53 protein-coding genes and 1 pseudogene (1 of these 54 running past the window's edge) are annotated in these 55,915 nt (G+C 72.9%); 21 read left to right on the top strand and 33 right to left on the bottom strand.

The annotated features are described in order from the left end of the window. A protein-coding gene (locus ABTW87_RS06590) for an ABC transporter substrate-binding protein (protein WP_350649181.1) crosses the window boundary here: on the bottom strand, positions 1 to 141 show its 5' portion. It extends 1,422 nt beyond the left edge of the window; only the first 141 of its 1,563 coding nucleotides appear in the window; its start codon is at positions 139 to 141; its stop codon lies off the left edge, out of view. 368 nt (positions 142 to 509) lie between these two features. On the opposite strand from ABTW87_RS06590, the gene ABTW87_RS06585 reads away from it, so the two are divergent. Both ABTW87_RS06585 and ABTW87_RS06580 read left to right on the top strand, forming a co-directional pair. Then, positions 510 to 1,475 (top strand): phosphotransferase enzyme family protein, encoded by a 966-nt coding sequence (locus ABTW87_RS06585; RefSeq protein WP_350649179.1) that lies wholly within the window; start codon positions 510 to 512, stop codon positions 1,473 to 1,475. Positions 1,476 to 1,787: 312 nt separating this feature from the next. Further along, positions 1,788 to 2,222: a VOC family protein gene (locus ABTW87_RS06580; RefSeq protein WP_350649177.1), complete on the top strand. Its 435-nt coding sequence runs from the start codon at positions 1,788 to 1,790 to the stop codon at positions 2,220 to 2,222. Here ABTW87_RS06580 and ABTW87_RS06575 read toward each other — a convergent pair. Then, the gene (locus tag ABTW87_RS06575) at positions 2,177 to 2,686 is read right to left on the bottom strand and encodes a type 2 periplasmic-binding domain-containing protein (protein WP_350649176.1); all 510 of its coding nucleotides are present in this window, start codon (positions 2,684 to 2,686) and stop codon (positions 2,177 to 2,179) included. The two genes, ABTW87_RS06580 and ABTW87_RS06575, sit on opposite strands and share 46 nt — an antisense overlap. Here ABTW87_RS06575 and ABTW87_RS06570 point away from each other — a divergent pair. Both ABTW87_RS06570 and ABTW87_RS06565 read left to right on the top strand, forming a co-directional pair. Continuing rightward, positions 2,640 to 3,395 (top strand): DinB family protein, encoded by a 756-nt coding sequence (locus ABTW87_RS06570; protein WP_350649174.1) that lies wholly within the window; start codon positions 2,640 to 2,642, stop codon positions 3,393 to 3,395. The genes ABTW87_RS06575 and ABTW87_RS06570 overlap by 47 nt on opposite strands. A 426-nt stretch (positions 3,396 to 3,821) precedes the next feature. Continuing rightward, positions 3,822 to 4,370 (top strand): nucleotidyltransferase family protein, encoded by a 549-nt coding sequence (locus ABTW87_RS06565; protein WP_350649173.1) that lies wholly within the window; start codon positions 3,822 to 3,824, stop codon positions 4,368 to 4,370. A gap of 198 nt (positions 4,371 to 4,568) precedes the next feature. On the opposite strand, the gene ABTW87_RS06560 is transcribed toward ABTW87_RS06565, so the two are convergent. Continuing rightward, a complete protein-coding gene (locus ABTW87_RS06560) occupies positions 4,569 to 4,760 on the bottom strand; it encodes a DUF397 domain-containing protein (RefSeq protein WP_350649171.1) in 192 nt (63 codons plus the stop codon). Continuing rightward, positions 4,751 to 5,518, bottom strand: a complete 768-nt coding sequence (locus tag ABTW87_RS06555) for a DUF5753 domain-containing protein (RefSeq protein ID WP_350649169.1) — start codon at positions 5,516 to 5,518, stop codon at positions 4,751 to 4,753. Before ABTW87_RS06555 ends, ABTW87_RS06560 begins: the two co-directional genes overlap by 10 nt. Positions 5,519 to 5,722: 204 nt before the next feature. Between ABTW87_RS06555 and ABTW87_RS06550 the strand changes: the two genes are divergently transcribed. Both ABTW87_RS06550 and ABTW87_RS06545 read left to right on the top strand, forming a co-directional pair. Continuing rightward, entirely contained in the window at positions 5,723 to 5,959 is a 237-nt protein-coding gene (locus tag ABTW87_RS06550; RefSeq protein ID WP_350649167.1) for a hypothetical protein, read from the top strand. Between the two features lie 95 nt (positions 5,960 to 6,054). After that, positions 6,055 to 6,207 (top strand): hypothetical protein, encoded by a 153-nt coding sequence (locus ABTW87_RS06545; protein WP_350649165.1) that lies wholly within the window; start codon positions 6,055 to 6,057, stop codon positions 6,205 to 6,207. Here ABTW87_RS06545 and ABTW87_RS06540 read toward each other — a convergent pair. Then, positions 6,191 to 7,081: a bile acid:sodium symporter family protein gene (locus ABTW87_RS06540; protein ID WP_350649163.1), complete on the bottom strand. Its 891-nt coding sequence runs from the start codon at positions 7,079 to 7,081 to the stop codon at positions 6,191 to 6,193. The two genes, ABTW87_RS06545 and ABTW87_RS06540, sit on opposite strands and share 17 nt — an antisense overlap. Positions 7,082 to 7,248: 167 nt before the next feature. Between ABTW87_RS06540 and ABTW87_RS06535 the strand changes: the two genes are divergently transcribed. Genes ABTW87_RS06535 through ABTW87_RS06525 form a run of 3 tightly spaced genes read left to right on the top strand, consistent with a single transcriptional unit; the run spans position 7,249 to position 10,719 of the window. Then, the gene (locus ABTW87_RS06535) at positions 7,249 to 8,592 is read left to right on the top strand and encodes a glycoside hydrolase family 18 protein (protein WP_350649161.1); all 1,344 of its coding nucleotides are present in this window, start codon (positions 7,249 to 7,251) and stop codon (positions 8,590 to 8,592) included. A gap of 41 nt (positions 8,593 to 8,633) precedes the next feature. Then, a complete protein-coding gene (locus ABTW87_RS06530; protein WP_350649159.1) occupies positions 8,634 to 9,620 on the top strand; it encodes a cellulose binding domain-containing protein in 987 nt (328 codons plus the stop codon). A gap of 52 nt (positions 9,621 to 9,672) precedes the next feature. Beyond that, the gene (locus ABTW87_RS06525; RefSeq protein ID WP_350649158.1) at positions 9,673 to 10,719 is read left to right on the top strand and encodes a zinc-dependent alcohol dehydrogenase family protein; all 1,047 of its coding nucleotides are present in this window, start codon (positions 9,673 to 9,675) and stop codon (positions 10,717 to 10,719) included. A gap of 11 nt (positions 10,720 to 10,730) precedes the next feature. On the opposite strand, the gene ABTW87_RS06520 is transcribed toward ABTW87_RS06525, so the two are convergent. The 6 genes from ABTW87_RS06520 to ABTW87_RS06495 all read right to left on the bottom strand — a co-directional run bounded on the left by ABTW87_RS06520 (position 10,731) and on the right by ABTW87_RS06495 (position 18,868). Next, on the bottom strand, positions 10,731 to 12,809 hold the full coding sequence (locus ABTW87_RS06520; protein ID WP_350649156.1) for an alpha-glucuronidase: 2,079 nt from the start codon (positions 12,807 to 12,809) through the stop codon (positions 10,731 to 10,733). Positions 12,810 to 12,948: 139 nt separating this feature from the next. Beyond that, positions 12,949 to 13,632 (bottom strand): hypothetical protein, encoded by a 684-nt coding sequence (locus ABTW87_RS06515; RefSeq protein ID WP_350649154.1) that lies wholly within the window; start codon positions 13,630 to 13,632, stop codon positions 12,949 to 12,951. Continuing rightward, positions 13,629 to 15,155 (bottom strand): GH39 family glycosyl hydrolase, encoded by a 1,527-nt coding sequence (locus ABTW87_RS06510; protein WP_350649152.1) that lies wholly within the window; start codon positions 15,153 to 15,155, stop codon positions 13,629 to 13,631. Before ABTW87_RS06510 ends, ABTW87_RS06515 begins: the two co-directional genes overlap by 4 nt. An 89-nt stretch (positions 15,156 to 15,244) precedes the next feature. Next, positions 15,245 to 16,885, bottom strand: coding sequence for an ABC transporter substrate-binding protein (locus ABTW87_RS06505; protein ID WP_350649151.1), 1,641 nt, complete (start codon positions 16,883 to 16,885; stop codon positions 15,245 to 15,247). A 43-nt stretch (positions 16,886 to 16,928) separates the two neighbouring features. Further along, positions 16,929 to 17,864: a carbohydrate ABC transporter permease gene (locus tag ABTW87_RS06500; RefSeq protein ID WP_350649149.1), complete on the bottom strand. Its 936-nt coding sequence runs from the start codon at positions 17,862 to 17,864 to the stop codon at positions 16,929 to 16,931. Continuing rightward, positions 17,861 to 18,868 (bottom strand): ABC transporter permease, encoded by a 1,008-nt coding sequence (locus tag ABTW87_RS06495; protein ID WP_350649147.1) that lies wholly within the window; start codon positions 18,866 to 18,868, stop codon positions 17,861 to 17,863. The genes ABTW87_RS06500 and ABTW87_RS06495 overlap by 4 nt, the downstream gene beginning before the upstream one ends. A gap of 169 nt (positions 18,869 to 19,037) precedes the next feature. Here ABTW87_RS06495 and ABTW87_RS06490 point away from each other — a divergent pair, with 169 nt between their 5' ends. From ABTW87_RS06490 to ABTW87_RS06480, 3 genes are all read left to right on the top strand, one after another. Next, complete coding sequence (locus ABTW87_RS06490; RefSeq protein ID WP_350649145.1) at positions 19,038 to 20,066, top strand: LacI family DNA-binding transcriptional regulator; 1,029 nt, start codon at positions 19,038 to 19,040, stop codon at positions 20,064 to 20,066. A gap of 19 nt (positions 20,067 to 20,085) precedes the next feature. Further along, on the top strand, positions 20,086 to 21,090 hold the full coding sequence (locus tag ABTW87_RS06485; protein WP_350649143.1) for an acetylxylan esterase: 1,005 nt from the start codon (positions 20,086 to 20,088) through the stop codon (positions 21,088 to 21,090). Positions 21,091 to 21,222: 132 nt separating this feature from the next. Then, a complete protein-coding gene (locus ABTW87_RS06480) occupies positions 21,223 to 22,182 on the top strand; it encodes a DUF559 domain-containing protein (RefSeq protein ID WP_350649141.1) in 960 nt (319 codons plus the stop codon). Between the two features lie 219 nt (positions 22,183 to 22,401). Here the strand turns inward: ABTW87_RS06480 and ABTW87_RS06475 are convergent, their stop codons facing one another. Next, positions 22,402 to 23,037, bottom strand: a complete 636-nt coding sequence (locus tag ABTW87_RS06475; protein ID WP_350649139.1) for an ABC transporter ATP-binding protein — start codon at positions 23,035 to 23,037, stop codon at positions 22,402 to 22,404. 85 nt (positions 23,038 to 23,122) lie between these two features. Here ABTW87_RS06475 and ABTW87_RS06470 point away from each other — a divergent pair, with 85 nt between their 5' ends. Further along, positions 23,123 to 23,674, top strand: coding sequence for a DUF5872 domain-containing protein (locus ABTW87_RS06470; protein ID WP_350649137.1), 552 nt, complete (start codon positions 23,123 to 23,125; stop codon positions 23,672 to 23,674). A 251-nt stretch (positions 23,675 to 23,925) separates the two neighbouring features. Next, positions 23,926 to 26,097 (top strand): phage holin family protein, encoded by a 2,172-nt coding sequence (locus ABTW87_RS06465; RefSeq protein ID WP_502891535.1) that lies wholly within the window; start codon positions 23,926 to 23,928, stop codon positions 26,095 to 26,097. Positions 26,098 to 26,116: 19 nt separating this feature from the next. On the opposite strand, the gene ABTW87_RS06460 is transcribed toward ABTW87_RS06465, so the two are convergent. After that, positions 26,117 to 26,698, bottom strand: coding sequence for a DedA family protein (locus ABTW87_RS06460; RefSeq protein ID WP_350649134.1), 582 nt, complete (start codon positions 26,696 to 26,698; stop codon positions 26,117 to 26,119). Beyond that, positions 26,695 to 27,459 (bottom strand): MBL fold metallo-hydrolase, encoded by a 765-nt coding sequence (locus tag ABTW87_RS06455; RefSeq protein ID WP_350649133.1) that lies wholly within the window; start codon positions 27,457 to 27,459, stop codon positions 26,695 to 26,697. The genes ABTW87_RS06460 and ABTW87_RS06455 overlap by 4 nt, the downstream gene beginning before the upstream one ends. 89 nt (positions 27,460 to 27,548) lie before the next feature. Here ABTW87_RS06455 and ABTW87_RS06450 point away from each other — a divergent pair, with 89 nt between their 5' ends. Together ABTW87_RS06450 and ABTW87_RS06445 are read left to right on the top strand one after the other, a co-directional pair. After that, on the top strand, positions 27,549 to 29,132 hold the full coding sequence (locus ABTW87_RS06450; RefSeq protein WP_350649131.1) for a hypothetical protein: 1,584 nt from the start codon (positions 27,549 to 27,551) through the stop codon (positions 29,130 to 29,132). Then, positions 29,129 to 30,676, top strand: a complete 1,548-nt coding sequence (locus ABTW87_RS06445) for a hypothetical protein (protein ID WP_350649129.1) — start codon at positions 29,129 to 29,131, stop codon at positions 30,674 to 30,676. Before ABTW87_RS06450 ends, ABTW87_RS06445 begins: the two co-directional genes overlap by 4 nt. Positions 30,677 to 30,711: 35 nt before the next feature. On the opposite strand, the gene ABTW87_RS06440 is transcribed toward ABTW87_RS06445, so the two are convergent. The 15 genes and pseudogenes from ABTW87_RS06440 to ABTW87_RS06370 all read right to left on the bottom strand — a co-directional run. After that, positions 30,712 to 31,521, bottom strand: a complete 810-nt coding sequence (locus tag ABTW87_RS06440) for a class I SAM-dependent methyltransferase (protein ID WP_350649127.1) — start codon at positions 31,519 to 31,521, stop codon at positions 30,712 to 30,714. Then, entirely contained in the window at positions 31,502 to 32,326 is an 825-nt protein-coding gene (locus tag ABTW87_RS06435) for an ABC transporter ATP-binding protein (RefSeq protein WP_350649125.1), read from the bottom strand. The genes ABTW87_RS06440 and ABTW87_RS06435 overlap by 20 nt, the downstream gene beginning before the upstream one ends. Next, complete coding sequence (locus ABTW87_RS06430) at positions 32,326 to 33,069, bottom strand: ABC transporter ATP-binding protein (RefSeq protein WP_350649123.1); 744 nt, start codon at positions 33,067 to 33,069, stop codon at positions 32,326 to 32,328. The genes ABTW87_RS06435 and ABTW87_RS06430 overlap by 1 nt, the downstream gene beginning before the upstream one ends. Continuing rightward, positions 33,066 to 34,079 (bottom strand): branched-chain amino acid ABC transporter permease, encoded by a 1,014-nt coding sequence (locus ABTW87_RS06425; RefSeq protein WP_350649121.1) that lies wholly within the window; start codon positions 34,077 to 34,079, stop codon positions 33,066 to 33,068. Before ABTW87_RS06425 ends, ABTW87_RS06430 begins: the two co-directional genes overlap by 4 nt. Then, entirely contained in the window at positions 34,076 to 34,969 is an 894-nt protein-coding gene (locus ABTW87_RS06420) for a branched-chain amino acid ABC transporter permease (protein ID WP_350649119.1), read from the bottom strand. Before ABTW87_RS06420 ends, ABTW87_RS06425 begins: the two co-directional genes overlap by 4 nt. Then, positions 34,966 to 36,159 (bottom strand): ABC transporter substrate-binding protein, encoded by a 1,194-nt coding sequence (locus ABTW87_RS06415; protein WP_350649117.1) that lies wholly within the window; start codon positions 36,157 to 36,159, stop codon positions 34,966 to 34,968. Before ABTW87_RS06415 ends, ABTW87_RS06420 begins: the two co-directional genes overlap by 4 nt. Before the next feature lie 48 nt (positions 36,160 to 36,207). Beyond that, positions 36,208 to 36,603, bottom strand: a complete 396-nt coding sequence (locus ABTW87_RS06410) for a roadblock/LC7 domain-containing protein (protein ID WP_350649115.1) — start codon at positions 36,601 to 36,603, stop codon at positions 36,208 to 36,210. Between the two features lie 17 nt (positions 36,604 to 36,620). Next, a complete protein-coding gene (locus ABTW87_RS06405; protein ID WP_350649113.1) occupies positions 36,621 to 37,481 on the bottom strand; it encodes an ATP-binding protein in 861 nt (286 codons plus the stop codon). Then, positions 37,427 to 37,921 (bottom strand): nitrate- and nitrite sensing domain-containing protein, encoded by a 495-nt coding sequence (locus ABTW87_RS06400; RefSeq protein WP_350649111.1) that lies wholly within the window; start codon positions 37,919 to 37,921, stop codon positions 37,427 to 37,429. Before ABTW87_RS06400 ends, ABTW87_RS06405 begins: the two co-directional genes overlap by 55 nt. A gap of 260 nt (positions 37,922 to 38,181) precedes the next feature. After that, positions 38,182 to 38,637, bottom strand: coding sequence for a helix-turn-helix transcriptional regulator (locus tag ABTW87_RS06395; RefSeq protein WP_350649109.1), 456 nt, complete (start codon positions 38,635 to 38,637; stop codon positions 38,182 to 38,184). Between the two features lie 187 nt (positions 38,638 to 38,824). Continuing rightward, positions 38,825 to 40,087 carry a cytochrome P450 gene (locus tag ABTW87_RS06390; protein ID WP_350649107.1) on the bottom strand — a complete coding sequence of 421 codons (1,263 nt, stop codon included), beginning with the start codon at positions 40,085 to 40,087 and terminating at the stop codon, positions 38,825 to 38,827. 494 nt (positions 40,088 to 40,581) lie between these two features. Beyond that, positions 40,582 to 42,240 (bottom strand): ABC transporter permease, encoded by a 1,659-nt coding sequence (locus tag ABTW87_RS06385; RefSeq protein WP_350649105.1) that lies wholly within the window; start codon positions 42,238 to 42,240, stop codon positions 40,582 to 40,584. Continuing rightward, positions 42,240 to 43,151: an ABC transporter ATP-binding protein gene (locus ABTW87_RS06380; RefSeq protein ID WP_350649103.1), complete on the bottom strand. Its 912-nt coding sequence runs from the start codon at positions 43,149 to 43,151 to the stop codon at positions 42,240 to 42,242. The genes ABTW87_RS06385 and ABTW87_RS06380 overlap by 1 nt, the downstream gene beginning before the upstream one ends. A gap of 106 nt (positions 43,152 to 43,257) precedes the next feature. Next, positions 43,258 to 43,731, bottom strand: coding sequence for a hypothetical protein (locus ABTW87_RS06375; RefSeq protein ID WP_350649459.1), 474 nt, complete (start codon positions 43,729 to 43,731; stop codon positions 43,258 to 43,260). A gap of 33 nt (positions 43,732 to 43,764) precedes the next feature. Next, positions 43,765 to 43,935, bottom strand: a pseudogene (locus ABTW87_RS06370) (helix-turn-helix domain-containing protein); the annotation flags it as partial. A gap of 170 nt (positions 43,936 to 44,105) precedes the next feature. Here ABTW87_RS06370 and ABTW87_RS06365 point away from each other — a divergent pair. Further along, positions 44,106 to 44,411, top strand: coding sequence for a hypothetical protein (locus tag ABTW87_RS06365; protein WP_350649101.1), 306 nt, complete (start codon positions 44,106 to 44,108; stop codon positions 44,409 to 44,411). Positions 44,412 to 44,492: 81 nt separating this feature from the next. Further along, complete coding sequence (locus tag ABTW87_RS06360) at positions 44,493 to 45,740, top strand: MalY/PatB family protein (protein ID WP_350649099.1); 1,248 nt, start codon at positions 44,493 to 44,495, stop codon at positions 45,738 to 45,740. Between the two features lie 63 nt (positions 45,741 to 45,803). Here ABTW87_RS06360 and ABTW87_RS06355 read toward each other — a convergent pair whose 3' ends face one another. Then, complete coding sequence (locus tag ABTW87_RS06355) at positions 45,804 to 46,913, bottom strand: FAD-dependent oxidoreductase (protein WP_350649097.1); 1,110 nt, start codon at positions 46,911 to 46,913, stop codon at positions 45,804 to 45,806. Between the two features lie 230 nt (positions 46,914 to 47,143). Here ABTW87_RS06355 and ABTW87_RS06350 point away from each other — a divergent pair, with 230 nt between their 5' ends. Next, a complete protein-coding gene (locus ABTW87_RS06350; RefSeq protein WP_350649095.1) occupies positions 47,144 to 48,823 on the top strand; it encodes a glycoside hydrolase domain-containing protein in 1,680 nt (559 codons plus the stop codon). 79 nt (positions 48,824 to 48,902) lie between these two features. Here the strand turns inward: ABTW87_RS06350 and nhaA are convergent, their stop codons facing one another. From nhaA to ABTW87_RS06335, 3 genes are all read right to left on the bottom strand, one after another. Further along, complete coding sequence (nhaA, locus tag ABTW87_RS06345) at positions 48,903 to 50,879, bottom strand: Na+/H+ antiporter NhaA (protein ID WP_502891534.1); 1,977 nt, start codon at positions 50,877 to 50,879, stop codon at positions 48,903 to 48,905. 148 nt (positions 50,880 to 51,027) lie between these two features. Next, the gene (locus tag ABTW87_RS06340; RefSeq protein WP_350649091.1) at positions 51,028 to 52,632 is read right to left on the bottom strand and encodes a GGDEF domain-containing protein; all 1,605 of its coding nucleotides are present in this window, start codon (positions 52,630 to 52,632) and stop codon (positions 51,028 to 51,030) included. 112 nt (positions 52,633 to 52,744) lie between these two features. Further along, positions 52,745 to 53,968, bottom strand: coding sequence for a multidrug effflux MFS transporter (locus tag ABTW87_RS06335; RefSeq protein WP_502891538.1), 1,224 nt, complete (start codon positions 53,966 to 53,968; stop codon positions 52,745 to 52,747). 310 nt (positions 53,969 to 54,278) lie between these two features. Between ABTW87_RS06335 and ABTW87_RS06330 the strand changes: the two genes are divergently transcribed. After that, positions 54,279 to 54,695 carry a hypothetical protein gene (locus ABTW87_RS06330; RefSeq protein ID WP_350649087.1) on the top strand — a complete coding sequence of 139 codons (417 nt, stop codon included), beginning with the start codon at positions 54,279 to 54,281 and terminating at the stop codon, positions 54,693 to 54,695. A 7-nt stretch (positions 54,696 to 54,702) separates the two neighbouring features. Further along, positions 54,703 to 55,746 (top strand): polyprenyl synthetase family protein, encoded by a 1,044-nt coding sequence (locus tag ABTW87_RS06325; protein WP_350649085.1) that lies wholly within the window; start codon positions 54,703 to 54,705, stop codon positions 55,744 to 55,746. The last annotated feature ends 169 nt before the right edge of the window (positions 55,747 to 55,915 follow it).

Raw genomic sequence — 55,915 nt, 5'->3', positions numbered from 1 at the left:
CGCGGCCAGGGCGCTGGTCACCACCCGCACCGTCCCGGAACCGGCCCCGTCGGCCGCGTCGCCGCCGCTGTCGCCACACCCGGCCAGCAGCAGCGCCGCGGCCACCGCCGCCGCGCCGACCCTCGTGTTCACACCCGTCACCTGACGACTCCTCGCCCACATCCGATCTCAGCGAGAGAGGTATACCATCAGTTGGCAAGCGTTTTCAATTTCAGTAACGGTGGATCGCGCACGGTGGACCGGGCTGGGTTGTCGCGGTTGATTCGGCCACGAGCCCGGCGAGCTGGCACCCACCTCGGATCCGGTCACCCGCCGTCTACCGGGCGGCGGCGAACAGGTGCTGACCGAGCGCGGCCAGCGGGATGCGTGTTGATCTTTGGGGGTCGCTCGGCCGGTTGGCGATCCAGATCAGCGCATCTGGCCATGCAGTTCGGCGTTTCGCGCTCGGGATGCGGTCTTATGGGCATGCGTCGTCGCGGGGTCGTGCCGGTTGTGTTGTAGTGGGCGTCGTGGATGCTGCGGAGTTGGCCGACCGGTTCGGGCTCGGCCGGGCCCGGGAGCTGTCCGACGGGCCGGTCGCTCAGGGCCGGCAGGGCGAGGTGTGGCGGCTTGAGACGGTGGACGGCCGGTGGGCGGTGAAGGTGCCGTTCCACGAGTCTGGCGAGGACCGAGTGCGGGCGTCGACCCAGTTCCAGGAGGCGGCGTGCGCCGCTGGCGTACCGGCACCGGCGGTGCGACGCGCCACCGACGGGCGTATCCTGGCCCGCGTTGGTGGCCGGCAGGTGCGGGTGTACGAGTGGGTCGATCTCGAAGCACCCGATCCGGGTATGGACCCGGTCCTGGTGGGCGCCGCGGTGGCCGCGATCCACCGGGTGTTGGTCCCTGCCGGTGGTCAAGTGGACCCGTGGTACACCGCACCGGTGGGCGCCCCCGCCTGGGACAGGCTGGTCGAGCGGCTGCGCGAGGCCGGGGCGCCGTTCGCCGGCCGGCTGGCGGCACTACGCGACGAACTGGTCGCGTTGGAGTCGTGGCTGGAGCAGCCGGTGACGTTGCGGACGTGTCACCGCGACCTGTGGGCCGACAACATCCTGCGGACGGCCCAGGGCGGGGTGTGCGTGATCGACTGGGAGAACAGCGGACCGGCCGACCCGGGTCAGGAACTCGCCTGTGTGTTGTTCGAGTTCGGCCGGTCAGATCCAGGCCGGGCACGCGCGCTGATGTCGGCGTACGCGGCGGGCAGCGGTCCGGCGACGGTCGCCCGCCGCGGCGATTTCTCGATGCTCATCGCGCAACTGGGCCACATCGCCGAGATCGCCGCCACGGACTGGCTGGAGCCGAATGTGCGTAACCCGGATCGGGCCGGCGCCGCGGCGTGGATCGGCGAGGTGCTCGACGAACCGCACACCCGCGAGGTGCTCGGCGCACTCCTGCACGCGGTTTCCGGCACTACCCCACCCGGGCATCCCGGTCCGTAGCACGCCGGCATGACGACCTGGATGGAAGTGTCCTCCTGGTAGACCACATCAAAGCCGTCGCGCCGGCGTCCACCAACTCGGGCACCTTCTGCCGGATCAGTCGTGCGCGCTCGGCCATGCCTGAGGGGCCCGGGCCCGCCACCCGGACGTCAACATGCATCCGATTCTTGGCGGACTTGCCCTCGGGGGCACATGGAAAGAAAAGTACATCTTGCCCGATTTGGTCAGGGCAGCCTTCGGAAACCAAGTACCGAGCGGTCTTGGTCTCGGAGCGGCCTATGGCGGCGGAAGAGCCTGCTTTAGGGTGAAGCCATGAAGTCGATCAAGAAGTTCCAGGTCACTTTCGACTGCAAGGAGCCTGGGCGCGTCGCGCGATTCTGGTGCGAGGTGTTGGGGTACGTCTTGTCGCCACCACCGAAGGGGTTTGCCAGCTGGGAGGACTACAACCTCGCCCTGCCGTCCGAGCAGCGGGACGCATGGTCGGCCTGCATCGACCCCACCGGCGTCGGCCCGCGACTGTTCTTTCAGCGCGTCCCAGAAGGCAAAGTCGTAAAAAATCGGCTGCATCTCGATGTGCGGACCGGCGCCGGGCTCGTGGGCGCCGAGCGTCTGGCCGTACTTGAGGCCGAAGGCGCACGGCTGATCGCGCTCGGCGCGACACCTGTGCTGCTGCAGCATGCCGATGAGGAAAACGAGTCGTGCTACACGCTGCAGGACATCGAAGGCAACGAGTTCTGCCTCGACTGAGCGCCGCACATGCCGGCTTCGCAGTCAACCGGTGTAGTTCGCCATCGCGAGATCCGGGTGCGGAATCCGACAATCTCCGGTCCGGCAAGCGATTTCAGGGATTGTTGAATCGAGGAAGCCCGAGGATCAGGCGACGCAGAATTCGTTGAGCCTTTTTCATCGTGATCAAGGGCTCTTGAGCAGGCACGTGGCAGGCGGGGTTCGGTGAACAGCATCGGGCCGGTGACCAGGTCGGGCTCCTCGATCGGCAGGATGATGAGCAGCACCTGTATCTCGTCGGCGCGCAGCTTGGCCAGTGCCTCGTCGAACTGGACCTCCCGGGCCTGGATCTCGCTGTCGGGGCAGCGGCGCCGGAACGCCGCGGCGACGCGGAGGATGACCTGGCGCAGGCCGGGACGGATGAGGGAAACTGTCTCGATGCCTGCTGAGTACGTCCAGAGTGACCAGTTCCGTGGTGCCCGCATCCACCTATGCGACCTTGCCGGCCTTGAGATTCGCGATTGCGAGGTCGGCGGCCTGAAGATCGTGGACTGCTATGGGGGCGACGTCTACCTCGGTGGCGACTTCGAGCGTCTGGTTGTTAACGACGTCGACGTGACTGCCTACGTCGAGGCCGAGCTCGACCGGCAGCATCCCACGCGGGTGTTGGCGCGTGACGCCGCGTCCTCCGTCGACTACCGGGCTGCTTGGGATGCCATCGAGACGCAATGGGAGGCGACGCTCGACCGCGCCAGGCACCTGCCCGAGGCCAAGCTGCACGAGCAGGTCAACGGCGAGTGGTCGTTCGTCGAGACCCAACGGCACCTGCTGATGGCCGGCGATGCCTGGCTTGGTAATGCCGTGCTCGAGGAGGATGCGCCGTACCACCCGTTGGGCCTTCCTCACGGCGGGATGCCGCCCGACGCAGCGGCGAAGCTCGGGCTCACCCTCGAAGCCACCCCGACGCTCGACGAGGTACTCGCACCGCGGCTCGCTCGCATGGCCACGATGCGGCGTGTCGTCGACGGGCTCACCGAGGCCGAGCTCGATCGGGTGTGTGGTCGCAAGCCGGCGGACCCATATCCCGACCGGGAGTACGTCGTGCGCCGCTGCCTCAAGGTGGTGCTCAAGGAAGAGGCCGAGCATCACCGTTATGCGGTACGCGACCTCGCCGTACTCGAGGCCGGTGGCTGAACCGGGTGAAGGCGCCCGCCGAGCAGGAGCGCAGACCGGTCGGGCGACTTCCAGCCGCAGTGCGTGCTGCTACACCCGGGCTCCTCTACTCCCGTCCCAGGCAGTGGACTACTCGTTGTCTTCTTGCTGCTGGCTCCTCGGAGGTATCTTCTGGTTCGATCTCGAGCCGGCCTCCAGGACCATGATGGACCTGGCTGCGAGGCCCAGCTGATTCACCCTGGGGCGCTCCGCATGACAGCGGCACTCTTCCGATACCTGTCGTCGTCCTGCTCACGCGGACCGCCCCTGGGTGGCGTGGTGGGCCGGCGACCCAACTGATCGGCGGCTTGAGAAGACGTATGCCTCCCGCCGGACCGTACCGATGCAGGCTGGCGGTTATCCGCAAGCGGTGCCTACGTCCGCTGGTATACGGTCCCTGAGGTGGTCATGAGCGCGCAGGACGTTGTGGGCGTAATCGAGTCAGACCCGGGAGCAATGAGAGTCCTTCGGGCTACGGCTGACCTTGGATTACCAGACTGGTGGATCGGTGCCGGCTTCGTACGCAACCGCATCTGGGACGCGATCAGCAATCTCCCGGCCTCGCCGGAGCGCGACGTGGATGTCGCCTACTTCGACCCGGAGAAGCTGGACCCGAGCGAGGACGCACGCGCCGAAGCCAAAGCCATGGTGGCCCTGCCTGGGGTGCCGTGGGAGATTCGTAATCAAGCACGGATGCATCTGTGCAATGGCGATGAGCCCTACACGTCCGCTCTAGACGCGATATCGCGCTGGCCCGAAACGGCAACGTGCGTCGCGGTTACTCTGCGGGGTGACTCTGTTCGCCTCGTGTCCTCCCATGGGCTGGCTGACCTTGTGGGGATGGTTGTCCGTCCCTCTCCAGCCTTCAACAACGCGGTTGGCCGCGCGAAGGTACAGCGCCGCGTGGAGGTCAAGGGATGGCTCGACCGGTGGGCCGGACTGCGGCTGGAGATCTAGCGCTCACGCCAAAGCGGAGGAAGGGCAGCCCCGACAGGACGTCCTCCGTGTCGGCGGCGTCAGGCGATCAACTCGCCCCGGACACCGCGATGCCGCCGGCATTCGAGACGATCACCGCTCCGCAAGCCCGAGGACGGCCGGTATGCCCGCCAACAAGAAGCGCCCGTCCCTCCGGGGACGGGCGCTTCGGGTACGCGTTCAGCCGCGCTCGGCGACCTGGGTGACGAACGCCCGCCAGGCGGCCGGAGAGAAGACCAGCGCCGGCCCGGTCGGGTCCTTGGAGTCCCGCACGCCCACAACGCCAGGCAGGTTCCCGGCGACCTCGACACACGCCCCGCCGTTGTTGCCGCTCTTCGTGCTCTTGCGCCACTGGGCGCCGGTCAGGTCCATGAGCTTGCCGCTTCCCTCAGCAGGTCTAGGGACTGCGACCGCGAGAGAGCTTCCCCGCGGATGCGTTCCCACCGTCGACTCAGCGTAGCAATTTCGGCCGCGCCCTCGATTATTTGCGCTTGGGCCTGACCGTCCACATGGGCGACCGTCGCCCCGTTCTCCTGTTCGGCGAGGATGAACGGCCCGCCCAGTCCGGAATACATGCCCGCCGCTGCCGGGACGATATGAACGGAGACCGTCGGTAGCTCCGCACAGGCGGCCATGTGCGCGCACTGCTCGCGCATCAGTTCCCGGTCACCGTACGCGGTCCGGCGGAGGACCAGTTCGTCTATCACCGCGATCAGCATCGGGGCGTTGTCGCGACGGAGTACTGCCTGACGCTGAAGGCGCGCCGAGACGAGATGGTCGACCTCAACGGCCGTCAGCTTTTCACCAGCCAGGGTCGCGCGTGCGTACGCCTCCGTCTGGAGCAGGCCCGGGACCCATGCCAACTCGAACCAGCGCAGTGACACCGCCTCGCGCTCGATGTCGGCCCAGGGGCGAAACCATGCCGGTTCTCGGCGCTTCAGGACGTCCGGCCAAAGTTCCGCGACCTCCCGTCCGAGGATCGCAGCAACCTGAGCGCGGTGCCGTGTCTGTGGAATCCGTCCCTGGCTCGCCCACTTCGCCGCCGTCTTTGGATCAACGCCTACCTGAGCTGCGAGACTGTCGGCGGTCTCACCAACCTCGGCCATCGCCGCGACGACTGCCTGATTCATCCTCAGCCCTTCCCATAGCTTCCCCGGAACGTCCTGAACGTCGATGGGAAATTGTCCTACGCGGTGTAATCGACCCACAACTCTCGGCAGGGTGCTTTGTAGACGGCATGGTCGGTGGAGGCGACCCGGAGGCCCGGCGGCCCGTGCCAGTCGCGGGGCCGCCCGGCCGGGGCGGCCCCCTTCCAACCGGAGGGAGGCCCAGCCATGAACCTCGCACCGAACGTCACGATCCGCGTCCCCGACGACGCCTACCGGTACGGCACCGGCACGCTGACGTTGACCATCACCGAGGTCGTCGGCAGCGACGTGGTCGACGGGAAGGTCTGGGTCCAGTTAAAGGGCCGCGAGATCCGCCCGGACTGGTCGGTCGCGCCCCGCGAGCGGTACGCCGCCGTGCGGCTCGACGCCGTGACGCTTGTCGAACCGGTGCGGGTCGTATGAGCCGGCGCCGCGTCGAACATGTCCCCTCCCGGCCCACCTGGCGGTGCCGGGCGTGCGGCATCGCCTGGCCGTGTTCGCCGGCAAAGCTGCGCCTGTTGGCCGAGTACCGGAACGACCGGGTCGCGTTGACGGTCTACCTGGCGACGCTGCAGGTCGAGGCCGCCGAGCAGCTCGCCGAGCTGGACGGCGGCGTACCGCCCGCCGACCTGGCCGCCCGTTTCCTCGGCTGGGCTACGCCTCGCGGCTGACCGGCTCCACCGCGCCGACGCCCCGGCGGGTCACCAGGAAGCCGAAGGCCGCGGCGGTGAAGAACATGACGATGCCGTACACCGCCGCGGGGACCGCCATGCGGGTGTTGTCGAGCAGCGCCGGGCTGAGCGCGATCGTGATGGCGAGGGTGCTGTTGTGGATGCCGATCTCGAACCCGGACGCCGTCGCCGCGCGCCGGTCGATCCCGGCCAGCCGCGGCACTCCGTAGCCGATCGCGAGGCTGAGGATGTTGAACGCCAGCACGGCCAGGCCGACCGAGACGAAGTAGTCGGCGATGTTCTCCCGCTCGCCGAGCACGGCGCCGGCGATCACCGCGACGAGCACCACGACCGACAGGGCACGGACGGGACGGTCCAGGCGTTCGGCGACGCGCGGCACCCGGGCGCGTACCAGCATGCCGATCGCGACCGGGACGAGGACGATGGCGAACACCTGCAGCACCTTGTCGAACTGGAGACCGATGCTCCGCCCGTCGGTCAGGAAGTACCCCGCCGACAGGTTCACCACGATGGGCAGGGTGAACACGGCGAGCACCGAGTTGATGGCGGTCAGCGTGATGTTCAAGGCCACGTGCCCGCCGAACAGGTGGCTGTAGAGGTTGGCGGTGGTGCCGCCCGGCGACGCGGCCAGCAGCATCATGCCGACCGCCAGTTCCGGCGGCAGGTCGAACGCGAGGACCAGGCCGAAGCAGAGGGCCGGCAGCAGCAGCACCTGGCAGGTCAGCGCGATGACGGCCGCCCTGGGGTGCCGGGCCACCCGGCGGAAGTCGTCGACGGTGAGTCCGAGACCCAGGCCGAGCATGATGATGCCGAGCGCGACGGGCAGTCCGATCAGGGTCAGCGCTGAGTCCATGGCACGACATCGTCACGAACCAGAAACCTCCTCACAATCGTCCGTACGGTCGGCCGCGGGCCCGGACCGTACCGGATGGGCTCTTGACCGCTGGAGCGAGACCGGCTTAGGTTCATCGATCAGGTAGGTCTCTTAACTGTTTCGCTCCGTCCCGCATGGGAGTGCCGATGCGACCGTTCCGTCCCCGCCGCCTCACCGCCCTCGCCGCTCTCGCGGCGGTGCTGGTCACCGCCGCGCCACCGGCCGCCGCCGGCGCCCACGGCCAATCGGAGCGCCGGGCCGGCTACCACAAGGTCGGCTACTTCACCCAGTGGGGCATCTACGGCCGGGCCTTCCCGGTCAAGAAGCTCGACACCTCCGGTGCGGCGAGCCGACTCACCCACGTCAACTACGCCTTCGGCAACGTCAGCGAGGACGGGCGCTGCTTTGTGGACGGTGGACCGGGCGAGGGCGACGCGTGGGCCGACTACCAGCGTCCCGTGCCCGCCGAGGAGAGCGTCGACGGTGTCGCCGACGCCTGGGGCGAACCGCTCAACGGCAACTTCGGCCAGTTGGCCAAGCTCAAGGCCAAGCACCCCGAACTGAAGGTGATGATCTCGCTGGGCGGCTGGAGCTGGTCGACGTACTTCTCCAACGCCGCCCGCACCGACGCCTCCCGCAAGGCCTTCGTCGCCTCCTGCATCGACCTGTACCTGAAGGGCAACCTCCCGGTGCTCGACGGCGGCAGCGGCGGGCCGGGTGCGGCGGCCGGCGTCTTCGACGGCATCGACCTCGACTGGGAGTGGCCGAACTGGCCCGGCGAGCCCGGCAACGTCATCCGCCCGGAGGACCGGGAGAACTTCACCAAGCTGCTCGCCGAGTTCCGCCGGCAGCTCGACGCGTACGGCCGGCAGACCCGCCGGCACTACGAGCTGACCGCGTTCCTGCCGGCCAACCCGGCCACGATGGACGCCGGGTACGAGGGCCGCAAGATCTTCAAGTACCTGGACTTCGCCACCGTGCAGGGCTACGACTTCCACGGCACCTGGGAGGCGAGGACCAACCAGCAGTCGGCGTTGCGTGTGCCGGCAGGGGCGCCGGACAACCCCGACTTCTCCGTCGAGGTGGCGATCGACGGCTGGATCGCGCGCGGCGCGCCACGCCACAAGCTGGTCCTCGGCATCCCGTACTACGGCCAGGGCTGGACCGGCGTGACCGGCGGCGGGAACGGCCTGTTCCAGCCCGCGACCGGGCCCGCGCCCGGCACCTTCGCCGCCGGGAACGAGGATTACAAGCAGCTGAAGACCCTGCCGGGCAAGGGCTTCAACGTCCACCGCGACCTCCGCTCCGGGCACGCCTGGCTGTTCGACGGCACCACCTTCTGGACGTACGACGATCCGGCGGTCGTGCTGCAGAAGACGCTGTACATCCGGCGGGCCGGCCTCGGCGGAGCGATGGTCTGGTCGCTGGACGGCGACGACGACAACGCGACCCTGACCAGGACGATCAGCCTCGGTCTCACCACCTGGTAGCCGATTGCCCGTGACATAGAGGCTGATTAATGTAATAAGCCATGACGGACGTGACACCCCGCAGTGTGCGGGTGGTGGCTCTGGCCGCGGCGGCGTTCCTCGCCGTCGCGGCCGTCGTTCTCCCGTCCGCGCCCGCCCGCGCGGCCGCCGCGGACTTCGTCGCGGAAGGCACGTGGTCGACCGGCTACGTGGGCAAGGTGACCGTCCGCAACGACGAGGCGGTCCCGATGACCGGGTGGCGGGTCGAGTTCGACCTGCCCGCCGGCACCAGCGTCGCCAACCACTGGAACGCCGCCCTGACCCGCACGGGGACCCGGCACGTCTTCACCAACCTGGCGCGGAACGGCACGCTCGCCCCGGGCGCGTCGACAAGCTTCGGCTGGGTCGCCGCCGGCACCGGCACCCCGGTCGACTGCCGGGTCAACGGCGCACCCTGCGCCGGCGGCGGCGGCCCGGACGTCAGCCCGCCCACCGTCCCGGCCAACCCGCGCACCAGCACCGGAAGCCAGACCCTCACCCTGCTGTGGGACGCCGCCACCGACGACCGGGGCGTGACCGCGTACGAGATCTTCTCCAACGGCACCCGGATCGCCACCACCACCGGGACCAGCCACACGATGCCGATCCCGCCGCCGATGATCTTCACGTTCGGCATCCGGGCCCTGGACGCCGCCGGCAACTCCTCCCCGTTCGCCATCATCAAGCTCGGCTCGATCCCGGACGCCGAACCACCCGCCGTGCCGACCGGCCTGCGGCTCACCGGCCCGCAGGACGGCCACTACCGGCTCACCTGGGAGCCCTCGCGGGACAACGTCTTCGTCGCCGGGTACGAGGTGCGGCAGACCGGCACCGCGTCCGGCGTCACCCTGGTCGGCGACACCTTCGCCTACGGCGTCTCCCGCGGGTACGGCACGTACCTGTTCCAGGTCCGGGCCTTCGACAGCTCGGGCAACTTCTCCGCACCGGCGTCCATCGGCATCGCCGTCGACCCGCCGCCGCCCACCCCCAGCTCGTCCCCCACGCCCTGAGCAGCCGGACCCGCGCCGGGCCGCCGCGCCGGGACATGTGAGGATGCGGCGCATGCGTGCCGTGATCTTCGACGAGTTCGGTGCCCGACCCGAGGTACGGGAGGTGGCGGACCCAGCGCCTCCGGCCGAGGGGGTGGTAGTCCGGGTCGAGGCGACCGGGCTGTGCCGCAGCGACTGGCACGGCTGGCAGGGACACGACCCGGACATCCGCCCGCCACACGTGCCGGGACACGAGTTCGCGGGCGTGATCACGGCGGTCGGTGCGGGCGTACGGGGCTGGCGGGCCGGCGACCGGGTCACCGCGCCCTTCGTCTGCGCGTGCGGGCGGTGCCCGGCCTGCCTCGCCGGCGACCAGCAGGTCTGCGAGCGGCAGACGCAGCCAGGTTTCACCCACTGGGGCTCGTTCGCCGAGTACGTGGTCGTGCACCACGCCGAGGTCAACCTGGTACGGCTCCCCGACGACCTCGACCACCCGACCGCGGCGGCGTTGGGCTGCCGTTTCGCCACGGCGTTCCGCGCGGTGGTGCACCAGGGCCGGGTCGCCGCGGGCGAGTGGGTGGCGGTGCACGGCTGCGGCGGGGTCGGCCTGTCGGCGGTGATGATCGCCGCCGCGTGCGGCGCACGGGTGGTGGCCGTCGACGTCTCCCCCGGCGCGCTGGAGCTGGCCCGCGCCTGCGGAGCGGCCGTCTGCCTCGACGGCGCCGCCCTCGCCGGTCCGGACGCGGTCGCGGCGGCCGTCCGGGAGGCGACCGGCGGCGGCGCCCACCTGTCCCTGGACGCCCTGGGCAGCCACGCCACCTGCGTCGCCTCCATCGCGGGACTGCGCCGGCGCGGCCGGCACGTCCAGGTCGGGCTACTCCCGCCGGCTCAGGGCCGCCCGGCCCTGCCGATGGAGCTGGTGATCGCGTACGAGCTGGCGGTGCTGGGCAGTCACGGCATGGCCGCGCACGCGTACCCGGAGCTGCTCCGGCTGGTCACCGCCGGCGTGCTGCGCCCCGCCGAGCTGATCACCCGCACCATCGGCCTCGACGACGTACCCGAGGCGCTCGCCGCGATGGACCGGCCGGCTGCCGGCGGAATGACGGTCATCCGGCCCTGAGTCGCCCCGGTTCAGTGGATGCGCCGCCCGTGCGCGTCGGGCACGCCGGACTTCCGGAAGAAATAGGTGTTGATCTGGTCGCGCCACTCGGTGGCGCTGCGTAGCTGCTCGTCGAGCAGGCCGGCCACCCGGTCGTGCAGGGCCCGGTCGAGCACCCCGGCGAGACGGTCCCACCGCTGCCGCATCCACCGCACCTGCTCCACCCCGGCGAAGTGGGTGTCGTAGATGTGCTGCACGACGGTGGTTCCGCTGTGCGGGACGTGCCCGTACGGGACGTGGTGGAAGAAGAGCAGCAGCTCGTCCGGGCACCGGTCGAGTGACTCGTACACACTCGACCAGGGCTCCGGGTACTGGCCGGTGAAGCCGGTGCCGGTCGCGCGGGTGCGGTCCACGCCGACGCCGTCCCGGTCGGCGAAGTGGTACGTGCCCCACGGGCTGTACTCGTAGCCGTCCACGTCCGGCCCGTAGTGGCTCCCCGGTCGGACCATGAAGCCGACGCCCAGCGGGGCGGTGTACCGCTCGTAGGTGCGCCAGGAGTCGTCCAGCACGGCGTGCAGCGTCTGCCGCACCAGCGCCGGGTCGCCGGTCGTCGACGGCGGGAAGGTCAGGTCGATCCACTCGTCGAGGATCGCCCCGGTATCCAGGCGCGGGTCCCAGGCCAGCCGGCCGAACGCGTACAGGTTGGCCTGCGCGAGGGGGTGACCGGTCCAGTACCAGTCCCCGCCCACGTTGGACACCCCGGCCAGGCCACCGTCGCGGCCGTCCGGCCCGGCGCGGCCGGCGGCCACCTCGGCGACGCTCGGCCCGCCCGGGCCCCACGGCCGGAAGTCGAGCACCTCGCTCCAGCAGGGGCCGAGGTAGCAGGCGTGCCGCTGCTGGCCGGTGTACTCCTGCGTCACCTGCAGCTCCACCGCCAGCCGGGTGGCCGGCATGGCCGCGATGACCGGCGAGACCGGCTCGCGGGCCTGGAAGTCCATCGGCCCGTACTTGACCTGGAGGACCACGTTGTCGCGGAACCGCCCGTCGAGCGGCGCGAAGTGGTCGTACGCCGCCCGGGCGCGATCGGTGGAGCGGTCCCGCCAGTCCTGCCGGTGGTTGTAGACGAACGCCCGCCAGTGCACCACTCCCCCGTGCGGGGCGAGCGCGGCGGCCAGCAGGTTCGCCCCGTCGGCGTGGTCGCGCCCGTACGTGAACGGGCCGGGCTGCCCCTCCGAGTCCGCCTTGACGAGGTAGCCGCCGAAGTCCGGGATCCGCTCGTACACCGCCCGGGTGGTGATCGCCCACCACTCCCGCACCTTCTCGTCCAGCGGATCGGCGGTGGTCAGGCCGCCGACGACCACGGGGGCGGCGAAGCTGACCGACAGGTGCACCCGGACGCCGTACGGGCGCAGCACGTCGGCGATCTCGGCCACGTCGCCGAGCCGGTCGGTCAGCAGCCGCGCCTCGGTGGCGTGCACGTTGACGTTGTTCACCGAGATCGCGTTGATCCCGGTGGCGGCCAGCAGCCGCCCGTACGCCCGCAGCCGGTCCAGGTCGCGGCGCGGCCGGCCGTCCCGCCAGAAGATCGAGCCGCCGGCGTAGCCCCGCTCCACCTGCCCCATCACCGGGTGCACGGCGACGTTGTCCCAGTGGTTCAGCATCCGCCGGCGCAGCGCGGGCCGGTGCGGCTGCGCCGGGAGGCCGGGCTCGAACGCCGCCGCACCCAGCCGGACCAGGTGGAACAGCCCGTAGAGCAGGCCGGGCGGCGCGTCGGCGAGGACCACCGTGACCTCGCCCGCACGCGCCATCAGGAATCCCTCGTCGCCAAGCGTCCCGGCGTCCGCCCGGGCCGCCTCGGCGGGTGCCGGCAGGGGTGCCGCGCCGGTCAGCGCGAGCACCAGGTCGACGCCGACGGCACCCGCCTCGCCGGCATCGGCCAGGCCGCTGCGCAGCACGTGGCCACCATGGTCGGCGCAGGCCCCGGCCACCTCGGCGAACACCGTGTCGACGAGCAGGCCGTCGCCGTGCACCAGGACGCGCCGCGCGCCGACCGCACCGAAAGCCTCCGGCGGCAGCCAGGCGGCGTGCCAACGCCCGTCCCCGCCGCTCACCGGTCCTCCCGCGGCACCACAACCCCGTGTGCCGGCTGAATGGGATGTGCCGCCGCCGGACAGCAACTTCGGGGAAAGTGCTGCCTCGACCCGCAGCGGAGGCGACATCTTCCCCGAAGTTGCTCGCTGCGGGCTTGGCTCACGAGGTGAACTCCGTCCGGATCGCGGTGATCATCGGCTCGGCGCCGCGGACCAGCGCCAGCACCAGCACCGACCCGAGGGCGGCGAGCGCCGCCTCCGACGCGACGAGCGTCAGCAGCGCCGCAGCGACCAGCAGGCCCGCCGTGCCGGCCGCCACCACCGGGGTACGCAGCACGAAGTACCCGGCCAGCCGCGCCACGTCGCGCGGCCGGAACGCGAACAGCGAGGTGATGACGAGCGCGTTGGTCCCGACCACGGCCGCCCCCGCGCCGACCAGCACCAGCGGCACGGCCCACCAGCCGGGGACCCCGGCCACCGGCAGGTTGACCAGGTTGACCGCGATGACGGTCAGCCACAGCAGCAGCGGCACCCAGACCAGCAGCGCACCCCGCAGGTTCACACGGTAGCCGCGCCGGAACAGCCGCGCCGGGTGCAGTTCGGTCAGGTCGAGGCGCTGGTGGTGCAGCGCGTACACGGCGGCGGACAGCGCCGGGCCGAGCGGCACCGCGCAGACCGCGACGAGCGGCAGGTTGCTGACGTGCCGCTCCAGCGCGAGCAGCGCGAGCAGGCCGGGCGCCGCGCAGAGCAGCAGCAGCACCTCCACGACGAGCAGCGTGTAGACAAGCGCGGCCACCCGCGACAGCGGGCCGGCGCCGAACTCCCGCCGGGCGGTGGCGGTCACCGCCGCTCCTCCGGCTCGGCGCCGAGCAGCCGGCGCTCGTCCCACCAGGGCGGCGTCTCGTCGGTCACCGGGCTGACCTCGGCCAGGGTCACCTCGTGCCGGGACAGGTGCAGGTCCAGCTCGACGCGACCGGCCGTGACCGGCAGCGACGCGTGCCGCCGGGCCGGCTCGGCGGCGCGGTGCAGGGCGTCCAGCTGGCGGGCGGTCGGCGAGGCGGGACGGCCCAGCTCGCACCAGGCCCGCCACGCGTTGCCCGCCTCCTCGCTAACCGAGGAGCGCAGCAGGAAGGCGGTCCGCGCGGGCGGCGACACCGGCAGCGACAGGCGCACGGTGTGCCCGTCGACCGGCTCGCGGCCGGTCACGTCGACCGGTGCCCAGGCCAGCACCGTCACCCGGCCGGTGTCGTCGCGGGTGACCAGGTGGTCCGGGCCGCGGGCGAGGACGTGCGCGCCCATCCGGTTCAGGAACGCGTACAGGTGGTAGGTGGGTTTGCGGACCTGCCGGTGGGTGAGCAGGCCGAAGCCGCCGTGCATCAGCGTCGTCGGTATCCCGACCTCCTCGAACACGTCGCAGAACGTCCAGTACGCGAAGGAGTCGACGAGGTCGCCCCCGGCGGCCAGCACCGGGGCGAGGTAGGCGGCGTGGAAGGCGGTGTCGTGGATCGGGTTGTCCGGCCGGTAGGAGGAGTTGAACTCCGTGACGTGCACCGGCAGGTCCGCAAGTGGGGTCCCGGCCAGCTGCCGGCGCGGGCTCGCGAACTGTTCGAGCAGCTTCTCCGCCGGTGCGAGGGTCTGGTGTACGCCGAACGGCACGTGTCGGGCCGGACCGGAGGTGTACGCGTGCCGGCTGACGAAGTCGATCGGCACCGACCGGGCGGTGACGAACTCGGCGAACCGGGGCAGCCACTTCTCGTCGGCTCCGGGGGACAGCGCGGGGCCGCCGACCTGGAGCCCGGCGTCCACCTCCTTCACGGCGTGCGCGGTCACCTCGTACAGGCGGTGGTAGGCGTCCGCATCCGCGTCCCGCCAGAAGTCGGGCAGATCGGGCTCGTTCCACACCTCGATGGGCCAGCCGCGTACCTCGTCCACGCCGTACCGGTCGACCAGGTGGCCGACGGTGGCCCGGACCAGGTCCGCCCACTCGGTGTACGAGCGGGGCGGGGTGACGTTGCCGCGCCACCAGAACACGGTCTGCTCGCCGCTGGCCAGCCCGGAGGGCATGAAGCCCAACTCCACGAACGGGCGGACGCCCAGGTCCAGGTAGGCGTCGACCACCTGGTCGAGGTACGTGAAGGCGTACCGGACGTGGCGCCCGCCCCGGTGCTCGTACGGCCGGTGCACGCCGGTGCCGTCGCTGAGCAGCCCGTGCCCGCGGATGTGCCGGAACCCGATCTCGCGCTGGACGAGGGCCAACGAGTCCTGGTAGTCGCGCCGCAGCGCCAGGTCGAACCGGCCGGTGCCGACGGCGAAGCGCCACGCGTCGGACAGCCGGCCGGCCGGGTGCTCCGCAACGGTTATCCGCATCGTCGTCCTCGTGCTCGTCGCTGGGATGGGTTGCCGCCGGGCGAGGGGGCCGGTCCGGTCGCGCCGACACGACCGGACCGGCCCGGGTCTCAGCCGTTCTCCTTCTGGTAGCGGTCGTAGGCCTTGTTGACCATCTCCAGGTACGCGTCCATGTTCTTGCCCTTCAGCTCGGCCAGGTAGGCGTCCCACTGGGCGAAGTCGCGCTGCCCGAGGGCGAACTGGAGGGTCGCCTGGTAGACGTGGTCACGCAGCGGGGTCTCCCACAGCGACGCCTGCTCCCGCTCCTCGTCGTCGAGCGGCGCCGGCGGCGGCACCTCCCGCGCCGGACGCGCGTTCATCACGGCCTGGAACTGCTGCTCCTCCTCGGCGAAGAACGCCTGCACCAGCTCGGGCTTGCCGCCGTAGGCGAACACGCCGTTGTAGAAGCCGAAGTCCTTCTGCAGGTGCTTGGGCGCGTTCGGGTTGAGGCCGATGACGTTGACGTCGGGGGCCAGCTCGGGCTTGCCGGAGGCGTCCCGTACGAAGGTGGTGCCCTCGACGCCCCACTTGGCGAATTCCTGCCCGGCGTCGGAGTACCACAGCCAGTCGATGAACTGCATCATGGCCACGAAGTTCTTGCTGCCGCGGGCCTTCGACGAGATCATCACGCCGTTCTCCAGGCGGTCCGCCGGGTTGATCTCACCGGCCGGGCCGATCGGCAGCGGAATCTTGGTGATCTTCGCCTTCGGGTTGGTCTTGGCCAGGTCCGGCCGGTAGTCGTTGACCACGGCCTGGGCGTTGGCGCTGATCACGAAGGATTTGCTGTTGGCGAGCTTCTGCCGGGCCTGGTCGTCGGTCTGGGTGAAGCTCTCCGGGTCGAGCAGCCCTTCACTGACGAGCTTGTTGAGGTACTGCAGCATCTCCTTGTACTTGTCCGTGGCGCCGGTGTAGTCGAACTTCTTGGTGTCGGCGTTCCAGCTGGTGTGCTGGAAGTTCCAGCCGGCGCCCTGCAGCCCGTACGAGAAGGCCAGGAGGTTGAGCAGGTTGCCGGCGGGGTTCGGCTTGCTCCACCGGTCGGAGAACGGGAAGGTGTTCGGGTACTTCGCCTTCATCGCCTTGAGCACGGTGTACAGCTCGTCCCAGGTCTTCGGGACGGCCAGGCCCAGCTCCTCGAGGATGTCGGTGCGCACCGCCAGGGAGTAGTCGTGCCACGGCTTCTCGTGCACGCCGGGCAGCAGGTAGAACTTGCCGTCCGCCTGGCGGTGCTGGTCGATCTCGGGTTCGAGCTTCCACCGCGAGATCTTGTCCTTGAGGTTCGGCATCAGGTCGAGGTAGTCGCTGACCGGCAGGATCGCACCGGAGGAGACGTACGCGTCCTCCTGGTTGGGGTAGGTCTTGGGGATGATGAACGGGGCGTCGCCCGCGCCGATCAGCAGGCTGCGCTTCTGCTCGTAGTCGCTCAGCGGCACGGCGACCGGTTCGAGCGTCACGTTGGTCCGCGACTTCAGCTCCGACCAGAACAGCCAGTCGTTCTTGAGCGGGTAGTTCGGGTGGTTGTTGTAGAGGACGGAGAAGGACAGCGGCTCGGTGGCCTTGAACTGGCTCCCGACGGCGTAGTCGGCCATCGCGCCGACCCGGTTGTCCGACAGGTCCTGGCCCTCGGACGGGTCGTCGCTACAGGCGGCGATGGTGGTGGCCGCGAGCAGGGCGGCAGCGGCCGTCGCCACGTGGCGCCACGATCTGCGGAACATGGGGGTTCCTTTCTTGGTGTGGTGGTGGGAGAGGTGGGCGCGGCTACCCCTTGACGGCGCCGAGCATCACGCCGCGGACGAAGTACCGCTGGACGAACGGGTAGACCAGGAGGATGGGCAGGGTGGTGAGCACGATGGTCACGGCCTTGAGGGTGGCCTCGGCCTGGACCTCGTCGGCCTCGGCGATCGCGCCGACGTTCTCCGCTCCGGTGGCCCCGGCGATCAGGTTGCGCAGGTAGACGGTGACCGGCCACAGCTCCTGCCGGTCCAGGTAGAGGAAGGCGGCGAACCAGGAGTTCCAGAACGCCACGGCGTAGAAGAGCACCATCGTGGCGACGATCGCCTTGGCCAGCGGCAGGACGATGCGCAGCAGGATCCCGTACGTGTTGAGCCCGTCGACCGCGGCGGCCTCCTCCAGCTCGACCGGCAGGCTCTCGAAGAACGCCTTCATCACCAGCAGGTTGAACACGCTTATCGCGTTGGGCACGGCGATGGCCCAGATGGTGTTCTTCATGCCCAGGCTGGTGACCAGCACGTAGTTGGGGATCAGCCCGCCGGAGAAGAACATGGTGAACAGCGCGATGCCGATGAGCGCGCCGCGCCCCTTGAGGTGCTTCTTGGACAGCACGTACGCGTAGCTCGTGGTCAGCACGATCGAGACGGCGGTGGCGACGACGGTGTAGACCACCGTGTTGCGGTAGTTGGTCCAGAACAGCGGGTCCGACATGACCAGCCGGTAGGTGTCCAGGTTGAACCCGCGCGGCACAAGGTTGACCTTGCCGGCGATGATGTACGCCTCGTCGCTGAGCGAGCGGGCCAGGATGTTGACGAACGGGTACAGCGTCACGAACACGACCGCCGTCAGGATGACCGCGTTGACCACCTGGAACACCCGGTAACCCCGGGTCGGGCGGATGCCCCGCGGTCGGCGGGGCCGCGGGGCGTTCTCGGCGGCCGGCTCGGCGAGGTCGACGGTCACCACAGGCTCGTCCCCACCGTGCGGCGCGCGATCAGGTTCGCGGACAGGACCAGGATCAGCCCGATCACCGCCTCGAACAGACCGATGGCGGCGGCGTAACTGAAGTTGCTGGACCCGAAGCCCATCCGGAACAGGTACGTCGAGATCACGTCTGCGGTCGGGTACGTCAGCGGGTTGTACAGCAGCAGGATCTTCTCGAACCCGACCGCCAGGAAGGCGCCGATGTTGAGGATCAGCAGCGTCACCATTGTCGGCCGGATGCCCGGCAGCGTGACGTGCCAGGTCTGCCGCCACCGGTTGGCGCCGTCGATCCGGGCCGCCTCGTAGAGGTCCTCGTCGATGGTGGTGAGCGCGGCCAGGTAGAGGATGGTGCCCCAGCCGACGGTCTGCCAGACCTCCGACGAGACGTAGATGGTCCGGAACCACTCGGGGCGCTGCAGGAACGGTACGGCCTCGCCGCCGGCGGCCCGCACGAGCTGGTTGACCGTGCCCTCGACGGAGACCAGCTCCATGACCATGGCGGCCACGATCACGATTGACAGGAAGTGCGGCAGGTAGGACACGGACTGGACGAGCTGCTTGAGCTTGCGGGTGCGTACCTCGTTGAGCAGCAGCGCCAGCACGATCGGCAGCGGGAAGCAGAACAGCAGGGTCAGCGCCCCCAGCACCAGGGTGTTGGTGAACACGTGCCAGAAGGTCGGGTCGGAGAGGAACATCCGGAAGTACCGCAGGCCGACCCAATACTCACCGAAGATGCTGCCGCCGGGCTGGAAGCGGCGGAAGGCGATGACGTTGCCGAGCATCGGCAGGTAGCGGAAGACGAGGAAGAACAGCAGCGGCAGGACGGCAAGCGAGTAGAGCTGCCAGTCCCGGCGCAGCGCGCGCCGCCACGTCCGGCGCGCCACCGTCGGCGCGGCGCGGCGGGCCGGCGGTGGCTGCGGACCGCGCTCCGGCGCGGCGGCGTTCGTCGCCGCGCCGGTGTCGACGGGTAGACCGCTTCTCATGCCACACCCCTCAGCTCCGGTCGCGCCCCGGCCCGAGCCGGCTACGTTCCGAAACTTTTCCGAAATTCGCTCGTCCTTTTTCGGCAACTTAGGGGTACGGTGATGGCGTGTCAAGGGTATCGATATCATTGATCTCGATGCGTTCCGTGGCCGGCGCCGGGGGGCCGCGATGAGCGGCGCACCCGGCCCGGCCGCCACCACCATCGCCACGATCGCCAACGAGGTCGGCGTCTCCGTGGCCACCGTGTCCAAGGTGCTCAACGGGCACGCCGACGTCGCCCCCCGCACCAGGGCCCGGGTCGAGGAGAGCCTCGAACGCCACAAGTACCGGCGCCGGGGCCGGCGGCAGGCGGCCGGTGCCGGCCACGTCGACCTCGTCTTCCACGAGATCGACGTCGGCTGGGCCGTGGAGATCCTGCACGGCGTCGAGAGCGTGACGGCCGCCGCCGGGCTCGGCCTCACCGTCTCCCAGCTGGGCGGGGCGCACCGCCCCTCGGCCCGGTTCGTCGACGCGCTGCTCGCCCGCCGCCCCCTGGGCGTGCTGCTCGTCCTCTGCCACCCGACCGCCGCGCAGCGACAGCAGCTCCGGCGCGAAGGCGTCCCGTTCGTGGTCGTCGACAACGACAGCGCGACGTCGGCGGCCGTGCCGACGGTCGGGTCGAACAACTGGAACGGTGGGCTGCTCGCGACCCGGCACCTGCTGGAGCTGGGGCACCGGCGCATCGCGGTGATCTCCGGCCCGCGCGACGTGCTGTGCAGCCAGGCCCGCACGGCCGGCTTCCGGTCCGCCCACGAGGAGGCCGGGCTTCCGGTCGACCCCGAGCTGGTCCGCTACGGCACCTTCTCCGCCGACGCCGGCCGCCGGCACGGCCTGCACCTGCTGAGCCTGCCCGACCGGCCGACGGCGGTCTTCGCCGGCTCGGACATGCAGGCCATCGGGGTGCTCCGGGCCGCGCGGCAGCGCGGCCTGCGGGTCCCCGAGGACCTCTCGGTGATCGGGTACGACAACCTGCCGCTCGCCGCCTGGACCGAGCCGGCGCTCACCACCGTCAACCAGCCACTGCGCGACATGGCCGGCATCGCCACCCAGATGCTGCTCGACCTGGCCCGGGCGAACGAGCTGGCGACCAGCCGGATCGATCTGGTGACCGAACTCGTCGTACGCGAGAGCACCGCGCCCCCGCCCGCCCGTGCGTGACCCCGACCAGCGAGGACCCGTGACCTACAGCAACCCCGATCTCGACCGGCTCCGGACGTACGCACCCCGGATCGCCGAACCCGCCGACTTCGACGAGTTCTGGCACGACACCCTCGCCGCCGCGACCGCGCGGCCGGCGCTCGTCGACGTCCGTCCGGAACGCACCGACCTGCGCCTGCTGGACACCTGGGACGTCACCTTCGCCGGCTTCGCCGGAGACCCGGTGCGAGCCTGGTACACCCGGCCGGCCGGCCAGGACGCGCCACTGCCCACTGTGGTCGAGTACGCCGGCTACGGGCGTGGCCGCGGCCTGCCGCACGAGCGGCTGACCTGGCCGGTCGCCGGATACGCGCACCTGCTGATGGACAACCGGGGGCAGTCCGGTCAGTACGCCGTCGGGGACACCGTCGACCCGCACCGCGCTGCCGGCGGGCCCTGGCCGGCGACCTGGGGGATCCTCGATCCGCGTGACTACCACTACCGCCGGCTGATCACCGACGCCGTCCGGGCCGTCGACGCCGTGCGCGCCCTGCCGGGAGTCGACCCGACCCGGGTCGTGGTGGCCGGCAACAGCCAGGGCGGCGGTCTCGCGCTGGCGGTGGCCGGTCTCGTCGACGACCTCGCCGCGGTGCTGGTCAGCGCCCCGTTCCTCTGCGACGTGCAGAACGCCGTGGCGCTCGTCGACCCCTTCCCGCACGGCCCGTACGGCGAGATCGGCCGCTACCTGGCGGTGCACCGGGAGGCCGAGGCCGCGGTGCGGCGCACCCTGTCATACGTGGACGGGGTCACCTTCGCCCGCCGGGCGACCGCGCCGGCGCACTTCGGGATCGGCCTGCGGGACACCGCGTGTCCACCGCGCACCGGTTTCGCCGCCTACAACCACTACGGAACCGGGCGGAGCAGCGTGCCCGAGCGGGAGATGCACGTCTACCCGTTCAACGGCCACGAGCACGGGGAGGCCCTGCACGTCCGGCGGCAGCTGCGCTGGCTCGCCACCGTGGTCGAGCGGGCGCCTTCCGCGTAGGCATCAGTGTGCGCCGATATTCCGGAATCTTTCCGTAACAGCTCGCCCGCGTGGACAGTTGCCGTTCGGCGCGAACGGTAACTGTCCAAGATCTGGCGGTGAGATCGGTGCCGGTCGGGCAGGCTCGGCGAGATGCGCAACCGCCTTCCCGCCGACGATGCCGACGCGCTGGAGTGGCTCACCTTCGAGCAGGCCGGCGTCGTGACCACCGCCCAGGCCACCCGACTGCTGACCCCCGGCACCGTACGCGGGCAGGTCCGCTCCGGCCGGTGGCGCTCGATCTGCCGGGGTGTCCTGCTCACCGGCAACGGTCGGCTCACCCGGGACCAGCAGTTGTGGGTGGCGGTACTCGCAGCCGGGCCGGGGGCCCTGCTGGCGGGGGTGAGCGCCGCCGCGGAGTCGGGCGTGCGGGGACTGCGCCGCGAGCCGCTGCACGTCCTCGTCCCCGCGACCCGACGGGCGGCTCGTACCCTGCCGCGCCGGTTCCCGATCGACATGCCCGGCGTCGTCGTGCACCGGACCTCGGTGCTACCCGACGACCATCGTCAACTGGCCCGACCACCCCGGACGAGCACGGCGCGGGCCCTGGTCGACGCCGCCGGCTGGGCCGCCGGGGTCGGGGAGGCGCAGGCGGTCCTGGCGGCGGGATGCCAGCAGCGGCGGGTACTGCCGGAGGAACTGTCCGCAGTGCTCGAAGTGCTGCCCCGCGCACCGCGTCGACGGCTGATCCGACAGACGATCGACGACATCGCCGGCGGCGCCCAGGCGCTGTCCGAGATCGACTTCGTCCGTCTCTGCCGCCGTCACCGGTTGCCGGCTCCGAGACTGCAGGAACGGCGGGTCGACGCGACCGGGCGGGTGCGCTGGTTGGACGCGTACTGGCCGGAGTGGCGGTTGCACGTCGAGATCGACGGTGCGCACCACATGGACGTACGCCAGTGGGCGGCGGACATGCGGCGCCAGAACGACGTCTGGACCAGCGGCGACCGGATCCTCCGTTTCCCGGCCTGGCAGGTCCGCACCCGTCCCGACGAGGTGGCCGACGCCCTGCGCCGCGCCCTGACCGCTGCGGGATGGCAGCCGCCAGAGTGAATCTTGGACAGTTACCGCTCGCGCCGAACAGTAACTGTCCAAGATCTGCTGCCCGGCGCGAGCGTCCAGGTCACCGTCCAGCGGGCCTCGGACGTTCCGGGGCGGAGGATCGCCTCGCCGGCCACGCGAGAAGCCACTGGACGAGGACGAGCACCGCGACGAGGTCCGGCCCGCGCAGGACCTGACGCACCAGGTCGATCGGAATCATCGTGAACGGCGTCACGACGACGGCGCCGTCGTAGCGCAGCTCTCGAGCCGGTGATCGGCGACCTGCCCGATCAGGTCGGCGTCGTGCGAGGCCATCAGCACGGCCGTCCCGTCCGCCTTCGCCCGCAGCAACCGGTCCGCGAGCCAGGCCCGGCCCCGTGCGTCGAGCCGCTGTTCGGGCTCGTCAAGGACGAGCAGGCCGCGGGGGCGGACGAAGCAGGACGCGAGAGCGAGGCGCCGGCGCTGGCCACTGGAGAGCGTCGCCGGGAGCTGGTCGCGGGCACCGTCGAGACCGAGTTCGGCGAGCACCTTCGTCACCGGCTCCGCCGCGCCGCCGTGCGCGTACGCGATCAGCTCCAGGTGCTCGCCGACCGACAGGTCCGGGAAGAAGTCGATGTCGTCGAGGGCCGCGGCCACGGTCGCCCGCACCCGGGGATCCGTCTCGTCGCACCGCTCCCCGTCGAGCAGCACCTCCCCCTCGTCCGGCCGGTCCGCGCCGACGACGCAGCGCAGCAACGTGGTCTTGCCGGACCCGTTCGGCCCGACGACCGCGGCGAGCCGCCCGGCGTCGAGATGGAACGTCACGTTGTCGAGGACGACAAGTTCCCCGAACCGGCGGACCAGGCCGTGGACGGCGAGTGTCGGCACGGTTCCCAGTCTGGCAAACCGGCGCTCGTCCGGCTTCCACGCCGCAGACGAGGCATACGCCGCACCGCGCCGGGTAGCCCGCGGTATGGCGCGATACACGGACCCGGAGCTGCGCAAGCGGCTCAAGGACGAGATCCAGGCCTCGGACCGGGGTGGTCGCCCGGGCCAGTGGTCGGCGCGCAAGTCCCAGCTCCTCACGAAGGAGTACCAGAAGCGCGGTGGGGGCTACGAGGGCCCGCGGGACGAACGGCAGCAGTCCCTGCGGCGCTGGGGCGCGGAACAGTGGCAGACCCGGCAGGGCGACACCCGGGCTCGCCAGGGCGCCGAGACGAGCCGGTACCTGCCCAAGCGGGCCTGGCAGCAACTCTCCGACGAGCAGGCCCGGGCGACCGACACGAGGAAGCGGCGGGCGTCGAGGTCGGGCCGGCAGTACGTGTCGAACACCGGGCCGGCCCGGCGGGCGCGCAGCGACACGTCGGCGGTCGGACGGCTGCTGGACCTGCGCGTCGCCGACGCGGTCAAGGAGGTCCGGGACCTCGACAAGCGCCAGCTCAGAACGGCGTTGCGCCGCGAACGCGACGGCCGGGGGCGCAAGACGCTGCTGCGCCGGCTGGAGTCCGAGCTGGACCGCCGCTGACCGGACGGGATCATTCCCCGAGCGGCGACGGGGTCGCTACCTCGGGTGCAGCCGCGCGGCCAGGTCGGCGGCGGTCGCCAGATCGGTGGCGACCGCCGCGCGGTCCGCCGCGGACAGCTTCGCCGGCACCGCGGACCTCACGCACCCGCCGACTTGCGGCCCGGACGGATCTTGCCAGCTCAGGTGTGGCATCGTGGAGGCGGATGGAGCCGGAGCGGAAAGCGGGGACACGCCGGGCGCTGCCTCGGCCCGTGCGCGTCGGCCTGCGGGTGTTGCGCGACTACCGGCCCACCGTCGCCCGGGCCCGGGCCGTGCTGCGCAGCACGGTCACCTCGTTCGTGGTGCTCGCCACGACGTTGTGGCTGCTGCCCGGGGTCACCGCCAGCGGGGTGCTGGCGATCCTGTGGCTGGTCGGGCTGATCGCCGGAATCGGCGCGGTCCTGCGGCCCGTGCTGTTCGCCCTGGCCACCGCGCTGGGTGGGCTCGGCGCGCTGGTGATCGGCGTGGCCGTGCAGGCCGCCGTCATGTACGCCGCCCTGCGGCTGGACCCGGAGGCGGAGGTTGCCGGGTTCGCCGACGCCTTCGCCGCGGCGTGGCTCGCCGTCGCCCTCGCGGCGATCGTGAACTGGCTGGCCGACGCCGGCACCGACGACGCGTTCGTCAGCGAGATGCTGTGGGTGATGACCCGCGTCCGCCGCCGGGAGTCCCGGCGGCACGTGCCGTGGCGCCGTCGACGCTGGGTGCCGGCGGTGCCGGCACCCGGCCCCGAGGCGGCCGACGGGCTGCTGGTCATCCAGCTCGACGGCGTGGCCGCACCGCTTGTGCAGTGGGCCATCCGGGCCGGCAACCTGCCCACCATCGGCCGGTGGTTGCGCTCGCGCAGCCACCGGCTGACCCACTGGCACACCGGCCTGCCGGCCACCACCCCGGCGGCGCACGCCGGACTGCTGTACGGCGACGTCCGGCGCGTGCCGGCCTACCGGTGGTACGAGAAGGCGGCGCCGGGCGACGACGGCAGCCACACCACCGGCCACCTGATGGTGACCAGCCGGCCCCGGGACGCGGCGGAGGTCGAGCGGCGCCTGTCCACCGGGCGGGGCCTGCTGCGCGACGGCGGGGTCAGCATCAGCACCGCCTTCTCCGGCGACGCGCCGACCAACCTGCTCACGGTCAGCCGGGCCGGGTTGCCCGGGCGGTCCACCCGGGGTTACGCGGTGTTCATGGCCAGCCCGTACGGTTTCGCCCGAGCCGTCGTGCGCGGCGCCGGGCAGGTGATCCGCGAGCTGTACGAGGCGCGCCGGCAACGGCTGCGCGACGTCCAGCCCCGGGGCGGCCGCAGCGGCTCCTACCTGGCGCTGCGTCCGATGGCCAGCCTGCTCAGCGACCTGAACGTGTCGCTCATCGCCGAGCAGATGGCCGGCGGGGCGCCCGTCATCTTCTGCGACTTCCTCGACTACGACGAGGTGGCGCACCACGCCGGGCCGGCCCGGCCGCAGGCGCTCGCGGTCCTGGAGGCGCTCGACCAGACGCTCGGCATCCTGCAGCGCCTGGCGACGGAGGCGGCCCGCAACTACCACCTCGTCGTGTTGAGCGACCACGGCCAGAGCCAGGGCGCCACGTTCCGCCAGCGGTACGGCGAGTCGCTGGCGCAGGTCGTCGCCCGGCTCGCCGCGCCGCCGGTACGGCCACCCACCCCCGGCGGCGGACCGGCGGCACCGGCGACCACCGCCGAGGCGACCGGCCCCGTCGAGGAGTGGGGGCGGGTGAACACGCTGCTCACCGAGGTTGCCGGCCGGGGCGGAGCGGCCGGCACGGCGACCCGGGTGGCGGTCCGCTCGCACACCGACGGCGGTGAGGTCACCCTGGGGCCGGCCGACCGCGAGGAAGCCGCCACCCGCGGCGATCCGGAGACCGTGGTGGTGGCGTCGGGCAACCTGGCGATGATCTACCTGCCCCGGCACGCGGGCCGGCTGACCCGGGAGCGCATCGACGCCGTCGCGCCCGGGCTGGTCGACGGCCTGGCCGCGCACCCCGGTGTCGGGCTGGTCGTGGTGGACTCCGCGGCCGGGCCGCTCGCGATCGGCGGGCGGGGCTGCCACCGCCTGCGCGACGGGCACGTCGACGGCGACGACCCGCTCGCTCCGTACGGCCGGTGGGCACGCCGGGACCTGCTGTGCCACCAGGCGATGGACCATGTGGGCGACCTCGTGGTGATCAGCTCGGTGGAGCCGGGCCTGGAGGAGGTCGCCGCCTTCGAGGAGCTGATCGGCTGTCACGGCGGGCTCGGCGGCTGGCAGACCGAGGCGCTGCTCATCCACCCGGCGAACTGGCCGCAGGAGGGCGAACTGGTGGGGCCGGACGCCGTACACCGCCAGTTGCTCGACTGGATGCGGCGCCTCGGGCTGCGCGGGCCGGACGACTGACCCGACGACCGCCCGCCGCTCACGGCGTACCCGGCGTCCCGTCCGGCCCGACCCGCCGCCGACCCAGCCAGCTCAACCCCTGCGTGACAAGCAGGACGAGCAGGATCGCGGCGACCACGCTCTGCCACGGCTCCGGGAAGACCGCCCGCCCGAGGACGCCGATCGCGGCGTAGAGCGCCGACCACATCAGGGCAGCCGGCAGGTTGGCGACGGCGAAGCGCCGCCAGGCCAGCCCGGACACCGCCGCCGCGAGCAGCACCGGCACCCGACCGCCCGGGATGAGCCGGGACACCAGGAGCGTCGAGACCCGCCCCTCGCGCATCCGGGCCGACAGCCGGGCGACCCGGGGGCGTGCCCGCAGCCCGTGCAGCCGGCCCGCGATCCGCTCGCCACCCCAGCCGAGCAGGCGGTAGGTCGCGAGGTCCCCCGCGTACGCTCCGGTGGCGCCGGCGAGCACGACCAGGACGACGGTCAGCGGGTGCTGGTGGGCGGCGAGCGCGGCGGCGCCGCTGACCGCCGCGCCGGTCGGCAGCACGGGCACCACGGACCCGAGCAGCACCACCAGGACCAGCGAGCCGAGCGCGGCGAGGGTGGCCGTCACGGCCGCCGCACCGTGAACGACTCGCCCGGGCGCAGCACCCGTACCCGGGTGTCCGGCGCGGCCGTCCGCGCGCGGCGGGCGAACTCGTCGCCGGGATCGAGGAACCGGTCCGGCCGGATCCGGTCGCAGCCGATCGGCCAGAACGTGCCGAAGTGGATCGGCACCGCCCAGGCCGCCGCGGCACGCCGGACCGCCTCGGCGGCCCCGGCCGGGTCGAGGTGGCCGGGACCGAGCGTCGGGCCCCAGCCGCCGACCGGGATCAGCGCGAGGTCGAGCGGACCCAGCGTGGACATCTCGTCGAACAGGCCGGTGTCCCCGGCGAACCAGGTGCGCGCGCGACCCTCGATCAGGTAGCCGAGAGCGGGCGCCCGGTGCCGGGACCACGGATTGCGGCCGGCGTGGTGTGCGGCTGGGACGGCGGTGACCGTCAGCCCGCCGACGTCGAACCGGTCGCCGACCGCGACCTCCCGGCAGCGGCGCGCGGCCGCCGCCCCGAGGGCGCGGTGGACCAGAACTGCGGCGCCCGCCGGCACGACCAGCGCGGCGTGCCCGGGCAGCCGGCGCAGCGACGCGAAGTCGAGGTGGTCGGCGTGCAGGTGCGACACGAGTACGGCGTCCGGGGCGCCCGGCAGCCGCGGGGTCGGGCCGCGACGGCGGCGCAGGTGGGCGAGCCGGTCGCGCAGCAGCGGGTCGGTCAGCAGCCGGGTGCCCGAGTCCTCGATCCAGATGGTGCTGTGCCCGCACCAGGTCAGCTCGACCACGCCACCGCCTCCGTCACGCCTGTCACCGTAACCGCCACCATCCGATCTACCGATCCGGACCGCGGCCACGACGCCACTACGATCCGAGCGTGACTCGCGTTCGGGCCGTCCGCAGGCGGTATCCGCTGCTCGCCGCCGTCCTCGTCCTGTTGCTGCTCGGCGCGGGTGTGGCCTGGGCAGTGGACGACGCGCTGGCGCTGAGCCACCGCCCCGCCGCCGTGCCGGCCGAGGACGTCACCGCCGCGCCCCGGCGCGTCGCGGCACCGGCGCCACCGCTGGCAGCCGTCGTCGTGCCGGACGAGCCCCGGATCACCCGGGCCGCGGCCGTCGTCGCCGACGCACTCGCCGCCCGCGGCCGGCCCCGCCCGGTCGTGCGCACCGTCGACCCGGACGGCCGGGCCACGACGGCCACCGGCGCACCGCCCGCCGGCGGCACCGACCTCTCCGGGGTGACCACGCTGCGGGCGCGCGTGCTCGACACCCTTGGCGGACCGGAGTCCTACCGGGTCGGCGTCCTCGGGACCGCGCTGACCGTCGAGGGCGCCGACGTCGCCGGCACCGCCGCCGCGCTGTACCGGCTCGCCGACCGGATCCGCTCCGGCGCCGAGGCGTTGCCCGCCGCCGAGGCGGGCCGCCTCGTCACGCCCCGGCTCGGCCTGCGGTTGACCGACGCCGGCTCGGTGGGCCGCGAGCCCGACCCGGCCGCCTTCGCCGCCGGTGACGACTACAGCCTGAACACCGACGTGGTCGGGCCGGCGCTGCTGCCGGAGGCGCCCTGGGTGGACGCGGACGCGGTGGCCCGCATCGGCGCGCAGTTCCGGCAGCACGTCGACCACTCGGTGGCACAGGGCTACAACGGTGTCGTCGTGCCCGGCTTCCTGGAGTACGTCACCTTCGCCAAGGTGGGCGACGGACACGCGGTGTACCCGCCCGGGGACGCGCACGTCGACCGGGCGCGGGCGATGGTCGCCGCGTTCGGTCCGGTCTTCCGGTACGCCGAGGAGATGGGCGTGCGGGTCTTCCTGCTCACCGACATGCTCGCGGTGTCGCCGCCGCTGGAGGCGTACCTGGCGCGGACGGTCGGCGGTCTCGACGTGGACGATCCCCGGCTGTGGGCGGTCTACCAGGCCGGCCTGGCGGAGCTGTTCGAGAGCATGCCCTTCGTCGACGGCCTGATGGTCCGCGTCGGCGAGGGCGGCGAGGTGTACGCCGAGGACGGCTGGGACTACTCGTCGAAGCTCGCGGTAACCACCGACACGTCGGTGCGCGCGATGCTGCGGGCGCTGCTGGACACCGCGGGAGCGGCCGGCAAGGAGATCATCTTTCGTACCTGGACGGTCGGTGTCGGACCGGTCGGCGACCTGCACACCAACCCCGGGTCGTACGCGCAGGTCCTGAGCGGCTTCGACGACCCGCACCTGATCGTGTCCACCAAGTTCACCCTCGGCGACTTCTACAGTCACCTGCCGTTGAACACCACCCTGCTGGCCGGCGGACACCGCCGCATCGTGGAGTTCCAGGCACGGCGCGAGTTCGAGGCGTTCGGCTCGCTGCCCAACGACCTCGGGCCGCTGCACCGCCGGGCGCTGCGCGAGTTCCTCGCCGCCAACCCGAAGGTCGAGGGCGTCTGGAACTGGACCCAGGACGGCGGACCACTGCGCGCCGGCCGATGACGTTGCACCTGCGCGCCGGGTTCTGGCAGTTGTACGACCTCAACACGTACGGCGTCGGGCGGCTGGCCTGGGACCCGGACACCGATCCGGCGCAGGTCACGGCGGACTGGGCGTACCGCACGTTCTCCGCCGACCCGGGCACCGTCGCCGCCATCGGGCAGGCGATGGCGCTGTCCCGGTCGGCGGTCACCAAGGGCCTCTACATCGGCCCGTACGCCGAGCGGTCGGTGCGGGCCCTCGGGCTGGAACCGCCGCCGATGATGTGGATCTTCGAGTGGGACATCCTGACCGGCGACTCGGCGGCGCTAGGCAGCATCTACGCGGTCAGCGCCGGCCGCGTCGACGCGGCGATCGACGAGGGCGAGCAGGCCGTGGTGCTGGCCCGGCGCATGCGCGACCTGGTGGCCGCGACCGACCCGGCGACCTGGCGGGACGCCGCGCTGCGCGAGCGTCTCGTCCGCACCCTCGACTACCAGGTGGACCTGTTCGAGACGCTTGCCGCCTATCGCGAGATGGTGCTGCGCCACGCGCAGTGGCTGGACACCGGCTCCGGTGCCGCCTACGACGGTTGGCGACGGGCCGAGGTGGCGTACCGGGAGGCGCGCGACGCCCACCGCCAGCGGTACGGCGCCGACCTGGACCTGCCCGCGTACAACTTCACCGCCGCCGACCTCGGTGCCGAGCGCGCGCACCGGGACCCGGCCATGGCCTGGGCGGCCCGGGCGCTGCTCGCGCTGATCCTGGTGGTGGTGCTGCTCGGTCTGCGCGGGCGCGGCCCCGGCGGCGCCGCCGCGCGCGGACTGCTGCTCGGGGCGGTCGCGCCGTGGCGGGTCGCGGCGCTGCCGGCGCCCGCGTCCAACCTCGACCGGGTGCTGGTGTGGCTGGTCCCGGCGCTGCTGCTGGTGGCGAGCCGGCTCGTGTTCACCTGGTTCGCCGCCCCCGCCCACCTGCTGGTCACGCTCGGCGGCTGGGCGCTCTTCGCCCTGGTCGTACGCCTCGTCCTGGGCCGGCGGGACCCGTTCCACCTCTGGGCCGTGGTGGGCGGGGTCGCGCTGCTGCGCACCGCCGTGCTGCTGGCTGCGCTCGCCGGACGCGGGCCGGGAGGGTACTGGTTCGCCTTCTGGACGGCGCCGACCTCGCGCGCGGTCTACCTCACCGTCGCGTTCGCCGCGTTCTGCTGGCTGTTCGTGGCCACCGCGATGGTCCTGCGCGACCGGTACGGCCTGCTACGCCGCCGCGCCGTCGGGCTGACTCTCTGCGCGGCGGGCGTCCCGCTCGGTGTGCTGTCCGCCCTGGTCGCCGTGGTCGGCCTGGAGCGCGCGCTGACGGTGTGGAACGACCAGCTGGCGCTGCTGCCGTGGGGACTGTCCCGCATCCTCGGCATCACCGTCCACCTGGGCATCCCCACCGACCTGCCGGTGTACGCCGCCGTCGCCGGAGCAGCCCTGGCCGGGCTCGGACTGTTCCTGTCGCTGGGCCGCCGCCACCGCGGGCGACCGGCCACCGCCGGTGCCGGCCTTCCCGCCGCCCTCGCGGGGCCGTAGCGGGACGGCCGGCGCACCGACGGCTCGGCGTCGGTTCACCGCGGCGCAGGCCGCCGGCCCCGGGTCGACACGAACTGGTACGACATCACGGCGACGGCCGGATCCCGCAGGAGCAGGCGGAACGCGTTCAGCTGGCCCGGCGACAGACCCGCGTCGAGCAGCTCCGGCTCCAGTTGGCGGGAGTTCGTCTCGTACAGCGACGCCCCGATCGAGCCACCGGGCCAGCTCTCCGACCGGGTGACGGTGTCGACCTCGACCAGACCCGCCGTCACCAGCTCGGCGTGCACGTCCTGCGCCCACGCCAGGTCCGCGCCGTGGCTCTGCAGGATGCCCAGCATCGCGTCGGTGACCTGGCCGAACAGCTTCGCCGCGTCGTCGCTCGGCGCGGTCAGTACGCGCAGCGGCGCGGTGCAGTCGAACTCCTCGATGACCAGCCACCCGCCGGGGGCCAGGGCGCCGGCCAGCGCGCCCAGCACCCGCCGCCGTTCCGGCAGGTGCAGCAGGACCAGCCGGGCGTGGATCAGGTCGAACGCCTCGCCCGGCGGTGGTTCGCTGCGCACGTCGTGCCGGCGTACCTCCAGGTTTGCCGCCGGGACGAGCCGCGCGGTGTCGATGTCGGTGGCCAGCACCTGGCCGGCCGGGCCCACCGCCCGGGCCATGCTGCGGGCCACCGAACCGCCGCCGGCGCCCACCTCCCAGCACACGCCGCCCGGAACGAGCACCGGCGGGGCGATCCGGGCGGCCGTGATCGGGTCCAGGAACGACTCCAGCGCGCGCAGTTGCGGCACGGCCTCCGGCGCGCCGCTGTCGAAGGTGTACTCGGTTTCACTGGTACCGGTCGGCATCCCTGCTCACCTCTGTCCAGGACGGTCGGGTCAGGTGCCCGGAACCGGTCCACAGCCCGGGCACCGGCCGGGGAGCCGGCGGCTCCCCGGCCACGGCGACGCTGAGCATCGCCGCCAGCGTGCCCGGATCGCTCCGGGCCTCGCCCGCCGGCCGGTCGTAGACCACCCGGCCGTACTCGAGCACCGCGATCCGGTCCGCGAGCTCGATGGCGTGTCGCAGTTGCTGCTCGACCAGCAGCACGGTCAGCCCGGTCGCGGCCAGCGCACGGACCAGGTCGCGCACCCGGGCGGCCAGGTCGGGGGCGAGCCCTTCGCACGGCTCGTCGAGCAGCAGTACGCGAGGCTGCCCGAGCAGGGCCCGGGCGATCGCCAGCATCTGCTGCTCGCCCCCGGACAACTGGTCGCCCCGGTGGCGTAACCGGGCGGCCAACCGGGGCAGCAGCTCCAGGATCCGCGCGACCGTCCAGCCCTCACCGCCCGGCGTCGCCGCCCGCCACGGCGCCGCGGCCAGGACCAGGTGCTCGGCCACGGTGAGCCGGGAGAAGACGCGCCGGCCCTGCGGCACCAGGCCGACCCCGGACCGGGCGATGCGGTGCGGCTGCCGGCCGGCGACCTGCCTCCCGCACACCTCGATCCGGCCGGCGGACGGCCGCACCAGACCGGCGACGGTGTGCACGAGGGTGCTCTTGCCGGCGCCGTTGCGCCCCACCACCGCCTGGACCGTGCCCGCCGCCACCGCCAGGCTCACCTCGTGCAGCACGGTGCCGCCGGCGTACCCGGCGCAGAGCCGCTCCACCCGCAGCATCAGGCCACCCCCTCCGCGTAGGCCTCCCGGACCGCGCGGGAGGCACGGATCTCCGCCGGGGTCCCGTTGGCCAGGGTCCGGCCGTCCCGCAGCACGGTCACCGTGTCGCTGAGCGCGTACACCAGGTCCAGCCGGTGCTCGACCAGCAACACGGCGACCGCGCGGGGCAGGATCCGCAGGAACTCCACCAACCGCTCGACCTCCACGGCGGACAGCCCGGCGGCCGGCTCGTCGAGCAGCAGCAGCCGCGGCCGACCGGCCAGCGCTATGGCGATCTCCACCTGCCGGCGCTGGCCGTGGGCGAGCTGGCCGGCGGGAACCCCGCCCAGTTCCGGCAGGCCCACCCGTTCCAGCAGCGTCGCCGCGGTGCGCTCGGCGACGCGCCGCCGCCCGCCCGGTCGCCACGGACGGGGGCACACCGCGTGGGGCAGCGCGGCGACCACGACGTTCTCGGTCACCGTCAACGTCGACCACACGGCGGGACGCTGGTGGATCCGGCCGATCCCCCGCCGGGACCGGGCCGCCGGACCGAGCCGGGTGACGTCCCGGCCGGCGAGGAGCACCCGGCCGCCACCGGCCGGGGTCGACCCGCCGAGCACGTCGAGCAGGGTGGTCTTGCCGGCCCCGTTGGGCCCGATCAGGGCATGCCGCTGACCGCGGTCGATCCGCAGGTCGACCCCGTCCAGTGCGGTGAGCGACCCGTAGCGCACCGTGATGTCGTGCGCGGACAGCAGCGGTGTCATGCGCCGACTCCCGTCGGCGTGGGCCGGTCCCGGCGGGGCGGCCCCGCCACCAGGTCCGGAAGGAGCCGCCCCCGCACGGCGGGCCGGCGGTGGACGGCGCCGGGCAGCAGGTAGACGGTGGCCACGAAAGCCAACCCGAGCACCAGGGGCGCCTGCCCGGGCAGCACGCCGAACAGCCAGTCCCGGGTGGCGATCACGATCACCGCGCCGACCAGTGCGCCACCGACCGACACGGTGCCGCCGATGACCACGCCGAGCAGCAGCAGGGCGGAGCTGTCGAAGCCGAAGTCGGCCGGCGAGATGTACTGCTGGGCCACCACGAGCAGGGAGCCCGCCGCTCCCGCGACCGCCCCGGCGCCCACGTGCGCGGCGGCGACGTGGCCGGAGACCCGGTGACCGCTGGCCCGCAGCCGCGCCTCGTCGTCCCGGCCGGCGCGCAGCAGCAACCCGACCCGGGTACGCAGCACCAGCAGCACCACGCCGACCAGCGCCGCGACCACCACCAGGGCGTAGAGGTAGCGGGCCCGGTCGGTGGCCAGCACCGGCATCCCCCACAGCGGACGCACCGGGGGGATACCGGCCAGCCCGTCCGTGCCGCCGGTCACCGACCGCCACCGTCCGATGACGGTCACCACGAGCTCGCCGACCGCCAGGGTGATCATCAGGACGACCACGCCCCGCGCGTGGACGACGAGCGGGACGGTCACCGCGGCCAGGGCGGCGCCCGCCGCCGCCGCGACGGCCAGGTGCACCACGCCGACGTCGGAGACCTGGCTGCCGACGACCGCGCTGGCGTAGGCGCCCGCCGCGTACGGCGCCGTCTGGCCCAGGGTGGGCAGCCCGGCGACCCCGGTGAGCAGGGCGACGCTCACCCCGACCAGGCCGAGCGCGAGGGTCCGGGCGAGCAGCGCGGCGGTGTAGTCGTCGACGACCCACGGCGCGAGCACCAGCCCCGCCGGAACGGCCACGGCGACGCCGCGACGCACGGCACGGACGGCCTCGTCCCTCACGTCGCCCTCCGGGCGACCGCCAGGCTCCGGGCCCGCACCGCGAGCACCGCCGCCATGGCGGCGAAGAGCAGGAACGGGGCGGCGGACGGGGCGAGTGCCACGCCGAGAGTCTGGATCTGGCCGACGGCCAGCGCGGCGAGCAGGGTGCCGGTCATCGAGCCGAGGCCGCCGAGGACGACCACGACCAGGGACAGCAGCAGCACGGCGTCGGCGGTGTCCGGGCCGGGACCGATGATCGGCGCGCCGAGCACGCCGGCGGCACCGGCCAGCGCACCGGCGGCGGCGAGCACGCCCACCCGGATCCAGACCGGGCTCACCCCCATGGTCGCCACCATCTCCGCGTCGTCCACGGCGGCGCGCACCAGCATCCCGGCCCGGGTCCGGCGGACCGCGAGGTGCAGCAGGCCGGCGAGCAGCGCGGCGACGACGATGAAGACCAGCCGGTACGCGGCGTAGCGGTGACCGGCGATCACCACCGACCCGTCCAGCGCGGCGGGAACCCGTACCGGCGGGTCGTCCGGCCCGAACGCGCCGACGAGCAGGCTCCCGCCGGCCAGCGCCACCCCGAACGTCAGCAACGCCTGGTTGAGGTGGCTCCGCGCGGCGACCCGGGTCAGCAGCACGGCCACCAGCGCACCGGCCACGGTGGCGGCGCCGACCCCGACCGCCAGTGCCAGCGCCAGGCTGCGCCAGCCACCGTCCAGCAGCGCCGCGGCGGTGTAGCCGCCGATCGCGTAGAGGGTGCCGTGCGCCAGGTTCAGGATGCCGGCGACGCCGAAGCAGAGCACGAGGCCCGCCGCCGCGACGAACACCAGCAACCCGTAGGCCACCCCGTCCAGGGCCGGTACGACGTACGGGTCGAACCGGAGGTCGGCCGCCACCACGGTCACCCGCCGACGGTGGCGAGGTCGCTCACGATCGTGTTGGACAGCGCCCGGCCGTCCTGGCGCACCTGGCGCAGGTACCACTTCTGCACCGGCGCGTGGGTGGTCGGCGAGAACTGCCAACTGCCGCGCGGGCTCGCGATCTGGCCGAGCTGGCCGATGGCGGCGTTGATCCGCTCCGGCGTCGGGTCGGTCCCGGCCGCCGCGATCGCCCGGTCCAGCACCGCCGCGGCGTCGTACGAGGCCATCGCGTACGTCGTCGGGGTGTTGTCGTTCTTGGCCTTCCAGGCCGCCACGAAGGCCCGGTTCTCGGCGTTGTCGAGGTCGGGCGAGTAGTTGAGCACGGAGTAGATGTCCCGGGCGGCCTCGCCCTGCGCGTCGAGCACGCCGCCCTCGGTCAGGAAGCCGGCGGCGTAGAGCGGCAGGTCCCGGATCTCCGACTGGGCGTACTGCTTGACGAAGTCGACGGCCGCGCTGCCGGCGTAGAACGTGTAGACGGCCGCCGCGCCCGAGGCCTTGATGCGCGCGAAGTACGGGGTGAAGTTGCTTGTCGTCGGGAACGGGGTGAAGGTGGTTTTGCCGTCCTGGTTGGCCAGTTCGCCGCCGACCTCGACGAACGTGTCGGTGAAGCCGCGCAGCTCGTCCCAGCCGCCCTGGTAGTCCGGGCCGATGGCGTAGACCTTGCCCTTGACGTTGTCCCGGACGTGCTGGGCGATCGCCTCCCCCGGCTCGTCGGACAGGTAGGAGGTGTGCCAGACGCGGGACACGTCCTTCAGCTCGGGCCGCCCGTTGGAGCCGACGAGCGGCACCTTCGTCTCGTTGAGCAACGGGTAGACCGCCGCCACGGAACCACCACCGACGATGCCGGTGAGCGCGACCACCCGGTCCTGTTTGAGCAGCTTCGTCGCGGCCGGCACCGCCGTAGCGGCGCCGTTGCCCTCGTCGGCGACGACCAGCTCGACCTGGCGGCCGCCCAGCTTGCCGTCGTGGGTGGACAGGTACAGCTCGAAGCCGTCGCGGATGTCCTTGCCGACCGCCTGGTACGTGCCGGACAGCGAGGCCAGCAGGCCGATCTTGATCGTTCCGCCGGACGCGGCGCCGCTCCCGTCGTCGGCGCAGGCAGAGGCGCCGAGCAGGACGAGGGCGAGCAGGGCCGCGGTGCGGGCACGGCGGCGCCGGGGGATGGTGAGTGACATCTTCTCTCCTACGGAAGGGATGGAGCCCGGCGTGGGGGCGCCGGGGTGTCAGCGGCTGCCTCCGAGTGCCGCCGGGGTCAGCGCGTCACCGATGCGGTTCGCCAGCTCGGTCATCTCGTAGGAGACCTTGCCGACGTCGCACTGGGGATCGGCGAGCACGAGCAGGGAGGCGCCGTCGTTGAAGGCCATGGAGAACATGAAGCCGCCCTCGAGCTGGGTGACGTTGGAGATCACCGCGCCGGCCTCGAAGAACGCCGCGGCGCCGCGGAGCAGGCTCACCAGCCCGCTGCCGGTCGCCGCCAGCTGGTCCGCCCGGTCGGGTGGGAGGCCACGGGTGGCGGCCACCATCAGACCGTCGCTGGAGATGGCGAGCGCGTGGCTCACCTCGGTGGCCCGCTCGGCGAAGGCGTCCAGCAGCCAGCCGAGATCCTGTCGGTCGGTCACGTGTTCTCCCTGTGGGTTCAGTTCTTGACCAGGTTGGGCCGGCGGCCGGCGACGCCCCGCGCGTACGCGGCCATGGCGGTGGCCACCTGGGTCGGGTCGCGGTACTCGGAGCGCTGCTGCGGCCCCGTGACACCGCCCGGCACCAGGTGCCGCTGCGGCTGCCGCCGCGGCAGGCCGGAGGACGTGGTGTCGGCGACCTCGGGCGCGTGGGCCTGCGCTGCCGTACGCCACGCGTCGTCGGCGGGGCTCGCCCACGGTGTCCCGTTCCGGTGCTCGGGGCGGTCGGCCTGGAACCAGTGGTTCACCTCGTGGAAGATGACCAGCTCCTCGGTGGGCGCGTCGTCCCGCCCGTCGGGCCTGGGCGCGGGCCGGAAGACGGGCGCGGCCGGCAGCACCCGCTCGCTCACCGGTCGTCCGGCCTGCGGCTGCGGGGCTGTCCGGTGGACCGGGGGCGTGACGGTGGTCCGCGCCGCGCGCCGCGACGGCCGGGTGGGCGTGAGCAGGAACTCCTCGGGGGGCAGCGACCGGATCATCGTCGCGGGGAGCGCCGCCTCGGCGATGGTGCCGCGGCGCGGGCCGGGGCGCAGCTGGACGGCCACACCGAGCCGCACCGCGAGGTGTCCCACGACGACCAGCCCCATCGCCCGTACGGCGGCGACGTCGATCGCGGGCGGGTGGGCGAGCAGGTCGTTGAGTTGCTGCCGCCGTTGCGGGCTCAGCCCGACGCCCTCGTCGCTGATCTGGACGATCACCCGGTCACCGAGGCTGCGGCCGGTCACCCACGCCTCGGTGTCCGGCGGTGAGTAACCGGTGGCGTTGTCCATCAGCTCGGCCAGCAGGTGCACGACCTCGTCGACCGCCTCGGCCGCGACGGCCACGTCGCCGTCGACCGTGCCGAGGCGGATCCGGGCGTAGTGAAGGTCATCGCCGAGACCGAGGCGTGTTCGGCGGTGCGTACCTGCGCGCGCAGCGGCGGGAGGCCGTCCAGCGCCGCGTCGACCCGGGGCAGGACGTCCCGGCTGGCGGCCGGGCCGGCGGGCACCTGGGCCCGCTGCCGCCGGTAGCGGGCGGCGGCGTCGTCGGTGGCGGCGGCAGCGGCGAGGAAGGCGTCCTGCTGCTGCGGCGCGCCCCGGGTCAGCAGGTCGGCGGCGGCGATCCGCTCGTGCTGCAGCCGGTGGGCCAGGTCACCGGCGGCGGCGCCGAGCTGGGCCAGGACCCCGAGGTCGCTCGCGCGGGTGGTCTGGCGGGCGCTCTCGGTGAGGGCCAGGCCGGCGAAGCCCATCACGGCGACCAGCGGCGCCGCGACGATGAGACGCATCCGGGCGGCGATCCTCCAACCGCGGCGGCGGGTCGGGTAGGGTCGGGCCGCGTGGGACCTCGTGCTCGACGCCAAGGCGACTCCCGCATCCATCTAAGAAGATCTATGCGCAATTGCGGATTGCAGGTTTCATTGCGCCGGAACCCGTGCCCGCAGACCAGACCTGACGGTGGTACAAACAGGCCGTACCACCATCTGTACCCAGAGTCAGCAGCGCCGCCGGCGCCGCACGCCCGGCTCGATTCCGCGCCCGGTCGAGGTCAGGCCTGCTCGGCCGACCGGCGCGGCGCCTCGTCGACCTCCGGCTGGGCGAGCACCTGACCGATCAGCTCCCGCAGCTCGTCGATCGCCGCCACGACGGCCTCCGGGTCGCGCGCGTCCCGCCGGCGCGTTCCGTTCGCCGGTTCGAGCCGTGCCACCTCCCCGGAGCGCGGCCCCCGCCGGCCGTCCGCGGCCAGTTGCTCCGCCGCGACCTGCGGCCACAGGGCCGCCAGCCGGCCGCCGGTGCCGAGCACCTCGTCACAGCGGACGGCGAACTCATGGCTGCCGTAGCGGCGGCCGGCCTCCACCGCGGCGACCGTCTCGCGGCTGAACCGCACCCGCTCCGCCAGCGCCCGCTGGGTCAAACCCCGCCGGGTACGCCAGTCGCGCAGCTCCGAGCGGAACCGATGGCTGGCATCGGATCCGGCGGCGCTCGACGGGGGCGTGCGATTCATGTGCTCACCTTCACGACGCCGGGGAAACATGGCGTCAGACCGAGGTCGGGCGATGACTGCGCCTTCGCAGGGGACATTCTTAACCCATCGGGCGACAGGTGTGAAGACGTGACTCCGCAGAGTATTCGTTAATCGTTGTCGGTCGATGCGGATGGCCGCAGGTCAGCGCGGCGCGCCGGGAGACGCCTCACGCCGCGGGCCGCTCGACCGCCGACGCCACCGTGTCGATGACCACCGGCAGCCCACGGTGCGCGCGGAACGCGACGTTCGGCTTGTACGCCCGGCGGTGACCCGCCGCCAGGCGCAGGCCCGGCACGGCCGCCGCGAGCCGGACGAGCGCGGTCTCGGCCTCCAGCCGCGCCAGCGCCGCGCCGATGCAGAAGTGCGGCCCGTGCCCGAAGGAGAGGTGGTCGGTCACGTCGGGCCGGCGCGGGTCGAACCGGTCGGCACCGGCGAACACCGCCGGATCCCGGTTCGCCGCACCGATCAGCAGCAAGCAACGCGCGCCAGCCGGGATGGTCACGCCGCCCATCGTGACCGGCCGCTTCGTCACCCGCAGCCAACCGTCGATGGCGGGCGCGAACCGCAACGTCTCGGTGACGAACCCGGGCACCCGCCCGGGGTCCTCGACCAGAGCGCGCCACCGGTCCGGGGTGGACAGCGCCTGGTCCAGCGCGTGGGCGAGCAGCCCGGCCGTGGTCTCGTGCCCGGCCACCAGGAGGTTGAACACGATGCTCGACACCTCGGTCACCGTGAGCACCTCGTCGTCGCCGTCGCGGTACGCCAGGAGCCGGCCGACGTAGTCGTCGCCGTACCGGCCCGCGTCGAGCCGGTCGCCGACGAGACGCTGGCAGTAGTGCCAGAACTCCAGCAGCCCCCGTGCGAGCCGGACCTGTTCGGCCGGGTCCGGATCGCCCCAGACGAGCGCGATCTGGCCGTCCGCCCAGCCCCGCACCCGCCCGATGTCCTCCGCCGGCACGCCGAGGAGATCGAGCAGGACGAGCAGGGGCAGTCCGGTGGTGAACTCCGGTACGAGGTCCGCCCGCCCGCCGTCGCGGGCGACCAGCCCGGCGACCAGTTCGTCGACCCGGCGCCGGACGATCCCGCCGTACCGCTGCTCCACCCGGTCCGGCGTGTTGGCGAAGGTCGACCGCAGCGCCCGCCTGGTCCGGGTGTGCACCGGCGGGTCGGCGGCGGCGGTGGTCGGTGGCGCGTCGATGCGCAGGATGACGTCCAGCGCCTCCGGACAGACCTGGTAGACCGGTGCGAGCGTCAGGGCGTTGCCGAAGGCCCCGGTGTCGCCCAGCGCCCGGCGCACGTCGGCGTGCCGGGTGATGAGCCACAGTCCCAGTTCCTCGTCGTGGTGCACCCCGCCGGCACCGTCGAGGAGCCGCCGCCAGACCGGGGCCGGATCGGTGAGATACGCACCGGCGAACGGGTTCAACCGCATGACCGCCTCCTGGTCCACCGGCTCCGCACTACCGGATCCGACGCCTTTTCCGGGCGGCCCGATCGCCGCCGGACACCCTCAACGGCGAGCCATTGGGAGAATCAAGTCAAGATTTGTGAGCATCAATGCATTGGGGTTGGGAATTGCGCCGTCACGGCCTTGCGGGCTCCTTGCCCATCTGCAACTTGCCCCCTGCCGATTGCCTGTCGATCACTGCCTTGAACAGCCCGGACAGCCTCGGTCACGATAGCGGACCGGGGCGCCGCCGCGCCGTGCGCCGACCCCACCGAATGAGACGGACGTCCGACCGGGCGCCGACGCGGAACGGCCGAAAGACGAGAGGGTCCGCCATTCTGCACACCATTGAGGACCCCCGCACGCCGGCAGCCGCACCGCCGTTGACACGAATTCGGAAAGGAGAAGACCGACTCGAGATGCCCGACGCGCGGCGCGTACGCCGGTGCGCCCGTCGACACACCGGCGTACGCACGGCGTCAGGCGCCTCCGGCCAGGTCCCGCCGGCGGAACACCGCCACGGCCGCCCGTGCCATCGCGACGGCGATCACGGTCAGCGCCACGACCGCGGTCACGCTGATGTCGTCGAGCGGGTACTCACCCACGTGCTCGAACGGCGACAGCCGTACCGCGCCGTCGGGGATCTCCAGGATCGGCGCGAAGTAGCCGACGATCAGCGCGTAGCCGAGCACGGCCCAGATCACCGGCAGCGCCCGCGGCGCCGCCGCGTACAGAACGACGGCGGCGGCCAGGACGAGCCAGACCGCCGGACTGTGTGCGACGTGGCCGAGCACCAGGTCACCGATCAGCCCCGGGTCGCCGGTGCTCACCGCCGCCCCGACACCCATGCCGATGCCGGCGACCAGCAACAACCACGGTACGGCCACCGCCGCCACCACCGCGTGGCCGCCGATCCAGGCACCGCGACTCACCGCCGTGGCCAGAACCGACTCGGTCCGCCCGTCGGTCTCCTCGGCGCGCAGCGCCTGCACCGCGAGCACCGCGTAGACCCCGACGGCGAGCGCCATGGTCAGGCCCATCATGCCGAGGAAGCCGTCCAGCAGGTGCTCCGCGCCGCCGAGGACCGCGACCATGTCCTCGGGCGCGTCGGCGAAGCCGTCGAGCAGTGGCTGGGTGAACCAGCCGTACGCGAGGCCGGCGACGAGCAGCGCCGCGCTCCAGCCGAGCAGACTGGCCCGGTGCAGCCGGAACGCGAGCGCGAGCGGGCTGTCCAGCCAGGCGGCGGCGCGCGGCGGTCCGGGGCGGGGCGGCACCAGGCCCGCGCCGAAGTCCCGGCGGGTCGAGAGGGCGTAGCCCGCCGCGGCGGTGGTCGCCGCGAAGGCCAGGGAGACGGCCAGCGGCCACCAGCGGTCGTGGACGTACGGGGCGGTCTGCTGGGACCAGCCCAGCGGCGACAGCCAGGACAGCCATGCCGGACCGCTGCCCTGCACCGCCGCCACGTCGCCGAGTCCGCGCAGCACGAACGCGGCGCCGAGCAGTGCGCCGGCCGCGCCGGACGCCGCACGCGGGTACTCCGACAACTGGACGGTGAGCGCCGCGACGCCCGCGAACGCCAGCGCCACCGCGCCGACGGACGCCCCGAACAGCAGCGACCCGCCCGTGTCGTACCCTCGGCCGGCCATCGTCCCGGCGATCAGCAGTGCGACCAGGACGGCCATCCCGGCGGTGAGCACCAACGTGGCGGTGAGCTGGGCGTACCGGCCGACCACGTTGGCGCGGACCAGTTCGGCCCGACCGGAGCGCTCCTCGACGCGGGTGTGCCGCACGACGGTGAGCAGGCCCATGAGGCCGGCGCCGAGCGCCACGTAGAGGCCGTACTGGCCGGCGAGGAAGCGTTCGATGGTCAGGTCGTCGAAGCCGAAGCCCGGTCCGCCGAACAGCGCGCCGGCCGGGCTGCCGGAGAACGCGGTAAGCCCCTCCAGGTCCTCCGGGCTCTTGACGATGGTCTCCAGCGCGGTGGCGAAGTAGGTCATCAGCAGGGTCAGGCCGAGCGCCCACGCCGGGAGGCGGATCCGGTCGCGGCGCAGCATGAACCGGAGCAGGGTGCCGGTCCCGGTGACCGTGCCGCCCCTGCGGTCCAGGGCCGGTACCGGGCGGTCGAGAGTCGTCGCGGCCATCACGCCACCCCGGCGGCGTCGCGGGTGGGCTGGTCGTCGTAGTGGCGCAGGAGCAGTTGCTCCAGGGTCGGCGGCCGGACGGTCAGTCCCCGCAGGTCGAGGTCGCCCAGCCGGCGGACCACGGCGGCGAGGTGGTCGCCGTCGACCTCGAAGCGGAGGTGGCCGTCCTCGTAAGTCAGGGCGTGCACACCGGGCAGCGAGGCCAGCGCCTCGGCCGGGCGGTCGGTGAGCGCCTCGACCGAGGTGCGCGTCAGGTGGCGCAGGTCGGTCAGCGAGCCGGTCTCGACGATGCGCCCCTGCCGGATGATCGAGATCTGGTCGGCGAGCACCTCGACCTGGGCGAGGATGTGGCTGGACAGCAGGACGGTCCGCCCGGCGTCCTTCGCCTCGCGGATGCACTCCTGGAACACCGCCTCCATCAGCGGGTCCAGTCCGGCGGTGGGCTCGTCGAGCAGGAGCAGTTCGACGTCGCCGGCAAGCGCCGCGACGAGGGCCACCTTCTGCCGGTTGCCCTTGGAGTAGGTGCGGCCCTTCTTGCTCGGGTCGAGGTCGAAGCGCTGGCACAGCTCGTCGCGGCGGGCCGGGTCGGTGCCGCCGCGCAGGCGGGCGAAGAGGTCGATCGCCTCGCCGCCGGTGAGGTTCGGCCACAGCTCCACGTCGCCGGGGACGTACGCGAGCCGGCGGTGCAGTCGCACCGCGTCGGCCCACGGGTCACCGCCCAGCATCCGGGCCTGGCCGGCGTCGGCGCGCAGCAGCCCGAGCAGGATCCGGATGGTGGTGGACTTGCCGGCGCCGTTGGGGCCGAGGAAGCCGTGCACGGTGCCGGGCTCGACCCGCAGGTCGAGCCCGTCCAGCGCCGTGACCCGGCCGAAGGACTTGTGAAGGTGGTGGATGTCGATGGCAGCAGTCATCGTCGGATACCTCGTTCGAGGAGAGCCCAGGGCAGCCTGGGAAGCGATGTCGTCGACCGCGGAGGAACCGCGGATGGAAGGGACCACGCCGGGGCGTGGTGGCGGGTCAGCGTGCAGTGCTGTCTGCGTCGCCTGCCGCGGGCGGGTCCGGGACGTACATCAGGTAGTCGTCGAGCATCGAGCGGTCGACGAGCAGCCCCTGGGCGAACAGTTCGAGCGCCGGTGCCGTGATCTCCTCGGCGTACCGGCGGAACCGGGCGGGGAACTCCTCGGCGTCCGCGTCGGCACCGTGCAGGGTGAACCAGAGCAGGAGCCCGCCGGTGGCCTGGTAGGTCAGGTACCGCGTCCGGGCGGCGCGGTCACGGCTGGGGCGGATCACCCCGGCGGCCTCCCCCGCGGCCAGGTACTCCTCGGCGTCGGCGGTCATCCGCTCGACCAGTTCGAGCGCCAGTTCGCCGCCGGCCTGCAGGCTGCGCAACAGGTACCGCACCACGGGTGCGAACTGCTCGAGCTCGGCCATGTGGGCCAGCAGCATCGCCGCCGTGCCGCCGGTCAACGCCTTCGTCTTCTCCTGGCGCATGACCTCCAGGACGTGCTCGTCGCAGGCGCGGCGCAGCCCGTCCTTGGAGCCGAAGTGGTGGACGACCAGGCCGGCGGTCACCCCGGCGTCGGCGGCGATCGCGCGCAGCCCCACCCGGAAGCCGTCGCGGCCGAACCGCTCAACGGCGGCGTCGCGGATGCGGCCGGCGGTGGCGAGCTCGCCAGCCCGGCTCTCGACCCGCACGCCGTCCGCCGTCACCCCACCAGTTAAACACTTGTTCAACCGGTCGGGCAACCCTCGCTCGATCGCCAGATCGACGGCCCCGGACCGGCGCGCCGGGTGGGCCGAGGTTTCACCCGCGGCCAGACTGGTGAAAGTGGGCAGCACCTGCGCCAACCTGGGGGGAAACAACTGTGTCCGACAACGATGACGTGCGGTCCGAGCGCGACGCCGACCGCCCCGACGAGGTGACCGACCCGCTGCTGTGGAGGCGGGCTCTGGAGGTGGCCGACGCGCACGAACCGGACGGGGAGGGCGGCTGCCGCAACCTGCTCTGCGCCGGCCAGCCGTGGCCCTGCCCGGCGTGGAACAGCGCGCAGCACGCGCTGCGCGTGGCCCGGGGCGGCAGGGCGCCGGCGACCCGGTTCACCCAGGCCGGCGGCCCGGACCTGCCGAGCGTGCCGGCGCCACGGTCCCAGCGGGTCACGCAGGCGGCGTGAGGCGCCGGCCGGCCTCGACGGCGCCGGCCGTCCGGCGGCGCCGTCGCGACCCCGCCGCGGGGTACGCCTAGGGTGGGCGGCATGGCAGCCCCCTACTCCTCCGCCGACGAGTCGCCCGCGCTGAACCCGCTCACCCGGCTGGCGCTGCCCGAGCTCCGGCAGCGCACAAGCGTCAAGTGGCGGATGCACGCGCCGGACGTGCTGCCCCTGTGGGTGGCGGAGATGGACGTGCCCCTCGCGCCCGCCGTGGCCGACGCGCTGCACCGCGCGGTCACCCTCGGCGACACCGGGTACGCGTACGGCACCGCGTACGCCGAGGCGCTCGGCGACTTCGCCGCCCGGCGATGGGGCTGGAACGACTTCCGCGTGGATCGCAGCACGCTCGTGCCCGACGTGATGATGGGCGTCGTCGAGGTGCTCCGGCTCGTGACCGGTCCCGGTGACGCGGTGGTGGTCTGCTCCCCCGTATACCCGCCCTTCTACGCCTTCGTCAGCCACGCCGACCGGCGGGTGATCGAGGCTCCGCTCGGCCCGGACCTGCGAATGGATCCGGCCGCCCTGGAGGAGGCCTTCCGCCGCGCGCGGGAGTACGGCCGGCGACCGGCGTTCCTGCTGTGCAACCCGCACAACCCGACCGGCGTCGTCCATCGCCGCGACGAGCTCGAGACGGTCGCCGAGCTGGCGCACCGGCACGGCGTGCGGGTGGTCTCCGACGAGATCCACGCCCCGCTCGCCCTTGCGGGCGCGCGCTTCACCCCGTACCTCACGGTGACCGGCGCGGAGGACGCCTTCGCCCTGATCTCCGCCTCGAAGGCGTGGAACCTCGCCGGCCTGAAGGCGGCGCTCGCGGTCGCCGGGCCGCGGGCCGCCGCCGATCTGGCCCGCATGCCGGAGGAGGTCAGCCACGGGCCCAGCCACCTGGGCGTGATCGCGCACACCGCCGCGTTCCGGGACGGCGGACCGTGGCTCGACCTGCTCCTCGCCGGTCTCGACGCCAACCGCGCGCTGCTGGAAACGCTGCTGCCCAAACACCTGCCGTCGCTGGCGTACCACCGCCCCGAGGGCACCTATCTCGCCTGGCTGGACTGCACGGCGCTGGGCATCCGCACCGAACGACCGGACGCCGGGCCCGGCGTGGCCAGCGACCTGGCCGGACCCGCCCGGATGTTCCTGGACCGGGCGCGGGTCGCCCTCAGCTCCGGGCACGTCTTCGGCACCGGCGGGGCCGGCTTCGTACGGCTCAACTTCGCCACCTCGCCCGAGATCCTCATCGAAGCCGTGACGCGGATGGGCCAGGCGGTCGACGAGCACCTCGCCTCGGCCGGCTGACCTCCGGGCACCGCCGCCCGGCGCCACCGCGGGGCGCCACCGCGGGGCCGGGCCGGCCAGCGCTCAGGGCGCGGGGAAGGACCCGTCGCCGAAGAGGATGCGGCTGGCCGCCGCCCGCCCGGGCGGCGTGCGCAGCAGGGTGAACGCCGCCGCCGCGACGGCGGGGGTGCGCACCTGGGCCAGGCCCCGGCGCAGCAGCAGCCGGCCCCGGAAACGGGCCCGCAGGGTGGCGCCGTCGTAGTGGGCCAGCGCGTCGGGCCGGCCGGTGCGCAGGGCCTCGTCGAGCACGGTGGCGGCGTGCTCGGACAGCCGTAGGCACGGGTCGAGGCCGCCGGCGGTCAGTGGCGAGACGGCGCCCGCGGCGTCCCCGACGAGGAGCCCGTCGGAGCAGCTGATCCGGCGCAGCACCCCGCCGACGGGGATCGGCCCACCGCGCCGCTCGACCTCGGCGGGACGGTCGACGCCGGGCAGCCCGGGCGCGGTCGCGGCGAACCGGCCCAGAGCCTGCCGGAGACCGTGCGGGAAGCGGTCGGCGTAGCCGGCCACGCCGACGTGGGCGTGCCGACCGTCGTTGACGACCCACGCCAGGTAGCCGGGGGCGAGCGACGGGTCGAGCACGCAGTGGAACGTCGGCGGCTCCGCGGACCCGTCGATCTCGAAGACCTCCTCGGCTCCGACCAGCAGGTGGTGGTTGCGGTCCAGGGCGAGGTCCCGGGCGACCCGGGAGCGGGCGCCGTCGGCGCCGACGACGAACCGGGCCCGGACCGTGGCGGGCCCGTCCCGCCCGGCCAGGAGGAAGGAGCCGGCCCGCCGGCCGGCGTACCGGGTGCCGAGCGCGATCCGCACGCCGGCCTCGGTCGCGGCGCGGGCGGCGGTCACGTACAGCGGGGCCATGTCGCCCACCCGGTACTCGTCGCGGCTGCTGACCAGGGCCACCGGGCGCCGCAGGCGGGGTGGATAGAGCACCACCCGGCGGATCGGCGGTCCGAGGCACTCGGGCGGAAGCGCGAAGTCGTCGAGCGTACGCCGGACGAAGATGCCCGTCGTGCGGATCGGGCCGGTCAGCGCCGGCCGCCGTTCGACAAGCAGCACATCGTGACCCTGCCGGGCGAGTTCGGTGGCCGTGTGCAGCCCGGCCAGGCCGGCCCCGACGACCAAAACGTCAACGATCATCCGTCCCCCATCACCGGTTGATCATCGATCCTCGTTCGTTACCTATCGAATGTCAATAGAAACCGCACGAGCCGCATGAGCCGACGACGAGCCGCGAGCGCCTCGACGCCTACTTTCCATCGACAGTCGTCTCTAGCGCGATCGGTGTGCGCGTGGTAGGAATCCTCCAAATCTCTTATCGGACGCGAAAGTTTTCCACAGAGAGGGCCTGGACGAGGATGAGACGCATCATGGCCAGCCTCCTGGCCGCCGCCGTCGGTCTGACCGTGGCGGCCACACCGACCCGGGCGGCCCCCACCGACGAGCAGACCGTGACCTACCGCGGCTACCGCCTGGCCGTCCCCGCCGACTGGCGGGTCGTCGACCTGACCGCCGACCCGCACGCCTGTGTCCGGTTCGACCGGCCCGCGGTCTACCTCGGCCATCCCGGCGAGCAGCCCTGGTGCCCCGCCCGGCTGGTCGGGCGGACGGCCGGGCTCGTCATCGAGCCGATCGACGCCACGACCGCCGAGCGGCTCACCGCCGACACCGAGGTCACCGCGACCGGGAAGGCCACGGCCGGCGACGCGGTCTCCCGGGACGGCTCGATCCAGCTCGCGGTACGCGACGCGGGCGTACTCGTCACCGCCGTGCACACCCCGGACACCGAACCGGCGGTCCGCCGGATCCTGGCCACCGCACGGCTCGGCCCGGGCGCCGCGCCGGCCACGCCGGACCACCTCCGTACCCGGGCGAGGACCGCGACGGTGACGCCGGCAGCGGCGGCCGGCCCGCAGCCCGGCACCTACACCGGTCGGGGCTTCGACACCTGCACCGCCCCGTCGCAGTCGACGATGGACACCTGGCGGACCCATTCGCCGTACCGCGCGATCGGCATCTACATCAGCGGCTCGAGCCGGTCCTGCACGCAGGCCAACCTGACCGCGACCTGGGTGACCAACCAGACCGCCAACGGCTGGCACCTCATCCCCATCGAACTCGACCGCCAGGCCCCGTGCGGCACCCGCACGCCCAAGATGTCGTACGACCCCGCCACCGCCCGCTCCCAGGGCGCGACCCGGGCGACCGCCGCCGTCAGCGCCGCCCAGGCGCTCGGCATCCCCGCCGGAAGCGTGATCTACAACGACATCGAGCACTACCCGTCCAGCGAGTCGTGCAAGGCGGCCGTGCTGTCGTACCTCTCCGGCTGGACCGAACGGCTGCACGCGCTCGGCTACCTGTCCGGCATGTACTCCAGCGGATCCTCCGGCGTACGGGACCTGTGCAGCGCCTACCACGACAACCGGTACACCCGGGTCGACCACCTCTTCTTCGCCTGGTGGAACGGGGTCGCCGACACCGACGCCGGCGACTACTGCCCGGACGCCTACTACGCCGACCGCCAGCGGATCCACCAGTACACCGGTGACAGCTACGAGACCTGGGGCGGCGTCCGGATCTACATCGACCGCGACTACCTCGACGTGTCGACCGGCGGCGGCACCACGCCACCACCGGACGGGTTCAGCGTCACCGTGGACAACGCCACCGCGGGTGGGTTCACCGCGAGCGCGAACTGGGGCACGTCGACGTACTCCAGCCAGCGCCACGGCGCCGACTACCGGTTCGCCGGCCCGACCCCGGTCAGCGACCTCGCCTGGTTCCGGGCGGCCCTGCCGGCCACCGACTCCTACGAGGTCTCGGTCTGGTATCCCGCCGACCCGGGCTACAACGACTCGACCCCGTACCTCGTGGCCACCACCGGTGGCAACCAGACGGTACGGGTGAACCAGCGCGTCAACGGCGGCCGCTGGGTGTCGCTCGGCGTGTTCACGCTTGCCGCTGGTGACGGCAACAAGGTGGGCGTGAGCCGCTGGACCAGCGGCACCGGCTACGTCATCGCCGACGCCGTGCGGATCACCCGGGTCTGAGCAACGCCCGACCGGGCCGGTACCGACCGGACCCGCCGCGCCGGAGGGTCACCGAGCGGGGTGCCCTCCGGCGCGCGCCTCACGGTGCCGGCGGGGACGGCGCCTCCGGCTCGTCCTCCGGTCCTCTCCTCCGGCGGCGGTCACGGCGGTACTCGGGCCGCAGCTTCGCGCTGGCGAACGCCGCCTTGACCGCCGCCGAGAGCGCCTCGATGTCGTACGAGCCGTGGTGCCGGCGGCCGTTGACGAAGAACGTCGGGGTGCCGGAGACGCTGCTGAGATCGGCCGAGTCGACATCCTCGGCGACCCGCTCGGCGCCCCGGCGCTCGGCGAGGTGCTCCTGGAACCGCTCCAGGTCCAGGCCGAGCTGTTCGGCGTAGCGGAGCACGTCGGCGGGATCGAGCGCGTCCTGGTGCGCCATGAGCAGGTCGTGCATCTCCCAGAAGGCGCCCTGCTCCCCCGCCGCCTCGGCGACCTCGGCGGCGAGCTGGGCGTGCGGATGGACCTCGGTCAGTGGCAGGTGCCGCCAGACGTACCGGATGTTGCTGATGTCCGCCAGCAGCTCCCGGACCACCGGCTCGGCCTGACCGCAGTACGGGCACTCGAAGTCGCCGTACTCCACGACCGTCACCGGCGCCTCCACCGGCCCGCGCATGTGGTCGCGTTCCGGATCGACCGGGACCATCAGGTCGACGATCCCCTCGGCGGCCCCCAGCAGCGCGCGGGCCCGCCGCGGCGCGGGGAGCCGGGACGCGAGGTGGAACACCAGCCAGGTGACGACGGACGCCCCGACCGTCGCGACGAGGATGCCGAGCTTCGCCTCGTCCAGCGCCTCGCCCTCGAGCGCGTGCGTGGCGATCAGGAGGGCGATGGTGAAGCCGATACCGGAGACGGTGCCCACCCCGATGACCGCGGCCCAGCCGACCGGCGGCCGGAACCGGTCGCGGCTGAGGCGCTCCACCAGGTACGAGGCGACGACGACCCCGGCCGGCTTGCCGACGAGGTACGCCGCGACCACGCCCACCGTCACCGGGGAGGTGACCGCGCGGGCCAGCAGCTCGCCGTCGATCACGACCCCGACGTTGGCCAGCGCGAACAGCGGCACGACCAGGTAGCTCGCCCACGGATGGTAGATGTGCTGCAGCCGGTCGTTCGGCGACAGCGCGGAGGCCAGCCCGGCCCGGGCCGACCGGGCCAACTGCGGGGTGGGCTGCTCCCGGAACATGCGGAACAAATCGGCCGCCCGTTGCAGCTGGACGCGGCCGGGGACGTAGGCGTAGGTGAGCAGCCCCATCAACAGGCCCACCACCACCGGGTCGACACCGGACTCCGAGACCGCGAGCCAGGCGGCCACGCCCAGCACCGCGTACGCCGGCCCCCACCGCACGCCCAGGGCCCGGACGAGCAGTACGACGGCGAAGATCCCCGCCGCGACCAGCAACGCGGGCGGCGACGGATGCTCCGGGTACGCGATCGCCAGCACCACGATCACGATCAGGTCGTCCACCACCGAGACGGTCAGCAGGAAGCCACGCAGCCGGTCCGAGAAGCGCGGCCCGACCACGGCGAGCATGCCCAGCGCGAGCGCGGTGTCCGTCGCCATCACCACACCCCAGCCCACGGCGGTGGGCTGACCCGCGTTGATCAGCAGGTAGATCGCGATCGGCAGGAGAATGCCACCGAGCCCGGCCAGCATCGGCAACGTCACCCGACGTCGCTCCCGCAACTCCCCGATGTCGAAGTCGCGGCGCAGCTCCAACCCGATCACCAGGAAGAAGAACGTCATCAGGCCGCTGTTGACCCAGGTACGCAGATCGTGCGACACCTGCCAGCCGCCCAGCTCGACCGTGAACGGGGTGTCCCACAGCGACTCGTACGACGACTCGGCGACGTTTGCCCAGGCGAGCGCGACCACCGCGGCGACGAGCACCACCCGCGCGCTGCCGGTCTCGGTGTTCAGGAACCGGCGCAGCGGCATGTTGAACCGGCCGACCCAGGTGGTCCGGCCGGACCACCGTCCCTGTCGAGTCCCGCCCGTCACGCTGAGATCCTCCCCCATCGGTCCGCCACGGGGCCGGGATTCCGGCAGCAGCGGCCGGCGGGCGCGGCGGACCCACCGGGCGGTCGCCCGGCTGGCGCGGGCCCACGCCAGTGTGCCCAGGGCCGCACGATCGGGGTGAAACCGCGGGGCGACACTTGACGGTCGGCTAAGGCTGGGCGTCCTCCTCGATCGCCGTCGCGGAGACCACCCGGTTCCCGCCCGCGCGCTTCGCGGCGTACATCGCCTGGTCGGCGCGCGCGAGGGTGCCGTCGATCGCGTAGGCGGGGCCGCTGGCGGCGCCGACGCTGACCCTTGCCGGCCACGCCGTCATGCCGGCCACGGCCGCCACGATCCGCTGGGCGACCTGGCCGGCGGTCCCGGCGTCGGCCGTCGGGAGGATGGCGACGAACTCGTCCCCGCCCAGCCGGGCCACGTGGTCGCCCTTGCGGACGCTGGCCGTGAGCAGCTGCGCGACCGCGCGCAGCACGTCGTCGCCGGCGGCGTGCCCCAGGGAGTCGTTTATGTGTTTGAACCGGTCGATGTCCACGGTGAGCACCGCTACCGGGTCGGCGGCGGCGCCGGGCGCGGCCAGCCCGCGCAGGAAGTTGTCGAGGCCGCGGCGGTTCGCGACGCCCGTCAGCGGGTCGGTCTGTGCCGCACGCTCGGCCTGCTCGTGCTGCCACCGCAGCACGTCGTACGACTGCATCGTGACGGCCGTGTGCAGCCAGCGGTGCCGCTGGCGCCACAGCAGCTCGGCGAGCGCGTCGCCGTAGGTGAGCCCGGGCGCGGCGTCACGCGACCCGTTCGTCGTCAGCAGCACCGCGTGCGTGCGGTGCAGCGCCGCCGAGACGAGCCAGTCGGTGTCGGGGGACAGCGAGGCGGCCGCCTCCTCGATGACGCGCAGCGCGGCGTCCGGCCGCCCGGACCGGCTGAGCGCGACGGCGTGGAAGGGCCGGCACAGCAGCAGCTCCTGGTGCCGTTCCTCCAGGCCGTGGGTCTGCAGGAGCGCGACGTACCGGGGGATGTCCGCCGCCGCGCCGGCCGGATCCTGGCGGTCGGCGCGGGAGCACGCCGCGTACAGCAGCGCCGACAGCCGCCACACCTCCGCCTTGGGCCCGCTGGCCTCCGCCGCCGCGCGCACCGCGTACTCCTCGGCGACGGTGGTGTGCTTCTCCGCCTCGATGACCTGGCCGACCTGGTACAGCTCCAGCGCCCACATCAGGTTCAGCTCCGCCAGGTTGCACAGCCACATCGCGCGGTTGCCGTTGTCCGGGTACGACGCCCGGCAGGTCGTCTCGTACGCCGCCTCGAACTGGGGCGCGGCCAGTTCGTAGAGGCGCAGCTGGGCGTACCCGATGGCGATCCCGGTGTGCGCGTTGCCCGCGATCACCGGGTCGGGCTCGCCGGCGAGCAGGGCGGCCTCGGCGCTGACCAGGTCCCGCAGGACCGCCTCGATGTCGAACTCGGCGATGTCCTGGTCGCCGAGGCGAAGCCGCCTGGTGGCGCGCAGCGACAGCGCGCAGGACCGCCAGCCGGCGCTGCCCTCCCGGTCCGCGGCCGCCAGCATCAGGTCGGCCGCGGCGATGGCGGCCGGCAGCCGGCCCAACCGGGTAAGCGCCACGACGCGCGCGAAGTGCATCGCCGCCGGGCCGCCGCAGATCTGCCCGGTGGATTCGCGGAGCGCGGACTCGGCGGCCGTCAGCACCCGGGCCGCGCCACCGGCCTGTGCCTCCTCGAGGAGACGCAGGGCCCGGAGCGTCACGTCGTCCATGCGGTCTCCTCGGCACCGGCCAGGGACGAAACAGTCCGATGTTACGGCACAGCGTCCACTTCGAGGGACCGCCGCCCGCATGGTGGCGGCTCACGCTCCGGGCGACCGGTGCTCAGTGGGCGGCCACCACCGCTGGCTCCGGCTCGATGTCGGCGAGCCGGGCCGGCCGGACGACCACCAGCAGGACCACCATCGCCGCCACCATGCCGCCCGCGACGACGACCGCCATCGACACGGCGCCGGAGCCCAGGACGCCCACCAGGGGCGCGGCCAGCGCACCGACACCGAACTGCACGGCGCCGAGCAGGGCCGAAGCCGTGCCGGCCGCCTCACCGTGCCGGGACAGGGCCAGGGCCGGCGCGTTCGGCATCGCGAGGCCCGCCGCCGCGAGCACCACCCACAGCGACACCAGCAGGCCCGGCAGCCCGCCGAGCCCGGTCGTGGCGCAGGCGACCAGGGCCAGCCCGGCACCGGTCCCCACGGCCAGGGCGGCGACGAGGATCCGCTGCGGCGGGTACCGGCGCAGCAGCCGGACGTTGAACTGGGTCGCCCCGATCAGCCCGACCGCGCCGGCACCGAAGGCCACCCCGAACTGTTGCTCGTCGAGCCCGTACCGCTCCTGCAGGACGAAGGAGGAACCGGCCACGTACGCGAACAGCGCCGCCATGGCCAGCCCCGCGACGAGGACCAGGCCGACGAACGTGCGGTCCCGCAGCAGCGCCCGGTACACGATCGCCGTCGCGACCACGCCACCCCGCCGGCGACGGGCCGGCGGCAGGGTCTCGCGGAGGCCGAGCGCGGCGAGCACACACAGCAGCACCCCGAAGGCGGCCAGCGCCACGAACACCCCACGCCAGTCAGTCCAGCCCAGCAGGGCGCTGCCGAGAGTCGGCGCGAGGATCGGCGCCGCGCCCATGACCAGCAGCAGCCGGGAGAGCAGCGTGGCGAAGGCCGCGCCGCTGAACAGGTCGCGCACCACGGCCAGCGCCACCACCGCGGTCGCGGCGACACCGAGGCCCTGCACCACCCGCAACGCGCCGAGGACTGCGATGTTCGGTGCGACGACGCAGAGCGCCGAGGCCACGACGTGCAGCGTGATACCGGCGATCAGCGGCGCACGCCGCCCGACGGCGTCGGAGATCGGGCCGATCAGCAACTGCCCGAGGGCCAGGCCCACCAGCGTGCCGGTGAGGGTCAGCTGAACGGCCGCCGAGGTGGTCCGGAAGTCGTCAACGATCGCGGGAAACGCCGGCAGGTACATGTCGATGGTCAGCGGACCGACCGCCATCAGCGAACCGAGCACGAAGACGAGCCGGAGGCGCTGCCCGCGGCTCATCAGGTCACCCGGGGTCGCCGGCGGGCTCCCGACGGTGCCGACCGTCGCGGTCATCGGGCCGCCACCGTACGGTCGCCGCGCAGCCGGGTGTCGAACAGCTCAGGAATCACATCTGGCTCCAAATCCGGAAGTGGTGCAGCCCATTCCCGCTTGACCGGGAGGTAACGGAGGTCACAGCCGAGCTGGCCGGCTGCGCGCCGGCCGGCCGTCGGCGAGACAACGACGTATGTCACTCCGCGCCGCGGCGACAGCGAGTCACCATCTCGACACCCCCCTACCCGCCGCCCGCCGCCGGGCGAAGACTTTCTGCATGGCGAACAGCGAGCGCGTGCGCAGGGACGAGCGATTCGACAAAGTGGCCGAGGAGACCTCACAGACCGTGAACCACGCGGCCACGGTGCTGGAGGAGGAACTCGCGGCGGGCATGGCCAGCGCCCGGCGGCTGGAGGAGAAGCTCAGCGCCGACCGGCGGGTGGACCCGGAGGCGTTCGACGAACTGGTGGCCCGGGTGCGTACCGACGGTCATGCGCTGATCGACACGGTGGTGGCGCAGCTGAAGACCTCCGACGACCAGCGTGGCGAGGTCATCCGCCGGTACACCTCGGACGCGCACGACGCCCTGGAGACCGTCCTGAATCTCGCCCGGCTGCTGCCGGACGTGGCCAACGGGCTCGCCGACCGACTGACGCAGCCGCCCCGGGAGAACCCCACGCCGTCGGACCGGTGATCCGGCCATGACTTCGACCACCGGGGTGGCCGGTGGGCACGTCGAGCACATGCTCGAGCGCTACCGCGCGCTGGCGGTCGGCGCGCTGTTGGACGACGTCCCGGCCGGCGGGCCCCGCTACCTCTACGACCTGGTCGCCGAGTACCCACGGCGCTGGGGCAAGGGGCTGCGCGCCGCCCTGTGCCTCGCCACCTGCCGCGCGTTCGGCGGCTCCGCGTCGGTGGGGCTCAATGCGGCGGTGACCGTGGAATTGTTCCACAACGCCTTCCTCATCCACGACGACATCCAGGACGAGAGCGAACAGCGGCGCGGCGCACGTACCCTGCACGCCGAGTACGGCGTCGGCGTCGCCCTCAACGTCGGCAACATGACCAACCTGCTCGCGCTGCAACGCCTCGCCGCCAACCGTCGGGCACTCGGGTCGGGGATCGCCTGGCGGTTGTTCGAGGAGACCGAGCTCATGCTGCGCCACTCGCTGGAGGGACAGGCCATCGAGATCGGCTGGATCCGCGACAACGTCTGCGACCTGGACGCGGACGACTACTACCGGATGTGCCTGAAGAAGACCTCCTGGTACACCTGCGTCTACCCGTGCCGCGCCGGGATCCTGGTCGCCACCGGCCGGGAGAACGCCGTCGACGTCCTGGACCGCTACGGCTGGTACCTGGGCGCCGCGTTCCAGATCCAGGACGACGCGCTCAACCTCACCGGCGACTACGCCCGGTACGGCAAGGAGATCGCGGGCGACCTCTGGGAGGGCAAGCGCACGCTGATCCTGATCGACTACCTGCGGCGCTGCACCCCGGACGAACGCGAACGGTCGATCGAGTTCCTGGGCCGGGCCCGCGCGGAGCGCACCGAGGCGGAGGTGCGCTGGCTGCACGGGCGGCTGCTCGCGTACGACTGCGTCGAGTCCGCGCGCCGCAGCGCCCGGGACCTGGCCGAGGCCGCGTTGCGCGAGGGACGGCGGGCGCTGGGCCCGGCGGCCGAGACCGACGACGGCCGCTTCCTGCTCGGGCTGACCGGGTACGTCGTGGAACGCACCCGTTGACGTCCGCTCCGCTACCAGCGCAGGGTGATCATCAGCGACCGCCGCCGGTCGGGCGGGCTCTCCGCAGACACCGATGTCAAGAGTGCGGCTGAGTCGGCTCTAGGGAATTTCGATGGCCCCACCGGGCGTTGGCGGCTAGCGTGACCGCCATGTTCCGCACCGTCGGCTC

Source organism: Micromonospora sp. NPDC126480 (assembly GCF_040302465.1).
GTDB lineage: Bacteria > Actinomycetota > Actinomycetes > Mycobacteriales > Micromonosporaceae > Micromonospora.
The sequence above is the reverse complement of the archived record's forward strand: the minus strand, read 5'-3'. Positions and strand labels throughout refer to the sequence as shown.

What these genes read in the sequence shown, in the direction of transcription:
- ABTW87_RS06580 (WP_350649177.1), top strand. Translation starts at nt 1,788, where the DNA reads ATGAAGTCGATCAAGAAGTTCCAGGTCACTTTCGACTGCAAGGAGCCT.
- ABTW87_RS06570 (WP_350649174.1), top strand. Translation starts at nt 2,640, where the DNA reads ATGCCTGCTGAGTACGTCCAGAGTGACCAGTTCCGTGGTGCCCGCATC.
- ABTW87_RS06575 (WP_350649176.1), bottom strand. Translation starts at nt 2,686, where the DNA reads ATGCGGGCACCACGGAACTGGTCACTCTGGACGTACTCAGCAGGCATC.
- ABTW87_RS06565 (WP_350649173.1), top strand. Translation starts at nt 3,822, where the DNA reads ATGAGCGCGCAGGACGTTGTGGGCGTAATCGAGTCAGACCCGGGAGCA.
- ABTW87_RS06560 (WP_350649171.1), bottom strand. Translation starts at nt 4,760, where the DNA reads ATGGACCTGACCGGCGCCCAGTGGCGCAAGAGCACGAAGAGCGGCAAC.
- ABTW87_RS06555 (WP_350649169.1), bottom strand. Translation starts at nt 5,518, where the DNA reads ATGAATCAGGCAGTCGTCGCGGCGATGGCCGAGGTTGGTGAGACCGCC.
- ABTW87_RS06550 (WP_350649167.1), top strand. Translation starts at nt 5,723, where the DNA reads ATGAACCTCGCACCGAACGTCACGATCCGCGTCCCCGACGACGCCTAC.
- ABTW87_RS06540 (WP_350649163.1), bottom strand. Translation starts at nt 7,081, where the DNA reads ATGGACTCAGCGCTGACCCTGATCGGACTGCCCGTCGCGCTCGGCATC.
- ABTW87_RS06535 (WP_350649161.1), top strand. Translation starts at nt 7,249, where the DNA reads ATGCGACCGTTCCGTCCCCGCCGCCTCACCGCCCTCGCCGCTCTCGCG.
- ABTW87_RS06530 (WP_350649159.1), top strand. Translation starts at nt 8,634, where the DNA reads ATGACGGACGTGACACCCCGCAGTGTGCGGGTGGTGGCTCTGGCCGCG.
- ABTW87_RS06525 (WP_350649158.1), top strand. Translation starts at nt 9,673, where the DNA reads ATGCGTGCCGTGATCTTCGACGAGTTCGGTGCCCGACCCGAGGTACGG.
- ABTW87_RS06510 (WP_350649152.1), bottom strand. Translation starts at nt 15,155, where the DNA reads ATGCGGATAACCGTTGCGGAGCACCCGGCCGGCCGGCTGTCCGACGCG.
- ABTW87_RS06505 (WP_350649151.1), bottom strand. Translation starts at nt 16,885, where the DNA reads ATGTTCCGCAGATCGTGGCGCCACGTGGCGACGGCCGCTGCCGCCCTG.
- ABTW87_RS06495 (WP_350649147.1), bottom strand. Translation starts at nt 18,868, where the DNA reads ATGAGAAGCGGTCTACCCGTCGACACCGGCGCGGCGACGAACGCCGCC.
- ABTW87_RS06490 (WP_350649145.1), top strand. Translation starts at nt 19,038, where the DNA reads ATGAGCGGCGCACCCGGCCCGGCCGCCACCACCATCGCCACGATCGCC.
- ABTW87_RS06480 (WP_350649141.1), top strand. Translation starts at nt 21,223, where the DNA reads ATGCGCAACCGCCTTCCCGCCGACGATGCCGACGCGCTGGAGTGGCTC.
- ABTW87_RS06470 (WP_350649137.1), top strand. Translation starts at nt 23,123, where the DNA reads ATGGCGCGATACACGGACCCGGAGCTGCGCAAGCGGCTCAAGGACGAG.
- ABTW87_RS06445 (WP_350649129.1), top strand. Translation starts at nt 29,129, where the DNA reads ATGACGTTGCACCTGCGCGCCGGGTTCTGGCAGTTGTACGACCTCAAC.
- ABTW87_RS06440 (WP_350649127.1), bottom strand. Translation starts at nt 31,521, where the DNA reads ATGCCGACCGGTACCAGTGAAACCGAGTACACCTTCGACAGCGGCGCG.
- ABTW87_RS06435 (WP_350649125.1), bottom strand. Translation starts at nt 32,326, where the DNA reads ATGCTGCGGGTGGAGCGGCTCTGCGCCGGGTACGCCGGCGGCACCGTG.
- ABTW87_RS06430 (WP_350649123.1), bottom strand. Translation starts at nt 33,069, where the DNA reads ATGACACCGCTGCTGTCCGCGCACGACATCACGGTGCGCTACGGGTCG.
- ABTW87_RS06415 (WP_350649117.1), bottom strand. Translation starts at nt 36,159, where the DNA reads ATGTCACTCACCATCCCCCGGCGCCGCCGTGCCCGCACCGCGGCCCTG.
- ABTW87_RS06400 (WP_350649111.1), bottom strand. Translation starts at nt 37,921, where the DNA reads ATGCGTCTCATCGTCGCGGCGCCGCTGGTCGCCGTGATGGGCTTCGCC.
- ABTW87_RS06395 (WP_350649109.1), bottom strand. Translation starts at nt 38,637, where the DNA reads ATGAATCGCACGCCCCCGTCGAGCGCCGCCGGATCCGATGCCAGCCAT.
- ABTW87_RS06390 (WP_350649107.1), bottom strand. Translation starts at nt 40,087, where the DNA reads ATGCGGTTGAACCCGTTCGCCGGTGCGTATCTCACCGATCCGGCCCCG.
- ABTW87_RS06385 (WP_350649105.1), bottom strand. Translation starts at nt 42,240, where the DNA reads ATGGCCGCGACGACTCTCGACCGCCCGGTACCGGCCCTGGACCGCAGG.
- ABTW87_RS06380 (WP_350649103.1), bottom strand. Translation starts at nt 43,151, where the DNA reads ATGACTGCTGCCATCGACATCCACCACCTTCACAAGTCCTTCGGCCGG.
- ABTW87_RS06375 (WP_350649459.1), bottom strand. Translation starts at nt 43,731, where the DNA reads ATGCGCCAGGAGAAGACGAAGGCGTTGACCGGCGGCACGGCGGCGATG.
- ABTW87_RS06360 (WP_350649099.1), top strand. Translation starts at nt 44,493, where the DNA reads ATGGCAGCCCCCTACTCCTCCGCCGACGAGTCGCCCGCGCTGAACCCG.
- ABTW87_RS06355 (WP_350649097.1), bottom strand. Translation starts at nt 46,913, where the DNA reads ATGATCGTTGACGTTTTGGTCGTCGGGGCCGGCCTGGCCGGGCTGCAC.
- ABTW87_RS06350 (WP_350649095.1), top strand. Translation starts at nt 47,144, where the DNA reads ATGGCCAGCCTCCTGGCCGCCGCCGTCGGTCTGACCGTGGCGGCCACA.
- nhaA (WP_502891534.1), bottom strand. Translation starts at nt 50,879, where the DNA reads ATGGGGGAGGATCTCAGCGTGACGGGCGGGACTCGACAGGGACGGTGG.
- ABTW87_RS06340 (WP_350649091.1), bottom strand. Translation starts at nt 52,632, where the DNA reads ATGGACGACGTGACGCTCCGGGCCCTGCGTCTCCTCGAGGAGGCACAG.
- ABTW87_RS06335 (WP_502891538.1), bottom strand. Translation starts at nt 53,968, where the DNA reads ATGAGCCGCGGGCAGCGCCTCCGGCTCGTCTTCGTGCTCGGTTCGCTG.
- ABTW87_RS06330 (WP_350649087.1), top strand. Translation starts at nt 54,279, where the DNA reads ATGGCGAACAGCGAGCGCGTGCGCAGGGACGAGCGATTCGACAAAGTG.
- ABTW87_RS06325 (WP_350649085.1), top strand. Translation starts at nt 54,703, where the DNA reads ATGACTTCGACCACCGGGGTGGCCGGTGGGCACGTCGAGCACATGCTC.